We start from the raw sequence: 49,512 nt of genomic DNA, 5'->3' as shown, positions 1-49,512 counted from the left end.
ATGTGGACGGTGGGCCACTCGCCCGACAAGAGATCTGCGCCGACCCCGACGAACACGGCCTGGCTGTCCACCCCGAGGGACACGAACTCCCGGCGAAGGATGGCGGTGATGTACTCCGAGGGCGACACGCCCCGCACAGGCACCCGCGCCTCACCCTGGGGCTTCTGGAGCTTGACCACGCGGGCGACGTGCCGGGCGCGGGACTGCTCGCGGACATCGGCCGGCGCCTGGTCCTCGCGCATAACGCGACCGTCGTCGGCCATGACGAGCTCGGTCTCTCCGGAGAAGTCGAGCTCGCGCCCGGCCGCGCGGAACGCCAGGACGAGGGGCTGGAGGCGCCGGGCGACGGAGCGCCGGACAGTCCGGTTGCCAGGGCCTTTGGCCATGACGACGTTCGAGAGCCGGGCGCCCGCCGGGTCGCCTTTGTATCCTTCGAGGACCTCCAGGGTGGCCCACGACACGCCGTCCCGGTCTCTCAGGCTCCAGATGGCATCGCCGGTGAGCTCCTCCTCGCCAGCGAGGTGGTAGTGCATCGCGTCGCCGAGGCAGTGGCCCATGTGGGCGCTCTCGCGGACGAACGCCTGTTTCGTCATGAGGCGGACGAGGGTCCAGCCATGGCCGGCGTCCAGGTGGTCGACCGTTCCGGCGGGGCCGGCCGGCCCCGCCATGTGCTGCTCCTCGCTCACGCTGCGTCTCCCGGCTGATGCTTGGCGGCGGCCTTGACCACGAGGCGCTTGGCGGCATCCACGAGGCTCTCGCGAGGCCCCCGGGCCCGGCGGATCGCCTCCTCGGAAACCCGGACTACCGCCCCACTGGCCAAGCGCATGCCGATGCCGCCACCGAAGTTGTCGTGCTCGACCCATGCCGGTGCGGCCGCCCGGTTCGCCATCCCGCTGACCCACCAGGGCGCGTCGAAGGCGATGAACTCCATGTCGGTCACGCTGCGGTCCTCTGATGCTGAAGGCAGGCCTTCACGATGGCGTCCCGGATAGCGTCCTGTGCGCGGCCGCCCGGCGCCAGCGGGCCCACGTCGGGCGCACGGAGGACGCACGTCGTCCCGTCCCGCATCCGGACGGTCAGGGCGTCGGCCGCGGGGGACACCTCCACGGCCGTGATGGGGTTCGGGAACCGGCGCGTCGCGAGGGCCGCGCCGGTCCAGTCGTCCGGAAATGCGGCGGGGGCGACGCTCACAGATCCTCCAGGGCGGCGTCGTCCATGGCCTCGACGGCGGCCCGGGCGGCAGCCTCCTCGACCTGGATGGCCTTCGTCCTGGCCCGCTGGGCCTGGTAGCGCACCTCCCACGCCCACGCCTCAAGGCACGTGAGCCACCGGCGCTGCTGCCGGGGCTCCATGTCGTGGTGCGCCTCCAACGCGATGGGCAGGACCTCGACGAGGGGGACGGGCGCCGTCACCTTCGGCAGGAACAGGGCGATGTCCTTGTCCGGGTACGCCCCACGGGGGTTGCCCTCGCGGATGACGAAGTCCGGGGCGTGCCGCAGGATCCGGTGGAGCTCCGCCTCGACGAGCGGCCCGACCCGGGCGGCTTCCTTGGCCTGGAGCGTGGCGCGACGGCGCGCGAGGGCCTCGTCCCGTCTGGCCTGTTCGGCCTGCTCCGCCTCGGTCATGCCCCGGACCTGGCGGAGGCGGCCGCCCTCCTGGACCTCGTACCAGGGCTGCCGGTCCGGCATGCTCCAGGTCGTGCCGTCCTCGCCCTCGGTCGCGACGAGGAGCCTGAGGTGGACGCCCCACGCCATGGCGTTGCCGGCGACGTCGCCGTCGAACGTGCCGGGCGTGCCCGGGCCGCGCTTCCCCTTCGCCGCCCGGTCGGCGACCACCGCGGCGATGGCGCCCGACCGGTCCAGCGTCTCGACGCCGGCGAACAGGCGGATGAGGGTGTCGTTGACCAGCGCCGGCCACGTCGGCAGGTCACGGCCGAACGTCCGGCGCTGGTAGGCCTGGTCGAACGCCGACCGGGGGTTGAGGCCGTCGAGGTGACTGTAGTCGCGGCGCTCGCGACGGTACCGGTGCCATGCCATGGGGTTCTCCTCATCCGATCCTGAGGCGCCCGCCGTTCAGGGCGGCGGCCGCCCTGACGACGCGGTTGGCCTGAAGGGGGGTGATGCCCGCGAGGGCTGCCCGGATGGCGCGGGGGTCAGACACCCCGAGGGCGTCCGCGAGCCGGGCGGCGCGGACGCGAACCTCGACGTCGGTCACGCCTCCCTCCGGAGGCTGACGAATCGCTCGACGCGCGCGAGGGCGAGGGCGGCAAGGATGCGCGCGCTGGGCTCGCGGCGCCCGGACATGACTTCGCACAGCTGCGACCGGTTGATGCCGGCGAGCGCGGCGAACGCCTTCTGCGAACCGTGGTCGCGAACGGCCTGGCTGAGGGCGGCGCGCACGTCGTCGATGGTGAGGTCTCTCATGCTGCCCTCCTGGCGGTCCACGCGGCGAGGCGTTCGGCGGCCGCGGCGCGGTCGGCAGCGCGTATGGAGGCCCTGGGGTAGGCGACGCCCTTTTCTCGGAGGACGGTGCGGATGATGCTCTCGTTCAGGGATAGGGCGCTGGCGGCGTAGGCGACGCCCCCGAGCTCCTGGACTGTCGCGACGACGTCGGCCTCCTGCTCGGCAGTGAGGCTCCGGCGGGCCTTCGCCGACCGCTTGCCGACGATTATGGCGCGGCCCTGCGAGATGAGGCGGCCGAGATCGGTCCGGGAGCACCACCACCATCGCCCCGCGCAACTGTCGAACCCGTGCGTGATGCTCTGCCGGTAGACTTTCACCGGGTCCGGCCGCTCGTGCAGGGCCTGGTCCATGGACCTCTCGGCGAGGTCGCGGCGTGCGTACTGGGGGAGCGGCCGGGGCACCTGAGGCGGTGGCGGCGTCCAGTCCTTGAAGATGTCTAGCTGCTGCCAGAGGCGCACGGCGGCGTTCCCGAATACGTGAATTTGTGAACATGTTCGCCGCGTTCAACGATTTGGCAAGGCCTCATGACCGTCGCCGCAAATATTTTCCAGATTTGACGCCAGGACAGGAGGGCTGCCCCTCATTCACAACAGGCGGATACGATTTCAACAACGGTTTAACCAACGGCCTGTTGTTGAAATCGTGGTTGGAATAGATCTGTGACGGCGGTCGGCTTGCTTAGGAAATATGAATTGCTGCGGGTCGCGCGCCGCGCATATTGGTTTTCAAATTCGCGAACCAGGGAACCCAATGTCCGAATATCCGCCCCATCCGCCGATGGACCCAAACTTCATCCCGAAGTGCATGCTGGAGCCGTTCCCCACGCCGGAGGAGATCGCTGTCATTCGCGAGGGCCACCGGCTGGCGGAAATCGAGCGGGTGCGCGCGCGGCAGGCACCCTACATTGCCGACGCTCGCCGTAAGGCACAGGAGAGCCTCCGGACAGAGCGCTGGGCGTGGTCGTGCCGGAGGATCATCGAGCGCGCCGAAGCCATGCTGGCGGTCGAGGACCTCTCGTTCTACCGGGCGAAGGACCTAAACGGGCTCACCAGCAAGGCCCGGATCACGATCCGCCGGGCCCTCCAGGCGGCCACCGTCCCGTACGAGCCCGAGTTCGGCCGTGCCGGCGATGCGTCGATCCGGACGGCTGCCCGGGAGGGGGTCGCCTACTTGACCCGGCTCGACAGCGACGAGGCCCACGAGCGCAACGGCGAGGGCTGGGGCAAATCCACGATGGTCATGGGCCACGTCCTCGACACCCTGACCGAGTTCTCCCCGTCGCAGGCCTCGCACGCGCTCCGCATCCTCCGGGTCCACCGGCGGCAGCTGCCGGCACCCCTGGCCGCGAGGCTGTTCGTCGTCGCCCCGGAGCTCCCGCTGTGAGCGAGCCGACCCGCCCGATAGTCCGGTGGCTGGGCGCCAAGTGGAGGCTGGCCCCCTGGATCCTGTCGCAGGTGCCCCCGCATGAGCTCTACGTCGAGCCGTACGGCGGCAGCGCCTCCGTCCTGATGCGGAAGCCGCGGTCTGCCATCGAGGTCCTCGGCGACATGGATGACGAGCTCCTGTGCCTCTACCGCGTCATGCGCGACCCCGACCTGTCCGCCCGCCTCCGGGCGGCGTGCGAGCTCACGCTGTACTCCGACGCCGAATTCCGGCTGGCTATGGTGCGCCTCGGGCCCGACGTAGATCCCGTCGAGCGAGCCCGCCGGATGGTCGTCCGCCACGCTATGCAAGTCTCCCCCGACGTCCGCGGTGAGACGCAGGGCACGGGTTACCGCCGCTACACGGCGCAGGTCCGCCGGGTCGCGAGCGTCGACTGGACCAGTTACCCGGATGCCATCCCCGCGATCCATAACCGGCTGCGCGGCGTCGTCATCGAGCGCGGCCCCGCCGTCGAGACGATGCGCAGGCACGACCGGCCCGAGGCGCTCCACTACGTCGACCCGCCCTATGTCCACGCCACGCGGTCGGAGGCGCGCAAGGGGTACGCCCACGAGCTCGATGACGCCGATCACGCCGAGCTCCTCGACTGCCTTCTGAGCCTGCGGGGGATGGTGGTGCTGTCGGGGTATGCCTGCCCGCTCTACGACGAGGCCCTGGCCGGCTGGCAGAGGGTGACGAAGGAAGTTACGGACCACGCACGCCAGTGGCGGAAGGAAGTCCTGTGGCTGTCGCCGGCTGCCGTCAGGGCGGCGGACACGGACATGATCGTCCGGCCCCGTCACCCCACGGGGCGGAAGCGGGCGGTGGACGCGGCGCAGGTGCCGCTGTTCTGAGCGGCCTACTTCGGGCGAACGATGGTCTGCGACTGTTCGCAAGCAGCCGTACGCAAAAATTACCAATCACAACATGTCGGTGGTAGCATGGCACTGGCGAACGAACGCTGCTGAGAGGTGCCGACGGTGGTCCGGACGGTCGGCCCCAACTTATGGGATTGGCACCGCCACCGTGTCCCGACATCAAGTTCCGGCCGTCAATAAGCCCCTTCGTCGGGGATGTTCAAAATGGTGCCGCAGGCCTTGCAATGTATGGCGTCCGGCTCGTGGCGCTGCAGCCCGCAGGTGGTGCAGGGGAAGCGCACCTTGTAGGGGCGGAACACCACTTGCGCGAGACGGAAGAACAGCGTCACGCCGCAGATCATCACGAAGACGGACAGCAACCGGCCCATCGTCCCGGGCAGGGTGATGTCGCCGTAGCCGGTCGTCGTGAGCGACGTCACCGTGAAGTACAGGGCGTCGACGGGCGTGCGGATCGCCGGGTTGCCGCCGTGCTGGGTGGCGTAGACGATGCCCGTCATGACGAACACGAACACCACTAGGTTCGTGGCGGCCAGGATTGCGTCCTCGTTGCGGAGGAACAGGTCGCTGTCCTGCCGCAGCCGTTCCAGCAGGTGATAGGTGCGCAGCAGGCGCAGCGTCCGTAGGATGCGAAGGAAGCCGACGCCCTCGACGACGACGGGCGCGAGGAACGAGGCCACCGCCACAAGGTCCGTCCAGGTGCTCAGGTGCCGGAACTCGCGCAGCGGCGAGCGGCTGACGAGCAGGCGGGCGGCGAAGTCGGCCAGGACGCAGGCGCCCACCGCGAGGTCGCAGGCGACGATCCACGGCGACAGCGGCAGGAAGGAGGTGACGACGACGAAGGCGATGGTCGCCACGTCGAACACCAACAGGGCGTAGCGGAAGCGGTAGGCCCTCCGCGTGTCGCCCTCGTAAAGTTCGCGCAGCGTCGCTTTGGGTGGTGTCATCGGGGTCTAGGCGAGAGCGGTGAAGGTTGGAGTCCCGCGTATGCCGACTCAGCGCCGGGACGGATGGGCCGGGGCGAGCCGCAGCACCAGCGCCCCGGCGGCCATGCACGCCAGCGAGCCAATCAGCACGCCGACCTTGGTCTCGGCCTCAAGCTCCGGGGCGTTCACGAAGGCAAGCAGGCCGATGAACAGGCTCATGGTGAAGCCGACGCCGCAGAGGAGCGAGACGCCGTAGACCTGCGCCCAGGTCGCGTGGGCCGGGCGCTGCGCCAGCCCGAGCCTCACCGCGGCAAGGACGAGGCCGAACACGCCGACCTGCTTGCCGACGAACAGGCCGAGCGCCACGCCGAGCGTCACCGGGTCGAGCAACATGCGCGGCGTGATCCCGGCGAGCGACACGCCCGCGTTGGCGAAGCCGAAGACGGGCAGGATGAGATAGGCCGACCAGGGATGGACCGCGTGCTCCAGGATGTGGAGCGGCGAGGTCGGATCGTCCGGCTTGCCGACGCTGAGACGGAGCGGGACCGTCAGCGCCAGCAGCACGCCGGCGATGGTCGCATGGACGCCCGACTTGAGCACGAACACCCACAGCACCGTGCCGAGCAGCAGGTAGGGCCAGAGGCGGGCGACGCCGGCCTTGTTCATCCCGTAGAGGACCGCGAGCGTGACCGCCGCGCCGCCGAGCATCGGAAGCGACAGGTCGGCGGTGTAGAACGCCGCGATGATGAGGACGGCGCCGAGGTCGTCGATGATGGCGAGCGCCGTCAGGAACACCTTGAGGGAAACCGGTACGCGCGAGCCGAGCAGCGCCACCACGCCGAGCGCGAAGGCGATGTCGGTGGCGGCCGGGATCGCCCAGCCGCGCAGGGTCTCGGGCGAGTTCCAGTTCACGGCGGCGTAGACGAGGGCCGGGGCCGCCATGCCGCCAACCGCGGCCAGTCCCGGCAGGACGCGGTCGGGCCAGGTGCGCAGGCGCCCGTCGAGCACCTCGCGCTTGATCTCCAGTCCGACGAGCAGGAAGAACACCGCCATCAGGGCGTCGTTGATCCAGTGCAGCACCGAGAGCGGGCCGACGTAGGCCTTAAGCGCGGCGAAGTAGGTGTCGGCCAGCGGCGAATTGGCGATCACCAGGGCGAGCGCGGCGCTCGCCATTAGGACGAGGCCGCCGCCGGCGTCGCCGGTCAGGACGTTGCGCAGGGCCGAAAGGGGACGGCGGCGAGGCCGCGGAACGATGTGCGAGGGCGACGACACGGGCACGGGTCTCCGGCGCTGGCGGCCCGACCAGCGCTCGTCCTGCCGGTCCGACCTGAGGACCGCGCACCCTGCGCGAGCTATCGCAGCGAAGCCGGACAGGGACAACCCGTCCCTCCCTGTATCCCCAGGACAGCTGCGCCGGAACCCGGCGGCGTGTCGTAGGATGGGCGGCGGTCCCGCCTTGGCGGCTTCGGGGCGGGCGGCATGGGCGCGGGTCTCCGCCTGCGCCCATGCCTCTTCCTGGTTCAGTGTCCGGGTGCGGCCAGCGCGGCCCCCGGCTTGTCATGGGTGCCGAGCCTTTCGACCATCGTGGCCGTGGCCTCGTTCATGCCGATGACGTCGACCGAAATGCCGTGGTGCCGGAACTTGAGCACGACCCGGTCGAGCGCGTTGACGCTGGTGATGTCCCAGAAGTGCGCGGCCGTGAGGTCGAGCACGACGCCCCGGAGATCCTCCTCGCGGAAGTCGAAGGCGGAGTGGAACGCTTCCGCCGTGGCGAAGAAGATCTGGCCGGTCACCTTGTAGGTGCGAACCGCACGGCCCTCGTGGCGCGAGGACGCGACGCCGAAGAACTTGGTGACCTTGTGGGCGAAGAACAGGCCGCTGAGGATCACCCCAAAGAGCACGCCCTTGGCGAGGTCGTGCGTGGCCACGACGACCACGACGGTGCCGAGCATGACGAAGCTCGACGACTTAGGATGGGTCACCAGCGTGCGGAAGGACTTCCACTGGAAGGTGTTGATCGAGACCATGATCATGACCGCGACCAGCGCCGCCATCGGAATCTGGGCCACGTACGGGCCGAGCACCACGATCAGGAACAGCAGGAACACGCCGGAGAACAGGGTCGAGAGCCGCCCCCGGCCGCCGGAGGAGACGTTGATCACCGACTGACCGATCATGGCGCAGCCGGCCATGCCGCCGAGGAAGCCGGAGGCGATGTTGGCGACGCCCTGACCGGCGCATTCGCGGTTCTTGTTCGAGGTGGTGTCGGTCATCTCGTCGACGATGGCCGCGGTCATCAGGCTCTCCAGCAGGCCGACCATGGTCAGGGTCAGCGACACCGGTAGGATGATGCGCAGGGTCTCCCAGGTGAACGGCACCTGCGGCAGGGCCACCCAGGGCAGTTCGCTGGGCAGCGCGCCCATGTCGCCGACCTTGTGGATACCGAGGCCGAGGTACATCGAGACCCCGGTCAGCAGGACGATGGTGACAAGCGGCGATGGCACCGCCTTGGTGAGGTACGGCAGGCCGTAGATGATGCCGAGGCCGGCCACGGTCATCAGGTAGACCGTCGTGCCCTGCCCGAGGAGCTCCGGCATCTGCGCCAGGAAGATCAGGATGGCCAGGGCGTTGACGAACCCTGTCACGACCGAGCGCGAGACGAACCGCATGAGGTTGCCGAGCCGGAGCGCGCCGGCCGCGATCTGCAGGAGGCCGGTGAGGATGGTGGCGGCAAAGAGGTAGCCGACGCCGTGGTCCTTGACGAGGCCGACCATCAGGAGCGCCATGGCGCCGGTCGCGGCGGAGATCATGGCGGGACGGCCGCCGGCGAAGGCGGTGACGACGGCGATGCAGAAGGAGGCGTAGAGGCCGACCTTGGGGTCGACGCCGGCGATGATGGAGAAGGCGATGGCCTCGGGAATGAGGGCGAGGGCCACGACGGCGCCCGCCAGCAACTCGCGCGTGACGTTCGGAGCCCACTCGCTCCGTAGGTGGACGAGATCCATTTTTGTGAAAGGCTTTCCTTGTCCCAGGCGCATTCGGTACGTCGCATGGGGCGCGCAACAGGGCCGGTCGGCCTCCTCGGAGGTCCGCGACTTAGGCACCACGATTTGCGTTATCCGGCGGATCGGCGGCCGGAAGAGCCACCCGGGCTTTCACCGGGTCCGGTCTTATACGGCATCCCTACATCACCGGGGTGGTGCATTGCAACATCCAAAGCAATGCTCCGTACCCGCTAGGGCGCAGGATCCGCCTCGATGTCGTGGCGTCCGAAGGTCCGCTCACCACGCGTCGGTCATTCGGTCGCTCGGAAACCGCACCGCTTCGTTCATTCCCAAGATTGCATGGGCGCCGTACTTGATTCCATGGGGCCGTCTGTTACATACGGTCCCGGGAATGGGGTCTCCCGTATAACCGCCCTCGGGGCTGATGACTCCTATCGTTGCCAACGCGCGATAGGAGTGTGCCTTGTCCCCAGCCCGTCCCCCTGGATCATTTGTTGAGTTCTGCCGTCCCGCCCTAGTCGGGAGTGCACGGTCATGAACCTCGCTGCCATCAGCCCGGGCACGGTACCGTTCGACGAGGTCAACGTCGTCATCGAGGTGCCAATCGGCGGCCCGCCGATCAAGTACGAGATGGACAAGGCGTCCGGCGCCCTGGTCGTCGACCGCTTTCTCTACACCCCCATGCACTACCCGGGGAATTACGGGTTCATCCCCAACACCCTGTCGGAGGACGGGGACCCCTGCGACGTGCTGGTGGCCAACACCCGGGCGATCCAGCCTGGCGCCGTGATCGCCGTGCGGCCGGTCGGGGTTCTCCTTATGGAGGATGAGCACGGCCCCGACGAGAAGATCATCGGCGTGCCGGTCCAACGGCTGACGCGGCGCTACGACGGCATCCGCGCGCATACCGACCTGCCGGAGATCACCCGCCAGCAGATCCAGCACTTCTTCGAGCACTACAAGGACCTGGAACCCGGCAAGTGGGTGCGGGTCACCGGCTGGGCGGATGCGGACCGGGCCCGCGAGTTGGTCGCCGCCGCCGAGAGACGGCATCGGGAGAAGGCGAACCCGTCGTGAGCCCCGGCGCGCCCGGGAGCGCGCCGAACCTGGTCCTCATGCGGCACGGGGAGAGCGAGGCGAACCGAGCAAATCGGTTCACCGGCTGGCTCGACCCGCCGCTGACCGCCCGGGGCATCGCGGAGGCCCGTGCGGCGGGCGCCACGCTCGCCGCACGGGGGCTGACCGTCCGGACCGCCTTCGCGTCGCCCCTGCTCCGGGCGGTGGCCAGTTGCGCCCTCGCCCTGGAAGCGATGGGACAGCCGGGGGAGCGCCCGCGGCTGTGCGAGGCCCTGGTCGAACGCGACTACGGGGAGTTGAGCGGACTGGACAGGGCCCAGGCCTGCGAACGGTGGCCGCCGGACCGGGTCGAGCGATGGCGCCGTTCCTACGCGGACGCGCCGCCCGGGGGCGAAAGCCTGCGCGACACCGCGGCGCGCGTCATGCTCGGCTACGTGCGGGAGATCCTGCCGGCGGCCATGAACGGCATCACCCTGGTCGTCGCCCACGGGAACTCCCTGCGGGCCCTGGTCATGGCCCTGGACGGGCTTTCCCCGGACGAGGTCGAGGAGCTTGAGCTGCCCACCTGCGCGATGCGCCTCTACACGCTGGCACCGGACACGACCGTCCTGTCGCGAACGTGCCTGGAACCGACCCTGCAAGCCGTCGACGGAGGAAGCTGATGGCCAAGTCGCCCGGGGAAGATCCCGATCCCGAGATGAGGGACATCGACGAGATGGGGCGCCTGGAACGGCGGCACGCGGTGGGGAAGACGCCCGTCCCGCGTGCCGTCCTGGTCGGCGCCGCCATCGTCGTCATCGCGGTCGTGGCCGTCTGGCTCCTGTCACGCTGAGGCCCGGAAGCCGGTCCGGTGGGTCGAGCTCAGACCCGCCGGACCGCGCCCTTCGCCGCGCTGGTCGTGAGCATCGCGTAGGCGCGCAGCGCCGCGCTGACCTTGCGCTTCCGGGGATTGGCCGGCTGCCAGCCCGCCGCGTCCTGGTCGATACGCCGCCGGTCGAGTTCCCCCGCATCCACGTCGAGGTGGATGCTGCGCGCCGCGATGTCGATGGCGATCCGGTCGCCGTCCCGCACGAGGCCGATCAGGCCACCCTCGGCCGCCTCCGGCGAGACGTGCCCGATGGACAGACCGGAGGAGCCGCCGGAGAAACGCCCGTCGGTGACGAGGGCGCAGGCCTTACCCAGCCCCTTCGATTTGAGGTAGCTCGTCGGGTAGAGCATCTCCTGCATGCCGGGTCCGCCGCGGGGGCCCTCGTAGCGGATCAGCACCACCTCGCCGGCCGTGACCTTGCCGTTGAGGATGCCGTCCACGGCGGCGTCCTGACTCTCGAACACGCGGGCGGTGCCGGTGAAGGCCAGGTTCGAGGCGTCGACGCCCGCGGTCTTCACGATGCACCCGTCCTCGGCGAGGTTGCCGAACAGCACGGCGAGGCCGCCGTCCTGCGAGTAGGCGTGGGCCGCGTCGCGGATGACGCCGCCCTCCCGGTCGAGGTCGAGTTCGTCGAAGCGGGATTCCTGGCTGAACGCCACCTGGGTCGGCACGCCGCCCGGGGCCGCCCGGTAGAAGTCCTGGACCGAGGCGGCCGGCTCGCCACGCACGTCCCAGCGGGCGAGTGCGGCGCCCAGCGTCCCGGCCGAGACGTTGCCCACCCCGGTGTCGATCAGGCCGGCCCGGTCGAGCTCGCCCAGGATGCCCATGATCCCGCCGGCCCGGTGGACGTCCTCCATGTGGACGTCGGCCACCGCCGGGGCCACCTTGCACAGGACCGGAACCCGCCGGGACAGCCGGTCGATGTCGGCCATGGTGAAAGGCACCTCGCCCTCGTGGGCGGCGGCGAGCAGGTGCAGCACCGTGTTGGTCGAACCGCCCATGGCGATGTCGAGGGTCATGGCATTCTCGAACGCCTCGAAGCTGGCGACAGCGCGCGGCAGCACGCCGGCGTCGTCCTGCTCGTAGTGGCGGCGGGCGAGATCCACGATCAGGTGGCCGGCCTCGACGAACAGCCGCTTGCGGTCGGCGTGCGTGGCGAGCACCGAGCCGTTGCCCGGCAGCGCCAGCCCCAGCGCCTCGGTCAGGCAGTTCATCGAGTTCGCCGTGAACATGCCCGAGCACGAGCCGCAGGTCGGGCAGGCCGAGCGCTCGATCACCGCGACGTCCTCGTCGGAGATCCGGTCGTCCGCCGCCGCGATCATCGCGTCCACGAGATCGACCTTCCTGGCGATGCCCGGCAGCTGCACCTTGCCGGCCTCCATCGGGCCGCCGGAGACGAACACGGTCGGGATGTTGAGGCGGAGCGTCGCCATCAGCATGCCGGGGGTGATCTTGTCGCAGTTCGAGATGCACACCATCGCGTCGGCGCAGTGCGCGTTGACCATGTACTCGACCGAATCGGCGATCAGCTCCCTGGACGGGAGCGAATACAGCATCCCGTCGTGGCCCATCGCGATGCCGTCATCGACCGCAATGGTGTTGAATTCCTTGGCGACGCCGCCGGCCGCCTCGATCTCGCGGGCGACCAGCTGGCCGAGGTCCTTCAGGTGGACGTGGCCGGGCACGAACTGCGTGAACGAGTTCACCACCGCGATGATCGGCTTGCCGAAATCGGCATCCTTCATGCCGGTGGCGCGCCAGAGGCCGCGGGCGCCGGCCATGTTGCGGCCGTGGGTGGTGGTGCGGGAGCGATAGGCGGGCATGGGCGTCTCGTTGGTGTCATGCGCGTTCTGCCGGATAGGCGTCGGCGAACAAGCGGGTTCGGCTCGGTGCTGTCATGCACCTTGGCTGTTGGCGCCCCGTCCACTCTCCCGCCTGCGTCAGTGACGGGAAACGAGCGGGCCCTGCCCGTGGCTCGGCGCTACCGAGGGCGTCCGTAGCGCGCGAACGGGTTCTCGAAGCGCGCGCGGGCGCCGAGTTCGGCCTCGATGGCCAGCAGGCGGTTGTACTTGGCCAGCCGCTCGCCCCGGCAGGGCGCCCCGGCCTTGATCTGCCCGCTGCCCATGGCGACCGCGAAGTCGGCGATGAACGTGTCCGTGGTCTCCCCGGAGCGATGGGAGACCATCGTCGCCCACCCGGCCTTCCGGCACAGGGTGATGGCCTCGACCGTCTCTGACACGGTACCGATCTGGTTCAGCTTGATCAGGGCCGCGGTGCAGGCCCGCTCGTCGATGGCCTTCGCGATGAAGCGGGGATTGGTCACCAGCAGGTCGTCGCCGACGACCTGTATCCGCTCGCCCTGCGCGGCCGTCTGGGCGACGAAGCCGGTCCAGTCCTCCTCCCCGAACCCGTCCTCGATGGAGACGATGGGCCAGCGCTCGACCCAACGGCCGTAGAGCTCCAGGAGCTGCGCGCGGTTCAGCATGCCAGTCCGCGATCGGGCGAGGTTGTAACCGTCCGCCGCCGCGAAGGAAGAGGCCGCGGGATCCAGGGCGATGGCGACGTCGGCGCCCGGCCTGTAGCCGGCCCTCTCCGTGGCCTCCACGATCAACGCCAAAGCCGCCTCGTTGTCCGGCAGGTTGGGTGCGAAGCCGCCCTCGTCCCCTACGGCCGTGGCCAGCCCCCGTTCGTGGAGGATCTCTCGGATAGCCGCGTAGGTCTCGGCCGCGACGCGCATCGCCTCGGCCAGGCTCGACGCGCCGACGGGCACGAGCATGAATTCCTGGACGTCGAGCGAGCTGTCGGCATGCTGGCCGCCGTTGAGGACGTTGAGGCACGGCATCGGGAGAAGGGTGGCGGCCTCGCCTCCGAGATGCGCGTAGAGAGGACGGCCCGTCGCGCGCGCGGCCGCACGCACCGCCGCCATGGAGACGCCGAGCAGCGCGTTCGCGCCGAGCCTGGACTTGTTCGGCGAGCCGTCGAGCTCGACGAGCGTCCGGTCGACGCCCTGCTGGTCGGCTGCGTCCCACCCCCGGAGTGCCTCGCCAATCTCGCCCCGAACGGCCTCGGCGGCCATCAGCACGCCCTTGCCCCCGTAACGGGCCAGGTCATTGTCGCGCCTCTCGACCGCCTCGTTGACGCCCGTGGAGGCGCCCGAGGGGACGCCGGCGGTGGCGCTGACGCCGCCTTCGAGCGTGACGCGGACCTCCAGGGTCGGGCGGCCGCGGGAGTCCAGGATTTCCAGGGCTTCGAGGGCGCGGATCTTCGTGTCCGGACGCATCGGGGATTCCGTCAATTGATGAAGGTCCTCGGCGGTAACCGAGCAAGGAGAAGGGTGCCGGCGCGGAACCCGCGCCGGCACCCGCATGTCGTCAGCGAAATGCCGCTGCTTAGTTCGGCAGGGCGAAGTCGGTCAGCGTGCCACCGAGGTTGGTGTACTGCGACAGGGCCGCATAGCCACCCACCGCGCCGAGGCCGGCGTTCGGGTCGGTCAGGCCGGCCGCGAGGCCGATGCCTGCCCAGCCGCCGACGCCCGAAAGCACGGCGATGTGCTGCTTGCCCTTGTGCTGGTAGGTGATCACGTTGCCGATGATGCCCGACGGGGTCTTGAACTTCCAGAGCTCCTTGCCGGTCTTGTCGTCGACGGCCTTGATGTAGCCTTCCAGCGTTCCGTAGAACACCACGTCACCGGCGGTGGCGAGAGCACCCGACCACACCGAGAACTGCTCCGGATCGGACCACACGATCTTACCCTTCACGCCGTCCCAGGCGATGAAGTTGCCCATGCCGCCGTGGGAATTCGGGGCCGGGTACATCGAGAGGGTCGCACCGACGTAGGGCTGGCCCGGGGTGTAGGTCACCCGGAACGGCTCGTAGTCCATGCAGACGTGGTTGGTGGGAACGTAGAACAGGTTGGTCTTCGGCGAGAAGGCGGCGGGCTGCTCATCCTTGGAGCCGAGGGCCGCCGGGCAGATGCCCTTCGAGTTCACGTCCTCACCGTTCTGCTCGGTCGAGTATTTCGCCTGGACCAGCGGGCGGCCGTAGGTCTTGGACGACTTGTCCATGTCGACCTTGGACGCCCAGTTGACGGCCGGGTCGAACTTCTCGGCCACGAGCAACTCGCCGGTGTCGCGGTTCAGCGTGTAGCCGAAGCCGTTACGGTCGAAGTGGGTGAGCAGCGGGGTTTCCTTGCCGTCCACCTTCTGATCCGTGAGGATCATCTCGTTGATGCCGTCGTAGTCCCACTCGTCGTGCGGGGTCATCTGGTAGACCCACTTGGCCATGCCGGTGTCCGGGTTACGCGCCCAGATGGTCATCGACCACTTGTTGTCGCCCGGACGCTGCTTGGGGTTCCAGGTCGAGGGGTTGCCCGAGCCGTAGTACACGAGGTTCAGCTTGGGGTCGTAGGAGTACCAGCCCCAGGTGCAGCCGCCGCCGGTCTTCCACTGGTCGCCTTCCCAGGTCTTCAGCGAGGAGTCCTTGCCGATGGGCTTGCCGAGCGAGGTGGTCTTCTCGGGATCGACGAGGAGCTGGTCGTCCGGGCCTTCCGAGTAGCCGCGCCACACGCGCTTGCCGGTCTTCAGGTCGTAGGCGGTGATCGAGCACTGCACGCCAAACTCGCCGCCGGAGATGCCGACCAGCACCTTGTCCTTCACGGGGAGGACGGTGGCGGTGTTGGTCGCGCCCTTGCCCGGGTCGCCGTTCTTGACCGACCAGTTGACCTTGCCGGACTTCGCGTCGAGCGAGACGACGGTGGTGTCGGCCTGATGCAGGATGATCGCGCCGTCGGCATAGGCCAGGCCACGGTTGACCGTGTCACAGCACATGACCGGGATCACGGACGGATCCTGCTTCGGCTCGTACTTCCAGAGGATCTTCTGCTCGTGGTCGAGATCGAGGGCGTACACGATGTTCGGGAACGGCGTGTGCACGTACATGACGTTGCCGATCACGAGCGGCGCGCCCTCGTGGCCGCGCAGGACGCCGGTCGAGAACGTCCAGGCGACCTGAAGGTCCTTCACGTTCTTGGTGTTGATCTGGTCGAGCTTCGAGAAGCGGGTGTTCGAATAGTTCAGCCCGGGGAACGCCCAGTCGTTGGGGTTCTCCATCATCTTCATCAGGTCGTCGTTGGCCGAGGCCGGCAGCACGGTGGCGGCATAGGCAACTGACGCCGCGAGGGCGATCTTTTTCATGCGCGTTCCTCCGTTCAGACGCCGCGGCCAGAATTCGGCGTGGCCACGCGTCATGTCACGCGTTATCGCCGCTTTTCTATCCCCGAAGTTCCTCCGTTCAGGTCGAAAGCGAGCGATGCAGGTCTATCAAGGCCATTTGAGATTACAATAAGATTCTTCTAAGTGCGACAGTTTTTCTTGTGCCGTCAGCATATTTACTTATTGAGGCATGGATAATCTACCCGGCAAGCGATGCGCTTCCCAGGACCAAGTAAAACTGGCTTTTTAAAAAGATCTAAGATGCCAATTTTCTTCGATTATCGGTTTATTGCCGTTGACTCGAAGCTTGTTTTAGCTATCCTGACCTCTCCGACAAGTAAGACTGAGATCTAGCGAACGACTTAAGTTACCGCTCGGGAAGTTCGCTGGGTGCGGCGGGGTCTTCGGACCTCGCCGTTTTTTTCGTTCGAGCACGACGAAACGCGCGCGAAATCGCGCGCGTGGGGCAGGCTCAGAGCGGCGGTTGGTGGGATCGCATCGGCACACGGCTCACGCAGGATCCCGGCGACGGGATCGGGTTACGGGAGGTGCGCGGCCGGATGTGGGGACAGGCGCAGCCCTACCCGCGCCCGGAAGCGCACGGTAGGAGCTATCGTCCGGGCGTCGGGCCCGGCAGTTGTCGGGGAGCTCCATCCCCATCCCACGTCGGGCAAGGTGGCTTAATCCACCATCGCCGTCAATTACCTCGCGAGGCACGGCGGAAGGCGCGGCTCCGGAACTCCGGAGGGGTCTCGCCTCGGCCGCAACCAAGGGATTTGGCGATGAGAAACCTGGTGTTCGCCTGGCAGTTCTGGGCGCTGCTCTCGGCCGCCTTCGCGGCGCTGACGGCGATCTTCGCCAAGGTCGGTATCGAGAACGTGAACTCCGATTTTGCGACCTTCATCCGCACCGTGGTGATCTTGTCCGTGCTCGGCGCGATCCTCGTGGGCACGGGCGAGTGGCAGCCGCTCGCAACCGTCTCGCGACGCACCTACCTGTTCCTGGTGCTTTCCGGGCTCGCCACGGGCGGCTCCTGGCTTTGCTACTTCCGCGCCCTGAAGCTCGGCGATGCCGCGCGCGTGGCGCCCATCGACAAGCTCAGCGTGGTGTTGGTCGCGGTGTTCGGCGCAGCGTTCCTGGGCGAGCGGCTGGCGACCGTGAACTGGATCGGCGTCGGCCTCATCGCGGCCGGCGCCGTCCTGGTCGCCTTAAGGGTTTGAGGCGGGCTCAGGCCCCGCCGGCTGCGAAGGCCTCGTACAGGAAGTACAGGCCGTAGGCGGTCACCGCGACGGCGGCGACCCCGTCCAGGACGTAGGGCGGGATACGCCGGAACACGCCGATGCCGCGCAGGACGATGCCGAGCATGGCGATCACGACGAGCCCAAGGCCGACGCCGAGGGTCGCGGTCGCCGGCCCGTCACGTAGCGAGACCCCCAGCCAGACCACGAGGATCTCCAGCCCTTCCGCCGCCAGCGCCCAGGCGGCGACGCCGATCCCGCCGGCGTTGAGCGGCAGCGCCCAGCCGGTGCCGACGGGGGCGATGTCGTTCGTCTCCCGGAAGCCCGAGATGAATTCGTAGACGAGATAAGCCCCGAACCCGAGCAGCAGCAGGGCGGAAATCCAATCCAGCCAGTGCAGGGCGATGCCGTACGCCGCCACCTGCAACACCGCCGCCAGGATCGCCACCCCGGTCGCCCCGAGCGCGGACCCGAGCGCCACGCTGCGCCACCCGAACTTGTAGGCGGCCGCCGCGACCACGGTGGCGGCAATGAACAACTCCGTAAAGGTCACCTGGAAGGTGATGAGGGTTCCCACCCACGACGGGCTCACGCCGCCCCTCCGCCGACCGCGGCGCGCACCACCATCAGGGCCAGGAACAGCGCGCCCAGGGCCAGGACCACCGAGCCGGTCACGTAGGCGAACGCGGCCCCGGCCTGGCCCTTCTCGAAGAGGAGTGCGGCGTCCAGGGAGAATGCCGAGAATGTCGTGAAGCCACCGAGGATGCCGGTGGTCAGGAACAGCCGAAGTTGCATGGGCAGGCCGGACCTGAGGGCGAAATACTCGGCGATCAGGCCCATCAGGAACGAGCCGAGCACGTTGATGCCCAAGGTCCCGTAGGGAAAGGCCCCTGCGCCCAGCAGGCGCAGCGCGAGGATGTTTACCCGTGGCGAAGGGCGCCGCCAAATCCCGCCCCCAGAAACACGATCACGAAGCCCATTGCCTGCCCTCTCACCCTTTCGATCCGGGGCAGCAAGAAACCCGCCGCGCGGCGGAGCGGCGTCAGGCACGCTCCCGCCACGGACGGGCCACCTCGTGCCCGCGCAGCAGGAGCCATCAGCCCTTACGGGCGGTTGTCGGGAAGCTCCATTCCCATCACGCGCGCGGTCTTTAGCGCCCCAAGCCGCGACGCGTCAAAGGCGTCTGACGGTGGACGGCGCCTTGCTTGGACCGTCCCGGCCGGCAGGAGGTCGCCGGCGGCCCGCCTCGTCGAAATCCATACCGCTGCTCGGGGCACCCGCGGTCAGGCGTGCCGCCAGACCTTGAAGGGGGAGATCACCAGGATGCCCGCCAGCAGCGGCAGCAAGACGGCTGAGAGTGCCAGCCCGAGCAGTTGGCCGCATCGTGCCCATCGACCTTCCGTGCGACCTTGGAAAGCCGGCGTCGCCGATTCGTCACGTCACGGCTCGCCCTTCGGCGGCTGCTCATGCCCTGGCGGTTCTCAGGCGCGCTGAGCCGAGGTTCCGGGTCACCGTGAGGAGCGGCACCTAAGCCCGAAAGGCTGCGCCCGCAGCCGGCGCGGCCCTGGCGGTGCTCGGGTATGCGCGTCGTACGGAAGCCTGACGGCAATTGGCACCTGACGGGAGGTGGGATGGACGAAGCCCGCATCAGCCTACGTATCGAGTTGCGGGCCGACACCTTGCTCGGGCCGGGTAAGGTCGCACTTCTGGAAGGCATCCGCGAGACCGGGTCCATCTCGGCCGCAAGCCGCCGCATGGGCATGAGCTACAAGCGCGCCTGGTACCTGATCGAAACCCTCAATGCCGCTTTCCGCGAGCCCCTGGTCGAGAAGAGCAAGGGCGGCAAGGCGGGGGGTGGGGCGCGCCTGACCGCGACCGGCGATGCCGTGCTCGACGGCTACCGGCGCACGGAAGCCTCCGCCGCGAAGGCCGCGGCCAGCGAGGTCGAGCGGCTCTCCACGCTGCTCAAGCCAAGAGAAGATTGATCCGGGGAAGCGAGTTCTGCCCCTTGCGATATAGCCGATCAGCTATATCGTCCAGCGCATGCTTCGCATTCCTGCCCTCCTCATCGCCGCCGCCCTCACGCTCGCCCCCGTGGCAGGGGCCAGGGCGGATGCGCCCGTGCAAGTGGCGGCCGCCGCCGACCTGAAGTTCGCGCTCGACTCGGTCGCGACGCGGTTCAAGGCCGACACCGGCCAGGAACTCGCAATCACGTACGGGTCCTCCGGCAACTTCGCCCGGCAACTGGCGCAGGACGCGCCGTTCCAGGTCTTCCTGTCGGCCGACGAGGGCTTCGTGTTCCGGCTCGCCGATGCAGGTAAGACGGTCGATCGCGGCGCCCTCTACGCGGAGGGGCGCATCGTGCTGTTCGCTCCCCATGGCTCGCCAATGAAGCCCGACGCCGGGATGACCGACCTCAAGGCCGCCCTGGGGGACGGGCGGGTGCGCAAGTTCGCCATCGCCAACCCGGAGCATGCCCCGTACGGACGGGCGGCGGAGGAGGCGCTGGCCTCGCAGGGCCTGTGGGACGAGGCGAAGCCCCTTCTGGTCCTGGGCGAGAACGTGTCCCAGGCCGCACAGTTCGCGGCGTCCGGCTCGACCCAGGGCGGGATCTTCGCCTATTCCCTGGTTCTATCGCCGGAGGTGTCGAAGCTCGGCTCTTACGCGCTGATCCCGGCCGCCTGGCACAAGCCACTGCGCCAGAGGATGGTCCTGATGCGCCACGCCGGCGAGACCGCGAAGGCGTTCCAGGCCTACATGCAATCCCCGCCGGCCCGCGAGATCCTGCGCAGGTACGGTTTCGTGCTTCCGGGCGAGGCGCCGTGAGCGGATGGACTGGCAGGCCCTCTCGTTGTCCCTGCGCCTCGGGGCGCTGACCGTCCTGTTGCTTCTGCCGGTCGGGGTGGTCCTTGGCCGGTGGCTCGCCTTCCGGCGCTTTCGGGGGCGCTCGCTGGCGGAGGCGCTGCTGGCGCTACCGCTGGTGCTGCCGCCGACCGTGCTCGGGTACTACCTCCTGTCCGCGTTCGGCGGGGCATCTCCCCTGGGACAGGCTTGGCAGGCCGCTTTCGGGCATCCGCTCGCCTTCAGCTTCCCGGGCCTGCTCCTTGCCTCCGTGATCGCCAACCTGCCGTTCGCCGTGCAGCCCATGCAACGGGGCTTCGAGGCCATCCCGACCGACGTGCGCGAGGCCGCGGCGGTGTCGGGCCTGACGCCGTGGCGCATACTTTGGGCCATCGACCTGCCGCTGGCCTGGCCGGGCATCGTCACCGGGCTGGTGCTCGCCTTCGCGCACACCCTCGGGGAGTTCGGGGTGGTGCTGATGGTCGGGGGTTCGATCCCGGGTGAGACCCGCACGGTCGCGGTCGCCATCTACGACCGGGTGCAGGCGTTCGACATGGATGCCGCCGGGTCCATGGCGGCCCTGCTGCTGCTCCTGTCCCTGGCGGCCCTCACCCTGACCTACACCCTTTCGAGCCGGGTCGGACGTCGTGCATGACCGCTCGGGCCTCCACGTCCGCCTGCGACAGGACGGGCCGATCCCGCTGGCGGTGGACCTCGCATGCGGGCCGAGCGAGCTCCTGGCGCTCGTAGGGCCGTCCGGCGGCGGGAAGACGACCGTCCTCAGGACCATCGCCGGTCTGTATCGGCCGGGGGAGGGACAGGTGACCTGCGGCGGCACGGCGTGGCTCGACACGGGGTCTGGGATCGACCTCGCGCCGCATCGGCGACGGGTCGGAATGGTGTTCCAGTCCTACGCCCTGTTCCCGCATATGACGGCCCTCGGGAACGTCGTGGCGGCAATGGGTCACCTGCCCGAAGCCAGACGCGCGGAACGGGCCCGTGCGCTTCTCCGGCTGGTCCATCTGGACGGGCTGGGGGAACGTCGGCCGTCCGCGTTGTCCGGCGGGCAGCAGCAGCGGGTCGCGGTCGCCCGTGCCCTGGCACGGGACCCGGATGTACTGCTCCTCGACGAGCCGTTCGCCGCCGTGGATCGGCGCACGCGCCGAAGGTTGCAGGAGGAGCTCGGCGAGCTTCGTGCCACCCTGCGCATTCCCATCGTCCTCGTGACCCACGACCTCGACGAGGCGGTGAGGCTCGCCGACCGCCTGTGCGTCCTCGACCGCGGCACGACCCTTCAGTCGGGTCGACCCGGGGAGGTCCTCGGCTCGCCGGCCGGGAGCCGCGTGCGGGAGGCATTGGACCTGGACGGGGTGATGCAGGATGCAGGGTGAGATGCGATCAGCACCGAGGAGGGGTCCAGTCCCGGCGTTCCTCGGCGGCGGCCTGATTGGAATGCTCGGGGGGCTCGTCGGCCTCGGGGGCGCCGAGTTCCGGCTGCCGCTCCTGATCGGCACCTTCGGCTTCCCGGCCCTGGAGGCCGTCATCGTCAACAAGGCGACCAGCCTAGTGGTGGTGGCGAGCGCCCTGCCGTTCCGGGCGGGTTCGATACCGCTCGCCGAGGTCGCCGCCCACTGGCCCGTCATCGTGAACCTGCTGGCCGGCAGCCTGGCCGGGGCCTGGCTCGGGGCGGGCTGGGCCACGCGCCTTCGCTCGGCGACCCTGCACCGGGTCATCGCGGTCCTGCTAGTCGCAATCGCGGGCCTGCTTCTGGCCGGCCATGCACAAGGCTCAGGGGCGCCCGCGCTCGCCGGAGCGGCACTTGTCGCGGCCGGCGTCGCCGCAGGGCTCGTGATCGGCGTTGTGGCCGCCCTGCTCGGGGTCGCGGGCGGCGAGCTCCTGATCCCCACGCTGGTGATGCTGTTCGGCGTCGACGTCAAGCTCGCCGGCAGCTTGTCGTTGGCGGTGAGCCTGCCGACCATGGTCGCGGCGTTCGCACGCTACAGCCGCGACGGCAGCTTCGACGTGCTGGCCCGCGAACGGCCCTTCGTCCTGGTCATGGCGGTCGGGTCGGTGGCCGGAGCCTTCGTGGGAGGCCTGCTGCTCGGCCTGGTTCCGGGCCCCGTGCTGTTGCCGGCCCTGGCCGCGATCCTGCTCCTCTCCGCCACGAAGGTCTGGCGGCACGCCTGATCCGCCGTCGCCGAGCCACGGCGCCTACTGCTTTGCGAAACCGATGTCGGCGACCACCGCCTTCAATCGCTACGGCTCGCGCTCCTGCCGCTCGGAGTAGCGGTCGGCCAGGTCATCGGCCGACCCGCGCGTCAGCAGCGTGAACTTCATCAGTTTCTCGCAGACGTCCACGACACGGTCGTAGAGCGGCCCGGGCTTCATGCGGCCGGCATCGTCGAACTCCTTATAGGCCATCGGCACCGACGACTGGTTCGGGACGGTGATCATCCGCATCCAGCGCCCGAGCACCCGCAAGGAGTTCACGGCGTTGAAACTCTGCGAGCTGCCCGAAACCTGCATCACGACGAGCGTGCGCCCCGGGGTCGGGCGAACGCTGCCTTCGGACAGGGGCAGCCAGTCGATCTGGCTGTAAATCCGGCGTGGGTCGATAGAGGTCCGTCCGCTTTTGCGGACGCCATATCCCGGAGGGCCACTTTGAGGACACGACTTCGCGGCGAGTGGGGTCCGCATTTGCGGACGATCCCTTGGGCGAGGGCCAATGCCTGTTGTGGCCTGGTCCAAGGCGTTCTCAAATCTGCGTTCGACGGCGGTCGTCCGCTTTTGCGGACTATGGCTTTCGCCTACCCCCAACCACGGGTAGGCCGCGGCATTTGACCCAGGCGGACCGGGCGTCCCGGTGGTACCTGGTGAGCGCCGCCAGCCGGGTGATGACACGACCTAGCCGCGCGGACCGTCCGCATTTGCGGACAATGTCTCGGGCGCTGTGGGCAATGTTGGGTCCGGGCTGTTTCACGGGGTCCTCGTATTAGCATTCCGCGGGGGGCGTCCGCTTTCGCGGACAATGGCTCGGCCCGTTTCCAACTGCGGAATGCCGGACCCATTTGGGAAATCTTTGAGTTAGTAAGCGTTGACGGGCGAGTGCCGCCCCGCACGCTCTGGGGGGCCTCTGAGGTCCCCATCGACCCTGCCCCCCGGCCGGGGTGCTCGACGCCCGCCCCCCGGGGGTCCGGGATGGGCTGTGGCGCCCCCGACGGCCGCTCGATCCTTGCGTGCGCACCGCGCCTCCCTCTACATGCCCCGCTCCTGCGCCCTGGCCTGGCCCTGTGGCCCTAGGCAGCACCGTCCCTGGGGGTGGTGGGGCAGCCTGCCGCGTGCTCTGCCAGGGGAGGCCGGGGGGCGTGGCCCACGCAAGGGCGCGCCTCTCCCCCGTGGGGTGGGGGGCATCTGGCATACCCGAACGTTTATTCATATTCGTGGGCGCACAGGGGACGCACGTCGGGCCGACGCCCTCATCGGCGTGGCAAGCCGATGGCCTCAGCGCAAGCGGGAGAGGATGCCCCGGGCCTCGGCCATGAGGGCGCCGGCCCTGTCGTTCTGGCCCGCGTTGATGGTTTGGTCGGCGTCGCGCATCAGGACGCCGATCCTCGCCCGGTTGGCCTTCTACCCGTTGTGGACGATGTGGGAGGCGAGCTCGGCCGCCATCAAATTGCCGACGTTCCGCCGGGCGCTGGCGATGGCCGCCACCCACGGATCATGCATGACGGGCCTGTACTCGGCCTGCTTGGCCTCGATGAGGGGGATGCGCGGCCGCCCCAAGTTCACGACCCTGTAGGGGTCCTTGAGCTTACCCCGGCGGTTGATGAAGTGGGTCCGGTCCTAGCCGGCGTCTGAGACCGGTTTCCTGACCATGGGCGGGCGCGCGATGTAGCCCATCAGCCGGCTGCCCCCGACCCTGATCTCGCCCCTGAAGACCCCCCAGCGGCCGGGCACGGACCTCTCGGCGTACTGGCCCGAGGCGTTGCGCAGGATCCGTGCCATGGTCGACCCGGGCAGGTCGTGGGACGCGTTGGGGCGTATGCCCTGGGTGAGGAGGAGGTTGCGCCAGTGGGGCAGGAGGATCCGGTCCTGGGCGAGGCCGACGTCGCCGGGCAGGCGCACGTTGCGCTGGTCCCCCATGGCGTACTTGAGGACCGTTGACTGGTCGTCCCTGACGTACGCCTCGGCCTCGACGATGCCGGCGGCGCGGCCCTTGGCGAGGCTGCGCCGGTACTGCCAGCCGTCGACCATCCACGGGGTCGGGTCACGGAACTGCGTGTTGGTCGCGCCCCGCATGTCCATGGTGACGGCCTTGACCGACTGGTCGACGACCCATGCCGAAGCCCGGCGGTATTGGGCATAGCTGGCTTCGGAGACGTACTGCTCCTCCCACGCCGCGATGGCGGCGGACAGGTCGGTGACGAATGATCCGAAGGAAGGGCGCCGGGGTGCCATGGCCGGAGGATGGCGGATCCCGCGTGGCCCGTGCGAGGGCACGTAGGAAGCCCCTGGGCGGTCGCCACGCCCCCTCCGGGTGACAGGCGGTCATCCTGTGCCGAAGGACCGCGGGGACGGGCCCTGGCGAGGTCGCGGGAACCTGAAATGCAGAACCCCGCCGCACCGGCCGGGCCGGGGGCGGGGTTCCGGGAGTGTGGTGCACGCCCGTCCCATGCGAGGACGAAGCGAAGGTAGCGGCGCCCCCTGCCTCCCACAAGGGGAAAGGGTCGCCAGGAGCCTACGGCCTTGCCCTAGAACAGGGTCGCCTGGGGCTTCGCCTGGACAGGTGTGGGGGTCGCCTCGGGCTTCGCCCAACGGGCCGACTGAGGGCGCCGCCGGGCCGCCAGCCACGCCGGCATGGGCCGGGGGGCGTTGCGCTTGTCGCGCCTGGCCCGGGCCTCGTCGGAGAGCCTGTCGGGGACCTTCAGGGCGATCCTCGTGCCCTGCGTCCACTCCTCCTGCGCAAGGGCGCGGGCGGCGGCCTTGGCACCGGCGAACTCCTTCTGGCGCTCCCCGTACGTCAGCTTCCCATAGTACGGCTCCCGCTTGCGCATGCGGGCCCGTGCCGCGAGGACGAAATGCTCGACCATCGCCTCGGTGCGGTCTGCGAGGTCCCAGTCGGGCGCAGGAGCCTCTCCGTCAACCTGAGGCACTAGACGAGCGGCGGGTTCGGAGACGGTCTGTACGGGGCGGAAATCGGCCTTGGCGGAGCGCTTCTTGGGGGAGGCGACGGACCGCTTCGGCTTCGCCTCGCGCGAGGAGGAGGGCCGGGAGGCGGCGGCGCGCGGCGCGAAAGGCACTTGTAGAATGGATTTGACCGAAGTGCTTGACGTCCCTGGCGAAATCTCGACGCGGACCGCGTGCAGCGCCTCGTCCATGATCGCCTTAACATCACCCTCCTTCGCGGACGGCACGATGAAGCTGTCGTGCACCGGCAGGGCCGCGATCCCGGCCTCGCGGCACCCCTTGAGGACGCTCAGGCACATGCGGCTGTCGAACCCCATGAGGCGGACGCCGGCATCGGACCCAAGGAGGTGGGAGATGGGCTTGTTGAGCTTCGCGACCTCGTCATAGGCCCGCCTGGCGTCCGCGTGCGTCAGCTTCCACTCCTTCCGCCACTTCGGATGGTCGGCGATGGCCTGGATGGCGCCGCCGCGGCCGCCCTTGGCGTTGATGGCGATGTTCAGGGCCAGCTTCGCATGATCGCGCTCGATGACCCCTGTGAGGTACGGATCCCATGTCAGCGGGACGCCGGCGATGGCGTAGAGGAGCGTCGGGTGGAGGTGCTCGAAGTCCGGTTCCGCGACCGGGTTTCCATTCAGGAGGAGCTCCTTCCGGCGGAGCCGGGGCAGGCCGAGATGCCACCCGTAAAGCCTGCCGTGGCAATCCAGGCGGCCTCGGCCGAGGATCCGGACGAGGTAGTGATGCGGCGTGGGCAGCACGTAAGCCCACCGCTCCGTCCCGTCCTTGCAGACCTTGCGCGCCGCCCATTGCCGGGGGCCACACCGCCAGTTCGACTGGTCGGCCTTGGGGTCGACGGTGAGGAGGAGGTTGCGCACGCCGGCGTTCGCCGCGTCCATCCCCCGGACCATCCGCGCCACGGCCTCGGTGCGGGGAAGCGGCATCAGCCGCCCGTCCTCGTCCTTCATCAGGAGGAAGGACCCGGGCCCGACATGCTCGACCGCAGGGTCGGCGCCGAGGCGCTCAAGGAACAGGCTGGAAGCCCGCATGCGGGACTGGATCCCGCTTCCGCCGTCGCGGACGAGGCCGCGCTCCTCGTCAACCAGCCCGGCCTTGATGAGGTCGTTCGCGGCCGGGACGACGGTGTCGTACGTGTAGTCGCAGCCCGGGTAGTGCTCGCCGCCGGCGTACCAGTCCCGGGTCCGGCTGTAGGAGATCCAGGGTCGGTCCGTCTCGGCCGCAAGCGCGAGGGCGGCGACGATGCTGCGGCGGGCCCGCTGGGCGGCCGCCCGGCCACCGGGGTCGAGGCCGAGCTTCTCGACGAGCTCGGGCGACACTCGCCAATGGTATCCGAGGGCACGATCCCCCTCGGTCCTGTCGTGATGGCTCATCTTCGCATGGGGGCAGGAGGAGCGCGCTCAAGACCGGCACCACGACGGTCCGCGCACCCACAAACGTGAGCGTGTCGCTGGAAAACCGCTAGTCACTTCAAGGGCCTAGCCTTAACGGCCGCGTTAACCGACCCCATGCACCCACCACGCCCCGCAAGGCCCCCATGGGAGGTCCATAATCTCCCATGGGAAGCCCATGAGTTCCGGGCGAGTGGCGTCCTGAGACCTGGCGAGGCGCGAGGGGCTGGGAGGGCGGTCCAGGCGCCTTCTCGGGCCATGCATATTTTTGTGCGGAGGCCGGGGCTCAGGCTCATCCCGTCCCCATGGGGGTCCATGGCTCCCCATGAGGGCCCATGGGGCCAGACGAATCGGTCATGGCGATTTTCGGGGTCCTCAGATCTGAGGAGACCGCCACTGCGGGGGAACGACTTGAGCGCCGAGGCTGGCGGGGAGGCGCCGACGCGGGGAGCCTAGGGGTCCATCGCAGGAGCCCCCCGTGTCCCACGTCTCCCCGTCCCATCGCGCCCACCCCACCGACCACGCCGTCCGCCGGTACGCCGAACGCGTCCTCGGGCTGGACGCCGAGGGCCTCGACGACCGCCAGGCCCTCGCGCGCGCGCAGGCGCAGGGGATCGACTGTGGCTGGATCCGCCGGCGGCTGGCCGAGCTCGGAGGCATCGTCGTCGCCACCGGCATGCGTGACGGCGCGGTCGTGGTGCCGCTGGAGGGCATGACGCTCCGCGTGGTCCGCGGGGCCGTCGTCACCGTCCTTACGCCGCCCTTGGGGACGTCCGTCCGCCGCGGCCGCGCCCTGTCCCGGGCAGCGGCGTGACCTTGCGCGGGCCACGGGCGGGCCGGTCCCCTCGGGGACACTGAGGCCGCCGCCGGCGGTCATGAGACCGTCCCGTGTCAGCCCAGATCATCCCCTTTCCCGAGCCGGCCCTGCGCGCCCCCTGCGCCGATCCCGCGGCGTGCCTGTCCTTCGCGGAGGTCCAGGTCGGCGACGTCCTGACCGCGGTGTGCCCGCGCTGCGGGATGGTGGGTGTCCTCGACGCGACCCTGGCCGAGCTCGACGCCGCCATCGAGGCGCAGGAGGCCCTGTCGTGAAGCTCACCTTCGTCCACAACCTGGAGGACGTGCTCAAGCGCGCCTGGTCCATCCGGTTCCTGGCCCTCGCGACCCTCCTCGATGCCGCGCAGGCGTCGGTCAGCTTCTTCTCCGGCTCCGAGCTCGTCTCCGCGCCGACGCTAAGCCTCCTCAACATGGGCCTGGCCCTGGCCGCCCTGTTCGCCCGGTGCGTCGCCCAGCAGGGCGTCACCGCCCCGGCCCCGCAGGGAGACGCCTGATGGCCTTCTCCCTCTCCAGCCTGTTCCGTCCCCGCCCGGCCGCGGCCGCCGCGCCGCTGCCCGCCGGCCGGGTGCCGTCCGTGCCCCTCAAGGCCCCGGCCGCCAAGGGCGCGCTCCGCAGGCGCATGGTCGCCGGCACCGCCGCGGCCGCGCTGGCCGTCACCTTCGTCGGGACGCGCGAGGGCACGAAGCTCAAGGCCTACCGGGACATCGTCGGCGTGCCGACGATCTGCAACGGGGAGACCCGGGGCGTCACGATGGGCATGACCGCCACCAAGGAGGAGTGCCAGGCGATGCTCCTCAAGGGCCTCGGCGAGTTCGAGGTGGACGTCCTCAAGTGCGTCCCGGGCCTCGCCAACGCCCCCGACGAGCGCCTCGTGGCCCACGTCTCGCTCGCCTACAACATCGGCGCCGGGGCCTACTGCAAGTCGACCGTCGCCCGCCGGTACAACGCCGGCGACATAGCCGGGTCCTGCGACGCCTTCGACATGTGGGACAAGGCCGGCGGCCGCCGCGTCAACGGCCTGGCCATCCGCCGGAACGATGAACAGGTCCTCTGCCGGAAGGGCCTGTGATGCACGATCACATCGCCTCCGCCCTCACGCTCCTCTCCCACGGCTGGACCGCGTACTCCCTCATCGCGACGCTCGCCGGCCTCGGGGGCGTCGGGCTGATCGCGGTGGCCCTGCTGGCCGCGGCCTACCTGCCTGCCGTCCTGCGCCACGCCCTCGTCGCGGCCGGCCTCGTCCTCCTGATCGGCGCCGCCCTTTACCAGGCCGGGCAGGCACGGGGCGCCCACGAGGCGTTCGCCCTACAGGCGAAGGCCGACCTCCAGCGCGCCCGCGACGCCCTCGCCGAGGTCAACCGCCAGGTGGCGGCCGCCGCCGCCATATCGGCCGGCGACAGGGCCCGCGCCGAGGCGGCCGAGGCGTCCGCAAAGGCGGCGGCCTCGCGCCTCCGCGACCTGAAGGCCCACCTCGACCGCACGCCCGACGCCGGGTGCGTGACGGACGAGGACGCCCGCCGCCTGAGGGGGCTGTGATGCGCCGCGTCCTGATCCTCGCCGCCGTCGCCGGCCTCGCCGTCGCGCTGGGCGGCTGCCCCGACAAGGCGTCCCTCGACCTGAGCGGCCGCGCCGCGCTGCCCCCGGTCCCGGCGGACCTGGCGCCCTGCATCCACCAGGCGTTCCCGGAGATCCCCGCGACGGCGTTCGGCCGCCGCGACGCGGTCCGGATCATCGCCTCCGCCAAGCTGGTCGACCGCGCCAAGACGGCATGCGGCGACCGTGCCCTCGAATGGATGAACGCGGTCACGGCCGAGTTCGGGAGACCCACACCGTGACGCTCGATCCCACCGTCTCGCTCGGCGCCTTGCTGGCCGTTGGCGTCACCCTCTTCCTGGCGGCCCTCGCGGGCTACGCCGGGTACGTCAGGCTCTCCAGCAAGGTGGTCGAAGTCGAGGGCCGTGCTCGGGACACCGACAAGGCGGTCGAGGCGTACGGCTCGGCGCTGGCCCAGCTTCGCCTCCACGTCTCTGAGACGTGCGTGAAGAAGGACGATCTGGAGAAGATCGAGATGCGGCTGTTCACGAAGATGGACACCGTCGAGCACTCCATCAGGAACGCGCTCACCGAGGTCGTCAAGGCGATGCGGCCGACCCGCCGGGGCAGCGAGTGACCCCGGCGGACCTGGCCCTCGTCGCCGCCCTGGTGTGCTGGTCGCCACCTCCGGCCGCGGCTGTCGACGCGCCCGTCATGGCCGCCCTTCGGGGCGAGCCGGTGCCGGCCAATCCGTCCGCAAAAGCGGACGTGGCGACGGCGCTCCAGTCCCTCGCACCGCTCCGCCGGAGGCCCCGGTGACCACGTTCCTCGTCGGCATGGCGCTCGCCCTCTGCCTCGTGCCCCCGCCCCGGAGAGCATCGTGATCGACGCCGCCGAAGAGGTCATCGAGGCCGCCCGCGAGCTGGTGAAGTCGCGCCGCTGGTACCTCGGGCTGCCCGACGACCGGGACCTGCCGGACCGCCTGGCGGCCGCCCTGGAGAAGGCGCTGGCCGCCCTCGATGCGATGGAGGCCTCCGGTGAGTGAGGCGGATCCCTGCCGGCGGGCCCTGACGCCCGTCGAGGAGGCCCGGCTGTTCGCCCGCGACGCGCTCCGGGCGGCCCGAGCTTCATGGTCCAAGCCGGCTGACGCGGACGCGGCGATGATGGCCGTGTTCGTCGTGTTGGCGGCCGACGCGCTGTTCCCCGAGCTCGTCTCGGAAGCCCCTGGTGACAGGCGGCCGCCGCGGTGACGATCGGGGTCCATCCATTCGGGGGGACCCATGACGCTCAAGGAACTGGAAGAGGCCAAGGCCGCCGCGGTCAGCCGCGAGGACTTTCTCAAGACCATCAGCAACGTGCGCGACGCCGGGTTCTCCGACGGCTTCATCACTCTCGGCCGTGAGAAGCCAGATCCGCAGGCGTTCGGAATTCGCCTCGATGAGCGGGCCGTGGAGGCGCTGCGCGAGGCGCTGATCGTCACCCTCAACTCGCGCGTCGCCGCCATCGAGTTCCGCCTCCGTAAGCTGGGCGTCGTCATCGAGGGCGACCCGCTGCCCGGCGCTCATGCGGCCGGCCCCATCGGGCGGGCCGGGCGCGCCGCGCAGAGGGCTGCCTGATGGTCTCCTTCACCTGCGACGGCCGCACCATCGCGGTCCTCCATGAGGGCACCGAGCACGAGGTCCGTGTCGTCGTCGACCACATCGACCGCGGCTACATCCGGCCCCTGCGCGCCGATTTCATCCGGACCCGGGACGACGTGGTCCTGTTCGACGTCGACAGGCGACTGCTGGAGCCTGAGCCCTCGGTGCCGGTCATGGAGGCCCTGCTGGCGACCTTCGGCGCCGGCGTGCGGGCGGGCGAGCGCGCAGGCCGCAAGTCGGGTCGGGGGGAGATCCAGGCTGAGATGCGCAAGGCCCTCGGCCTCGAAGAGTTCTTCACCTTCGACGAGGGCGCGGCCGCGCTGCTGGCCAAGGGCGTGACAGACATCCCGCTGATGCGAGCGGCGTTCAAGGCAGCCGGCGGATGACCGCACGCCGTAGCCGCGCCGAGGTGGCCGCCCTGCGGGAAGCGATCCTGGACCGCTGGGCGACCGGCGCCCGGACCGTCGTGATCGCGGCCGAGCTCGGGATCACCGGGTCATTGGTTGATTACATGGTGCGCCAGGCCCGCGAGGCCGGCGATGCCCGCGCGGCGTTCCGATACGACTGCGCCGCGTCCCGGGAAGCGGCGCCCAGCACCCGCCGCGGCCGCCGGAACGCGATCCTCAACGCGTGGGCTGCCGGGAAGGAGGCGCCCCAGATCGCGTCCGTCCTCGGCATGCGATGGAGGACCGTCACTATGGTCGTCATCCGCGCGCGCAAGGCGGGCGACCCCCGTGCCACCCGGCGCCACCACGACCCCGCGGACGGCATGGCGCCATCGGTGCGCGCCGCGCTGGAGCGGGCCGCGCGCCGCTACGGCGTCACCGTCACCGTGCCCGGAGAGCATCCATGATCGGCCGCCTGATCCCGTGGGCCACGTTCGTCGCGGACCGACCCTCGATGGCCGGGTGCCCTGCCAATGGCCTGCTCGGCATCACGATGGACTGGGATGGCGCCGGCGAGGTCACCCGGATCGCCGGCGTGCTCGCCTCCGGCCGGGAGGTCCTGCTGGTCGACCTCGTGGCCGAGAACCCGCGGCCGATCCTGAGCACGGCCGAGGTCGACGCGCTGGTCCGGGCCGCCATCGAGGCCCTCGGAGAGGGAGCGAGCTCATGACCTGGCATCCGAAAGCCGGCAGCATCCCGCTCCCTCCGGAGCTCGAACGCCTGCTGCTCGCAGCCATGGAGGCCCTCACATGACCCGCCGCGAGTACGTCTGGGAGGTCTGGCTCTCGGACAATGGGGCCTGGCTGGCCCTGGCGAGCACGGTCCTCGGGTTCGTGACCGGCCCCGACGTCCCCGGCGCCGGCGCGCAGGCCCTCGTGTGGCTCGGAGCGGCGGGGTTCTGGTTCGCGTTCGTCTGCGTCCTCGTCGGGCTGCTCTGGCGCCCGTGGGGCGAGCCTGCCCCGGAGCGCCGAGAGCCGCCGCCGGCGGAGGCCTCGGCCCCGTCCGCCGAGGTCGTGCCCCTGCGCCCTGCGCCGTCTCCGCCGAGGGGTCTGCACTGAGAGCGTAGCGAAGTCGCGTTAGCTACAATCGGTAGGCCGACGCGGTACGCACGTCAGGCCGACACGGCCGCGCGGGCCTCGCGAGCGGCCCTCTCTCGTGCTCGCAGCGCCCCTGCCAGGGTCCGGTGCTCCTCACCGCGCCACCAGTACCGCCTGTGGAGGAACCCGAGGAACCGGCGACCGGTGATCGGCTCCGCCAGGACCTTGGCCTCGGCCTCGGCTGCCCGCTCGGCCTGGGTCATGGGGCGCCGGGTCGGGGCGATGCCCTCCCGCCGGGCGACGGCGTCGTACGCGTCGCCGTAGACAGCCTCGAACACGCGCTCCTCGTCGCCGCCGTCGTACGTCCGCCCGGTGCGCTTGAGGGCGGGGTCGAACGGGGCGACCGCATCGAGGGCGACGCGAAGGCTCCGCAACTGTGCCCGGCGGCCGGCGTCGTGCGCGTCGAGCTCTGCCCGCACGGTCGCGAGCTCGGCCTCCAGGGCCTCGGCCCGATCCTGCCAAGCCCAGCACGCGCGCCGGTGCTGCCGGATGCTCGCGGCATAGCCCTGCGCGAGACCGATCCCCTCGAAGTCCAACACCCCCGCCTCCTCTGGAAACGCAATACGGACGGGAGTCTAGCCAAGGCGGGAGTCCGGCGAATCCCCCCGCGGACACGGAGGCCAGGGACATCTCAGGAAAAAATCGTCCTCGGTTAAAAAACCGACCAAAATCGTTAAGGATTGCACTTTTGCACCCTAGCGGTAGGGCGAATCCGGGTCTACTTATAGACCAGGGAGGGCGGTCCTCCCCGGAGATGCCCTGATGACCAAGTTCCCCGCCGATACCCCCGAACCCCTCGCCCCCTGGGTGCTGACCGGCGTCGTTCCGAACGTCGAGGAGAAGCCCGCACCGGTCGCCCCCGCAGAGCCCTTCAACCCGCTGGCCGGCCTCGACGAGGCCGACGAGGCCTGAGACCCAGCCGGGGCCGCAAGCCCCGGCCACCCCCGCCAAGCCCCCCTTCTGAGAGCGAGACAGACCGATGAGCGAGACCCTGACCCTGGAAGTCGACGGCGGCGCGATCAGCACGCCGTCGTACGAGACGCACCGGCGCGGCAAAAACTGGATCGCCCGCCTCACGGGGCCCAACGCCGCCCGCATGGACCGCGAGTTCCTCGACATGCGCGGCCGCATCGTCGACCTGGGCGACGTCCAGCGCGGCGACGCCCTGGAGGTTGGCTCGGACTACTACAACTCCCGCGGCGCCAAGCGGCCGGACAGGGACTACTACGTCGTCATCTCCCGCTCCGAGACCGAGCTCGTCCTTCAGCCGCACGCCACGGCGGCGCAGGTCATCAAGGCCGCCCGCCTCCTGCGCGAGGCCGACGCGGCGGAGATCGACGCCGGCGGCCGTCAGGTCTCCGTGACGATGACGCGCGACGAGCTCGTCGACCTTGCCCGCATCGTCGAGACGGCCGGGGGCCCCGCCTCGGTCCTGACCGCCCTGTCCGCCGCCCTGGGGCGCTGAGCATGACCAGGCACAACCTCGCCGTCCTCGGCGCCCTGCTCTACGGCCCCCGCTACCTGCGCCAGTTCGCGACGGACCTGACGCGCGTCGGTCCCCGCACGGTCCATGAGAGCCACCTCGGCGCGTGGATCCGGGGCGACCGCCCGGTCCCGGAGTGGCTTGCCCCGCAGGCCAAGGCGCTCATCCCGGGCGTCCTGCGCGGGATACTCGACCGGGTTCACAACCTGACCAGGGCCGCGCTCACGCCCGACTTCTTCGACGCCGACGGCGCCGAGTTCGTCGAGCTCCCGGACCTCTCCCTGCCCGACGACTGACTGCCGCGGGTGTGCCAGCCACGGGCACACCCCGGCCTCCCGCCAGCGTCCGCATTCCCGGACGCTCGCCGGGGGCCACCAGGCCACCCGCCCGAACCCCTTGAGGGACCCCATCATCCGCCGGCGCGGCCGGCACACCGAAAGGCAGACAGATGACCACCAAGACCGCCCTCATCATCAAGACGATCCACCCCAGCCACGGCTACTCCGTCTCGCTGGAGACGTGGGACGAGCGCGGCCACGACCACCACGGCTGGCGCCACCGCGACCTGCTCAACGCGGAGCGCGCCTCGGCCCTCGTCGCCGACGAGCGCCGCGACCTGGAGCGCGACGGCTACGACGTCGAGGTCACGAACCGCGAGGCGTCCGCCGCCTGATCCCGCCGGCCGGGGCCCAGCGCCCCGGCCACCCTGCCGCCCCGGAGGCCTCCCGATGTTCCGCTTGCCGCCCGAGCTCGACGACAGCCTGTTCGCCGCCCCGGCCCCCGTCCGTGTCGCCTCGATCCGCGAAGCCCACGTCGCCCGCTACGCCCCCGTCGACCCCGTCGCGACGGCGGCCGCCCTGCCGGCCGAGCTCCGGCGGATCCTGCTCCTCGCCGCCGACGACATCGACGGCCGCGGCTACCCGATCTGGGCCCTGGAGGGCGTCGCGGGGTGGTCTGAGGAAGCCACCTACGACCGGGCCCGCCGGCTCGCCCACCTTGGCCTAGTCCGCATGCGCGTCGCGGAGGACGACCGCGACATCGACGTCATCCCCACCGCCGCCGGACGCGTCACGGCCGCCCTTCTCATCGCCTGGAGGTCCTGACCATGGCCAAGCGCCCGAAGCCGCTGACCCCGCACGACGTCGTCGCCAACATCACTGCCCTCCGCGCGGAGAGGGGCCCGCTCAAGCTCAAGGAGCAGACGTTCGCTCGCTCCCCGTCCCCGGAGCAGCGCCGGCACCTCGCCGGCGGCAACGGCGGCCCGGCCCTCGAAGACCCCGTCGCCCTCAAGCCGGGCGCGGCGCTGGTCCTGCGGACCGGCGAGCTCCTGTTCGGCGACAGGCATACGACGGATCTCGCGCGCACGTGCGCCGAGGATCCCCGCGCGGTCCGCAGGTGGGCCGCCGGCGAGGGAAGCGGCCCCGGCCCGGGCGCGACGCTCCTCCTCCGTCGCGAAGTCGAGCGCAGGATCGCGAAGCTGCGGGAGGCGCTGGAAGAGATCGACTATTTCCGTGAGCTCCGCGGATGGCCGGTCCCCCCGGCCCCGCCGCCCCCGCCGGCGCCCGAGGTCATCCTCGCGCCGGGCGTCTCGCAGGAGGACGCGGCCTGGTTCATCGACCAATTCGCTCGCGGGGACGGCGGCAGACCGACGCCCATCCGCGTGATCCTGTCCGCGAAGCGGCCGCCCAAGGGTAGGCGGTGGGCGGCCGAGGTCATCCTGTTCGACTGGTCCCGGCAGACAATCGACTGCGACCGCGGGGCCGATCTCGGTGGCGGAGCGGTTGGGTTCGCCGCGGCGACGGTCGAGCGCCCCGAGCCCCGGATCATGTGGGACGATGCCACCGGTTGCTGGGTGCGCAAGCCGGACTGGACTGACGAGTATACCCGCCTGCGCGAGCGGCAGGGGGCCACGGCGCAGGAAGGGCAGGTCTGATGGCCCGCCGTCCCGACCCTCGCCAGCCTAGCCTTTTCGACCTCCTGCCGGCCGGGCCTGAGGTGCACCTCGGCGTCGACCCCGTTTGGGCTTCCCGCCTCGTGGGGTACATCGTCGAAGGCCTGCCGGCAGGCGCGACGATCCCGTTCACGGACATCCTGGCCATCAGGCCGGATCGCCCCTGGCTCGACGGTAAAGTCTACCGCGTGCTTGCCCACGTCCGCCTGTGGGACGGCGTGGAGCACGAGCTCTCCGTCCGCATTTGCGGCACCTGCCGCGAGATCAATCTGTACTTCCTGCCCGGCACCCAGCCGCCGGGGCGCCAGCACTACGAGATTTTCTATCCAGCGGTCCGATGGGACGGGCGCCGCTGGCTCCGCGGGGAGCCGTCGGCGGACTGGCGCGGCGCCCATTGGGAAGTCGACCTGGCCGAGCCGGACCGGGTCCGGCGCCGCCGCCCCGCCTTCGCTTAGCCGAGGCGGGGCCGGTCGCCCGTGATCGGCAGGCCCCAGATGTCCACCTGCCCGGGCACCCACGTCCAGCGCCGGGACCGCACGCCCTCGATGGCGTCAGCCAGGGCGGCGTTGCGCCCCGGGCTCATAAGCCTCAGGCGGCCTCGGAGGCGCGCTGCTGCCGGGCGAGCGACGACACGGCTGAGTGCATGCTCGACACCACTCCGGTCTGGTCGTCCACCGTCTGCGTGAGCTCCTGGAGCACCTCCAGCAACGTCCGCTCCGCCGGGGTTTCCTCGGGCGCCAGCGCCGTCACGAGGGCCTCCACGAGCCGCCTGAGCGACCTGACCTCGGTCGTGAGCTCGTCGATCCTGTCCATTGGTCTCTCCGTGGTCTGCGAGGGTGAGGCCCGCCAGCCGTTCCTTGACGGCGGCCGCCGGAATTCGTGTGCCGTCCTGCCGGCGCGCCGCGGCGCCGATCAGTCTCGTGGCGAGGTGGGCGGTGCCGGTGCGGTCCACGACGACGGGCCCAGACCGCCCCTGTCTGAGGTCCAGGCCGCGAGCCCGCAGGGCCGATAGGAACCCCTCGCCATCCGAGGACGCGGTCCACGCCGCCAGGGCGGCCGCCCTGAGGTCGTCGAGCGGGACCCCTGTCCGGGTTTCGATGAGGCGCTCCTGGGGTGACAGGCGCGCCACCGGCCGCGGCGCCTCTGTCGTGCCGGAGGCCTCCATCCACGCGGCGACGTCGTCCCGGCCGGCCTGCCGCAGCGCGGAGACGATGGCCCGCGAGTGCTTGCTGGGCGTCGGGCTCGGCATGCCGTGCTCGAACTCGACCACGCGGGCGCAGCGCTCCCTGCGCAGGAAGTCCCACGCGACGTCGACGACGGCGCCGGACGGGCGGACGAGCGAGTACACTCGGTGCTCGTGGCGGCGGCCGTGCTTGACGTGCACCGCCCCGCAGTACGGCTGCGAGGCGAGGTTGAACTCGGCCTCGAAGAGCGCCCAGAAGCGGGCCCGGGCCGCGTCGTTGTCGACGATGGCCGGGTCCGGATCGGCGTGGACGTGGTAGACCGGGCGGTCCGTGCGACCGCCCAGCGACAGCGCCACGAGCTCGCGGACTTGGCCGATCAGATCCCGGCTGCCGAGGCCGCGGGGGACGAGGACGTGGACCTCGTCGTTCTCCGGCTTGAGCAAGTGCTTCGCCAACGCGTCGCCGCCCTTGCCCCTCTCCGCGCCCGAGATCATCGGCTGCCCTCGGGGTACGTGACGGTGAGGACGGCCGCCCGGGCACGGTCGAGCCGCGCCTGGTCCGGGTGCCCGGCCTCGCCGAGGATGACCTCCAGGCGATGCCGGACGTCGGCCTGCCACTCCTCGACGTCGGCGGCCGTCTCCCGGGCGTCGCCGGCGCGGGCACGGAGGCGGAGGATCGCGGCGTGGATGACGTCCCACTCGTCCACCATCAGGACCTCCCCTGGAGCCGGCGGACGAGGTCGTCGACGCCGGCGCTGAACCACCTTGCCGCCTGGACGAGGTCCACGGCGACCTGCGCGCCCTGGAGGGCGGCCCGGTTCAGAGCGGGATCGCCGGGGACGAGCGGCCCGGGGACGGCGAAGCCCTCGGCCGCGATGGCGGCCGCGAGCCGGCGGGCCTGCCGCCGGCGGACGTGAACGGGGAGCCGGGCGCGCCGGAGCTCCCTGTCGATGCTGCTCTCCAGCGGGCTCATGCGGACCTCCCGAGGCCGATGACGATGGGCATGACGGCCGACCTGATCCGGTCGAGGCCGGCCTTGACCTCCTCGACCGGGACGGATGCGCGCCCGAGGGGCTCGTAGAGGGCGCCGAGGTCGCGCAGGACGCCGGCGAGGACGGCCTGCTCCTCGGGCGGGATCCGCGGCCGGGGGCCGGACGCCGCGTCGACGGCGCTCTCCAGGCCGAGGGCATCAAGGGCCCGCTGGCGAAGCCACGCGCTGTCCGACACGCCCTCCGCGGCCGCCGCGCTGGCGATGCGGCCGCGGAGGTCATGGCTGAGTTTGACACCCAGCACGGAGGGCAGGGGGCGCAGAGGAGAAGGCTTACCGGGGTCCACGGGGCGGAGCCCCTGGCTAGCAACAGACGCCGGAGCGGCTGTCTGGCGGGACGGTTGTCCCGCCATGGCTGGCTTAACCAGCACTTTTTCCGCATGGGGCAACGCCCCCGGCACAACCACCGTATCCATCCGAACCTCCCCCGTCACCGCCTGGGCCCGGCCGGCGCATCGTTCGCCGGCTCCTCCTCGTCACCGCCCTTGGGCCCCGTGGGAGCCATCGGCGGCGCGGCAGGGGCAGCCCCGCCGACAGGGCCTCCACCAGTACCCTCGGTGCCGCCCTGGCCGCCCTTCCGGCGCGCGAGGTTCTCCTGCATCCTCGCCAACTTGGCGGCCGCATGCTGGGCGATCCCGGCTTCGATCTCGGGCGAGGCGGTGAGGGGCTCCGGCATCGCGTCGCCGGTCCGCTTGGCGCTGGCGACGGCCCTGTCGTAGGCGGCAAGGCCCGCAATCCAGCCCTCGTAGTCCGTCCGCGACAGCGTGGTCAGGTGCTCGCGGTAGGCGGCCGTCCTGCCCCGATCCCCATGGAGGGAGGCGGGCAGAAGGGCGACGCGGCCGCCGCCCATGTGGACGGCGCGGATGTACTCCCCGACCGGCCCGAGGCGGCAGAGCGCGAGGTGGAGCTCCTCCGGGGAGGGCTGGGTGCTCATGCGGTCGAAGGTGCGGGCGACCTTGGCAACGTCGAGCGGGAACCGGCCATTGGGGTCCGGGCGCAGGCGCGCGGCGGTCTCCGCGTTGCGCCGGCGGCGCTCGGCGGCCTCGTCGACGGGCGGGGCAACCGGCGCGGCGGCCGGGACAACAGACGGGGCAACCCGCCGGGCGGAGGGCTGACGCCGGACGGGCGGCGCGGGGGTGAAACCGAAGAAGGTGAGGGCGGTCTTGAGCATGGGCGGCGGTCTCCGTGGGGTTGTCCCTCCATGGATTGTCCGGGCGAACTCCCGCGCCGCCAGGGCAATCGCGTCCCGGCGAACCGCTCCCTCTAGGGCCATCGTTGCCCCACCCCTGCCGGGCGCCCCGGACCCACCGAAACAGGGCCTCTCGGGCAGAAAACGGGGGTTTCGGCGACGAATCGGTCTGCGCGATGCGGATTTCTGTTGTGCCTTTCCGCGTGCGCCCGACGTCGGCCTCTCTGCGTCCACGCGGGGCCGCACGTCGTCCGACAGAGGGCGCACGGGGGATCTGGTGACAGGCGGCCGGCGGGGGGACGATCGGTGCCTCACCCACCGGAGGGCGCTATGGCCGAGGGCTTCAAGGGCAAGCTGAACATCTACACTTGCGGGACGTGCCGCGGGCACGTGGTCACCAAGGACCTCGACGAGGGGGTGACCCCATTCATGATGGAATGCCGCGCGACCGCCGGCTGCCGCGGCGACATGAGGTCGAGCATGTACCGCGTCTACGACCAGGAGATGCGGCCGGACTTCGAGTGGTACCGGCCCACAGCCGTCGAGGTCGTCGAGCCCCCGCTCCGCGATCACGTCAGCCGCGGCGGGCTCCTGATCCGTCCGGCCCGGAGGGCGGCATGACCGCGACCGTAGTGGGATCCACGGTCTCCTTCCGGCTCATCCAGGCATCCCCCCTGATGGCGGTCCTGGCGCAGGGCGATGTGGCCCCTCAGGGGGTCGCGGAACACCTCGACCGGCTCAACCGCCGGCACGAGGTCGTCGAGCGGGTGCTGCCTCGGTCGAGAAACCGGCACCAGCGCCGGGCGGCCGCGGCGAAGGCGAGGAGGCGGGCATGACGCGTCGCACGGATTTCTGGTGGGTCTCGCATGTCTACCGGGACGGCTCAGTCCAGGAGCCCGAGGTTGCCGAGGTCTCCTGGGAGGGGGACCGGCTCAAGAGCGTCCTCCTGACCGGCATGGAATGCAGCTACGGGCCGGACCAGATCCGCCTCATCGAACGCATCGCGCCGCCTCGGGCGAAGGCGGCCGCCCTACCGGCGACGGGGTCGTTCCATGGCTGAGACCGTCCCCCGGTTCGGGCCTGCCTCCTGGCACCGGCCCAACCCCGGCCCGCTCGCCCGGGCCGCGGTCGAGGCCATCGGGGCGCCATGGTACGTCGCCGAGCTTCGGGTCGAGATGTCCGGCCCCGTGACCGGCAACCGAATGTCCGTGAATGGGTGCCCTGTCCCGCTGCGGGATGCGACGCTCGTCATCAGCGCCGCCGCCTGCGACCCGGTCCTCATTGGGCCCGAGCCAAACCCGTGGGACATCGCGTTCATGAAGCGGGCGATCATCATCCGGCGGCTGCTTAACTTCGAAGGAGAGGCAGCATGATGGACCACGAGGACACGCCGCTGCGCCGGGCCGTCGTGACGGCTTGGGCGCTGTATCAGGGCTACACGGTCCGAGCGACGACCTGGTATCCCGAGTGCGAGGGTATCGAGGCCTGGGCGTGGGACGATCCCACCGGCACTGAGGTCGGCGAAAATACCGGTGACCACACATTCCTGCCGGAGATGCCTGACGCGCTGTTCGAGAAGCTGAACCGCGAGTGCCGCTGGCAGGGGGTGTCATGACCGACCGCGAGAGGGCGGCTGGTCCTGTTCTGAGTGGTGCTACTGAGCGCCCGCGAGCGACGCGTCAGAGCACGGAACCTCGTGACGGTCGCCCTTGCCGCACCAGGCCTGAAGCTCCTCAAGCGTGCGGGCGCAGGTGTCTTCGACGCCGCAATTTTGAGCCGTCATGCCGGCTGTCAAGAACAGGCACCTGTCGTGGAGGGCCTTCATGAGCCGCCGGGGCATGCGGTGGCGGCAGAGCGCGTTGGACGGCGGCAAGTCGGCCGCTCGGCGCCATGCTTCCAGGTAAAGGCTTTCCGGCGGGTTTGGCGGTGGAGGGGGATAGCGCCGGGCCTGGGCGGTGCTCGGGATGGCGAGGAACGCGAGGAGGAAGAGGGCTGCGAGGCGCATCGGAGGTCTCCGGATCTGAGACGTAGGATCGGGGGCCCCGGGGATCACCCGGGGCCGACTGCTCAGGCCGCGTCGGCCATTTGGCTCTGAAGGGAGGTGAGGTACCCGGCCGCCTTCGAGGCCGCGCTGGCGGCGGTGAAGATCGCCTTGGGATCGCTCCGCAGGAGGCTGATCCAGGAGGCGATGTAAGAGGCGTGTGTGGGGTGGGGGGTCGCTTCGAGCCCGAGCTCGGCCATCAGGAAGGCGGACCCAAGCTCCGCGACGAGCTCCTCGGCGGCGTAGGCGTGGCTCCGGAACCGGCCGGAGAGTTCTCGGTCGAGGCGTCCCTTAGCCCCGGACCAGTGGACCAACTCGTGCGCCATCGTCGAGGCATACCCGTGAGCGGTGTGGAAGGAGCTCCGGCTCGGGATCCGGATGAGGTCCTGATCCGGGATGTAGCAGGCCATCTCGCCGCCCCTGAGGACATCGGCCCCGGTCCGCTCGACGAAGCCCTCAAAAACCTCGGGGATGACCCACTCAGAGGCGGGAAGGGGCTCACCGGCCTCAGGCGCGCCCTCGACCTGGCTGGCGTTGAACCCGTAGCTCGCCCGGGCCACGACCCTGCGCCGGCCGTCCTCGTCCTCGCCGAGTTCCTTGAAGAAGGTGATGAGGGTGCTGCGCTCGCCCTTGCGGACTTGGGCGCCCAACTCGGCCCACTGCTTATAGGTCGCCCAACGCGGATCCCCGTAGGATTGGGTCTGCTCGGCGCACCAGAGCATCAAAGTGTTGATCCCGCGGTATGCCCGGCCGGTGAGGGCGTTGACCGGGAGGCTGCTGCCGCCCTTGCGGTGCCAGGGGCATTGCCACTGCTCGGACGTGCCGGCTTCGAGGGTGGCGACGATCTGATCGGTGACTGCCTGGTGAACGTCGAAGGCCATGGTGCTCTCCCGTCGGCCGCCCCTTGCGGCCTCGTGGGGGGCCTGGGAGACGGGACGGGGCGACCTGCACCCGGAGGGCGGAAACGGAGTGGACGACGGCGACAGCCGTTGCGGGGAATAGCCCCTCCCGGCGTACGAACCCCCAGATCGAGAGGCCGCCCGGGCAGGCCAGAGGGAGACCCGCGGCTCAGTCGCTCACCGGGCCGTCCGCATATGCGGACGACGCTACCAGTGGTGCAGCCACTCCGGACCAGGCACGGGCCCCGAACCGTCCGCCATGGTGCTCTGCCGGTGCCCGCCTACGACCGGCGGTGCCCGGCGGTCCTGTTCGATGATCTCGTGTCGCGCGCGGATCCCGGCCTCGATGGCGTTCGCCTCGGGCGTCTCAGGCTGGGGCAGAATGGGCGCCAGGCACCGGGGATGCGTGCGCACCCACGCCCGGATCTCACGGAGGGCCTCCAAGCGGGGCGCGGGGACGTCGGGCAGGAGCGCGGCGCGGGCGGCCGCATCATCGAGTGACGTCAGTCGGGTGTCGAGGCTGTCGGTCGGTCTGGCCATGCCCGGACAGTGGCACGCCCGGGTTTCGCGGCGGTTGACGTGTCCGGTTAACGCGAAGGGCCCCCGGGGATGCCGGAGGCCCTTACGCCGGGCTGGGCCGGGGAACCGCTTATGCAGCGGAGAGCGGTACCTGGGTCACGGGACGGCAGGCGTCAAGCCGTCCATCGCCTCGGCGTCGAATGGGTCCATCGGCCATGGCCGCCGTGCCTCCTCGCGTCGGGCCGCTTCGCGGATCCGCCGGGCTTCGAGCATGGGCGCCTGGGCATACAGCAAGGCGCAGCGCCAGACGGCGAAGTGGCTGCCCCGCGTCACCCTCTTCGGCGTCGGCCCCCGCGCCGGCAGGACGATCCAGTCGCGCGAGGTCGTCACGTCGCCAGGGCCACCGTCCCCGCGCCGGTCGCGACGGCAGTGGACGACGAGGCCCACGAGGGTGTCGGCGGCCGACCTGATCTCGAACCCGTAGGGCCGGTGCCCGTCCGCTCGCATGTGCGTGAGCGCCCAATGCCGGCCGAACCTCGCCAGGTCGAGGGCAAGGATGTTCCGGCGCCGGGTCGCCCAGACGAACTCGTGTCCGTCGATGGGCATGGTGAGGTCGAATAGCTCGGGCATCCCGGGAGGCTGCCACGGGGCCGGTTTCAGGCCGGTTCACGGGAGGGGTTACCGTCCCGTTAGCGTGCCCTCGCACGGGCCACGCGGGGCATGCGAACGAACCGTGTCCCGACCAAAGGTCGACCAAAGAATGGCGCACGAAAGGGGTGCACGGGCCTGCATGGCGGCGAAACGGAAACGGCCGCTCCCCTCTGTGCAAGGAGGGGAACGCCCGTTATGAAGGGGTCCACGCCCCCGTTCGGGACGTGGGGGTCGCAGGTTCAAATCCTGCCACTCCGACCAATCTTTCCCGAGACTTAGACCCTAGTCTGCGTAGCATTGAGATCGTACCGGGACGTTTATCGGGACGACAACGATGAATTTCCGCAATGCACAATGGGTCTGAGGTTGCGATTGTCCGACCGCTCCGGCGATGCCGAACTGGCCCCTTCGTACTCCCTTGACGCCCAAGACGCTGCTGAAGCCCTCATCGCGCTCGGCTGGCCGATCCAGCCTCACGGGCACGACATGGAGTGCTGGCGGATCGGCGAGCTCATCATGACCGACGAGGAACTGATTGGGCTGGCAACGCGGCGCGGCATCCGGCCGGCGAGCGAGCAGGTGCAGTAGGCCATGGCGAATGAGCCGCCCCGGACCGTCGGCCGGTTGCGCGAGGAAGGGGTCATCTCGAACGACGAGGTCACGGCTGCGGTTGAGGCTTACCTCGCGGATCCGAAGGGGCCGCCGTTCGAGTTCGCCAGCGGGCACGTCTTATACGTGGCGAGGGCTGTGCACGCTTACCGGCAGGCGAGGGAGGCGATGGCGGTTCGGGGCGTCACCGAGGTCTATCGCAGGACGATCGTGCGCACCGCCGTGATCCTGGCGACGCCTACAGACAAGTGACCGTCCCCCTTCGCGGCAAGCAGCTCGCGGCCCTGCGCGCCATCGCGGCCACGCCCGGCGGGCTGCGGATCACGGCCTACCCGAGCGCGATGCCGCTGCTGGTGCAGATGGGGCTGGTCGAGGAGCGCGCGGCCTCGCGCATCGCCCACCGCGACGGGCGGGCGTGGTTCCTCACCGTCGAGGGGCGGGAGACGGTGAAGGCCTATGGGGCGGACGAGGCATGACCGAACCCCGATACCCGGCCCAGGCCTACTCGAACGGTCGAGGCGATCCCGTCCCGCGCCACCGCCGCAACCCGCGCCGGGCCTACGACCGCGAGGGGCGCGAGATCGCGCCGATGGATCTGGCGAACGCGGCCGAGAACGGCGTCCAGATCATCCGCGCCATCTGCCCGCCGCCCTGCCGGCACGAGGGGCAGGTGCCGTTGGCCGCGTTCCCGAGCACGATGGCTGTCCGCGACGTCGGGCTGTACCTGCGATGCACCGTGTGCGGGCGGAAGGGGCTGGAGTCCGAGCCGGTTTGGTCAAGGCGCGACGGGCTCTGAAACGGAAGACCCGCCTTGGCGTGAATTGGGCGGCTTGATGAGAACTATGCAAGGCACTTCTTGTTGCTGATTTACAACTAGTTTGGGCTTGCGCTACCGTTAAACGTCACCGTAATTTCCTGCAAAATATCTATCGAAATATAACATAGCCCGGTGCAACAATGAAATATGCGGCGGCGTGCGTTCATGTCAAAAATGAAGAAACTATTATCAGTGAATGGCTTTCTTTCCATCGCGCAGTTGGCTTCGAGCATCTGATTGTCATAGACAATGGAAGCTCGGATAAAACAGCAGAAATTGTCAAAAGATTCCGTGACAGATCTTCGGTTAGTTATTTATTTTGTCCAGTAGGGCACCCGTCTGATTTCTACGTGCAGACGCTAAAGACATTTGGCGATCAATTTGAATGGATGGCCTTCATTGACGCCGATGAATTTCTGTATCCTGTTGCCGGAGACGACATAAGAAATACGCTCTCGAGTTATCGTGAATCTTCAGGCATCGGCGTGTATTGGCATACATATGGTTCTTCTGGCCACGAGATAAAGCCAGACGGGCTAAACATCGACAATTTTACACATCGAGCTTTGAGTAACTTCCACGGAAATCGTCACATCAAGTCTATCGTTCGGCCACGAGACGTATGGTACCCTCTGTCATCGCATATGTTCCATGTGAACGGGGCTTTCATAGACGAACAACGGCGAGTGCTTCACCGTGAGCCGCCATTCGGTTTTTTTGCCGATATGGAGCCATCACATGAGTTTTTACGGATCAATCACTATCACTGCCGATCAAGACAGCAGTATCGAGAGAAGGTCGAGCGCGGATATTTCGGCGCAGAAAAAGAAAAGTTGGAGATGATGCGATCGAAAACCGAGGAAATGTGGCGGTACAGCGACCAGAATGATGTTGAGGACAAGTCTGCGCAACGGTTCCGGAATTTAATGGAGTTCTATCTGTAAGCGCGAGAATGCTTGAAACGCAAAAGGAGCACCCCCGGCCAAAGCCGGGGCGCCCATGCGGGTGTGAAATAGAGGGTAAAGCGACGGTCAGTGCATCAGGCCGATCTTCGTCAGCACCGCCGAGCCGAAGGCCGGGACCGCCCGGGCTACCGCGCCTAACGCCTCGGCCGATCCCGCCTCTGGATCACATGAGCCCGTTGCCGGATCGTTGTCTCCGTGTCCGGCCACAGCCTGCACACTACTTCGAACGCCGCCTCGGCCATGTCGAGCCGATACAGCTCGGCGAGGTGGAGTTCGATCCCGCCGCCTTCGATGTTCCACGTCTCGACGGTGTAAGGCATGCCGCCTGGCGTCGGCAGGCTCGTCGTCGGCTGGCGGGGCATCGTGATCTTCGCTTGGCAGACGGCGACGTACTTGCGCGGCTTCGGCGCGCCCGGCGCCTGCTGGTGCCGGCACGAAGCGCTTAGGATCCGCAGCAGGTCCAGCACCTCGACCTCCAGGCCGAACCGGATGTGCAAGTTGCGCACGTCGTAGCAGCCGAGCCGCCGGCAGGTCTGGCATTCGACCCGCACCTGTCCGCGAGCGTAGTCGCCGAGCCGGTCCACCGTGAGCCCTCCGCGTTGGAACGGAGGCAGAACAACCAGTCCAGCGGCATCGGCTCAACCCCCGTGAGGACGGCCTGTGGAGATCGCCGTGGAGCGGTGTGGATGGCGCCGGAAAAGCCGAACGCGCAGGCGCAGTTAGCGGGACCGGACCGCTCGGCCCCGCCCCGATCGGATCACGGGGCGGGGGAGCGTCTGATCTCACCAGCGTTGGCCGGCTACGTGTTGCGGCACGGGCTAAGGATGGGCGAGGCCGGTTAGCGGGACGTCTCGGACGCGATTTCGTGTGGTCCCGCGCCGGGACCGGGCACGAAAAAGCCCGCCGCGGCTGAGCCGGGCGGGCGAGAAGTCCCTTGGGAGGAGACGAAGGTATACGGCTGGCGCCGCGCCGCGACCACTTCGCGGGATGCAAGGCAGGAACGCAGAAAACCCGCCTCGGCGGCTGCCGGGCGGGCACTGTCATGCATTCGGGTCGGCGGGCGGGTCAGGTGGCTCATCCACCTCCATCCAGTTCTTCGGCGGCCCGGTCTTCTGGCCCCACACGACACCGATGGTCAGGGCGAAGGCCGACATCAGCAGCCCCAGCATGAAGGTGACGCCCCAATCGGGGCGAGGCGGCGGGCAGGGCATCGGGTCGGCTCAGCCGAACAGATGCGGTGTGAAGCCCGCTTGCGAGTAGCTGTCGACCACGAAGCTCGCCACGACCATCAGGAAGACGGCTGCGGCGACAATGGCGCCCCAACGGATCCATCGTCGAGGGGGAACCCGCTCCTCTCCGATCGCCTCGTCAGCGATCAGGTGGAAGTAGGCGCCGCACGCCACGAGGAAGAGGCCGTAGGCCACCACCCAGGAATTCGCGAGCCAGGGCGGCATGCCAAGCCAGCGCCACGCGATGGACCACCACCGGCCGATCTGCGTGCCGCCCCACGAGACGAAGATGCCCAGCGCGAGCCAGTGCACCTTGTGTAGCGGTAGGCGACCCAGGAGGATGTCTCGGGTGGTGGTGAAGTAGGCGACGCACACACCCGCCGCGAGCGCCACGATGGCCGCGTTCAGCCACTCGATCATGTCCTCGGGACCAAGAGCCCAAAGCCCGAATGCAAAGAGCAGGTTGGGGATGACGAACAGCGTCACCAGTCTCGTCTGAAGAAACGCCTTCATCGGTCCCGTTCCAGCAACTGGTTGAGGGTGTCGATCCGTTCGTTCCGGCGTCGCTCGGCTGCGTTAGCGGTGACGCGGAGATCGTTCACGCGGCGCTCGGTTTTCCGTGCCTCGTTGCCGACAGCGAGGGACGAGATGGCGTGAAGTTCGGAGGCGCGCCGGAGGGCATCGCTCTCTGCGCTGCACCTTGACGGGATCAGGCGGTCGAGCAGCATTTTGAGCCTCCGCAATATCATCGGAGCCCCCCGCGACAGACCTGTTCCAGACGCCTTTCGACCGAAGTCACGGCGTCCGTCAGGGCTTTGATCATGTCCTGCGTGCGATCATCGCCGTGTTCGTTGTCCCGCTGCAGCAGAGCGACGACTCGCATCATCTCGGTCTGGCCCTCGCGGAGACCGGCGGCGATGGTCGCGATCTCGGCGTTCGTGCTGGCCTGCCGGGTCAGGGCTTCGGTGGCGAGCCTACCGTCAATGACTCGCGCTTCCTGGCAGGCCTGCCAGCCCTTGTGCAGATAGACGACGGCCACGATCAGCAGCGCACAGATGCCCCAGGGGCCGTAATCCTTTAGAAGTGCTGCGATCTCGACGCCCGTCACCGGTCAGCGGCTCCCGCAGGTGGCGCGCCACGCGGCGTTCAGCGAGCGCAGCTGGCGGCGGGTGCGCGCGTCGTCGGTGGCGGCGTACCGGATCGGGGCCGGCATCACCTGGCAGAACCGGGCGACCGGCACGGCCGGGGTCGGCAGGTCGCATTGCAGGACGGCGAGGCCGAGGGCGAAGCCGATGCAGGTCATGCCTTGGTCTCCGGCAACAGGTCACGGGGATCGTCGGGCCCGTCCGCAGCGGCCTCGGCGGCGGCTCGCGCGCGGGCTTCCTGCCCCTCGGCGGCGGTGGTCGATTCCGTCGCCTGCGTCTTGGCGCCGAGATCGCGCAGGGCTTGCTCGGCGCGCAGGTTGGCGAGCCATTGCGTCACCAGCTTCACGCCGAAGCTGATGAGCGCGGTCGCCCAGATGGGCAGCGAGATCATGCCGCCTTCGCGAGCTTCGGATCGGCCTGGAGCGCCTTGATCGCCGGCTGCAGCACGGTGCTCTCGTCGGCGTGCTCCTCAAGGTCGAGGACGCGGAAGACGATCGACGAGATGCCGCCGCCCTTGATCATCGCGTCCACGACGCGGCCGGGCAGGACGTTGACGCCCCGCTGCACGGCGGCGGCGATGACGGCCGGTCCCGCCTCGACGGTGACCTTGCCGTCCTTCAGCGAGTTCGGCACGGCCTTGATCGCGTACTGCGCCAGGGCCTCGGCGGCGATCTGGATCCGCTGCTGCGTGGCGATGGACGAGGCCCAGGGCGCCCACTTGGCGATGGCCCAGGATGCGACGCCCGCGAGGGCGGTCGCCGCCCAGCCGGCGAGCTGCGGGCCGAAGTCCACGATCCATTGGCCGTAGGGGATGGTGACGCCCGGGGACGCGGCCGCTGCATCCTGCGCGAGCGCGGGGTGGACGCCGAGGCCGACGACGGCGAGCGTCACCAGCATTGAGATGTCGCGTCGGGCGAAGATCTTCGCCACCAGCAGCACTGCGCCGATCAGGCCGAGGCCCATGAAGACGACGGTGACCATCTGATAGCCGAGGGTGGGCCATTCGGTGCCGGCGGCGGCCAGGGCGGGAGAGCAGACGCAGGCGAGCGCCAGCGCCGCGAACATGCGAGCGTGCATAATTGAACCTCGAATTTGTAAGAGTGCGCGGCGGTCCCGGCCGGCTCGGGTCTCAGGGCGCCAGGGACGGCGCGAGACAGGCGATCATCACGGCTAGCGCCGCGAGGACGATGACGGTCAGGATGCGTCCGATGATGGCCCGGGCGTATCGCTGATGCCGGCACACGGCGTCAGGCTTCGTTGGTGGACACGGCGCCAGCGGCAGCACTGGCTACGCGGCCGGCGGTTGGTAGAGGCGCGGTCTCCGGCCAGCGGATGCCGGCGCACCGGGACTTGAGCACCCACGTCTCCGAGACGCTGTTGCCCTGGTTGCCGCCGAGCACCCGGTAGGCGTCTTTCCGCTCGCCGACATAAAAGCCCACGTGGCCGCCGCCGGTCCGCTTGAAGACGAGCACAGCGCCGACTGCGGGCTCCTTCAACTCGCGGCCGAACTTGAGCCAGTTGAGCGCATAGTAGGGGTTCGCCACCATGTGCTCGTCGGGCAGGGTCAGCGCGACACAGGTCTCCACGAAGTCGCCGCACCAGGGCAGCTTCGCCGGGTCGCCGAGCGTATTGCCGTCGCTCTTCAGGAAGGCCTTCAGCTCCGCGTTGTTGCGCGTCTCGCTGAGCCCCATTTTGGTCCGAGCGAGCTCGATCCAGACA

General features: G+C 69.7%; 78 protein-coding genes, 1 pseudogene, 3 riboswitches and 1 other annotated feature (2 of these 83 cut by a window edge). Of the genes and pseudogenes, 43 read left to right on the top strand and 36 right to left on the bottom strand.

The features are described 5' to 3' along the window. The 6 genes from AAHF99_RS06125 to AAHF99_RS06100 form a co-directional block, all read right to left on the bottom strand. Positions 1–686, bottom strand: the 5' portion of a protein-coding gene (locus AAHF99_RS06125; protein ID WP_342163187.1) for a hypothetical protein. It extends 352 nt beyond the left edge of the window; 686 of the gene's 1,038 nt are visible here — the first part of the coding sequence; it begins with the start codon at positions 684–686; its stop codon lies beyond the left edge, outside the window. Further along, on the bottom strand, positions 683–940 hold the full coding sequence (locus AAHF99_RS06120) for a hypothetical protein (protein ID WP_342163186.1): 258 nt from the start codon (positions 938–940) through the stop codon (positions 683–685). The genes AAHF99_RS06125 and AAHF99_RS06120 overlap by 4 nt, the downstream gene beginning before the upstream one ends. A gap of 247 nt (positions 941–1,187) precedes the next feature. After that, complete coding sequence (locus tag AAHF99_RS06115) at positions 1,188–2,036, bottom strand: hypothetical protein (RefSeq protein ID WP_342163185.1); 849 nt, start codon at positions 2,034–2,036, stop codon at positions 1,188–1,190. A 10-nt stretch (positions 2,037–2,046) separates the two neighbouring features. Next, positions 2,047–2,214 carry a hypothetical protein gene (locus tag AAHF99_RS06110; protein WP_342163183.1) on the bottom strand — a complete coding sequence of 56 codons (168 nt, stop codon included), beginning with the start codon at positions 2,212–2,214 and terminating at the stop codon, positions 2,047–2,049. Then, complete coding sequence (locus AAHF99_RS06105) at positions 2,211–2,423, bottom strand: helix-turn-helix domain-containing protein (protein WP_342163182.1); 213 nt, start codon at positions 2,421–2,423, stop codon at positions 2,211–2,213. Before AAHF99_RS06105 ends, AAHF99_RS06110 begins: the two co-directional genes overlap by 4 nt. Continuing rightward, positions 2,420–2,920, bottom strand: a complete 501-nt coding sequence (locus AAHF99_RS06100; RefSeq protein ID WP_342163181.1) for a hypothetical protein — start codon at positions 2,918–2,920, stop codon at positions 2,420–2,422. The genes AAHF99_RS06105 and AAHF99_RS06100 overlap by 4 nt, the downstream gene beginning before the upstream one ends. A 292-nt stretch (positions 2,921–3,212) precedes the next feature. Here AAHF99_RS06100 and AAHF99_RS06095 point away from each other — a divergent pair, with 292 nt between their 5' ends. Together AAHF99_RS06095 and AAHF99_RS06090 are read left to right on the top strand one after the other, a co-directional pair. Beyond that, positions 3,213–3,845: a hypothetical protein gene (locus AAHF99_RS06095; RefSeq protein WP_342163180.1), complete on the top strand. Its 633-nt coding sequence runs from the start codon at positions 3,213–3,215 to the stop codon at positions 3,843–3,845. After that, on the top strand, positions 3,842–4,738 hold the full coding sequence (locus tag AAHF99_RS06090; protein WP_342163179.1) for a DNA adenine methylase: 897 nt from the start codon (positions 3,842–3,844) through the stop codon (positions 4,736–4,738). The genes AAHF99_RS06095 and AAHF99_RS06090 overlap by 4 nt, the downstream gene beginning before the upstream one ends. A 197-nt stretch (positions 4,739–4,935) precedes the next feature. Here AAHF99_RS06090 and AAHF99_RS06085 read toward each other — a convergent pair whose 3' ends face one another. From AAHF99_RS06085 to AAHF99_RS06075, 3 genes are all read right to left on the bottom strand, one after another. Next, entirely contained in the window at positions 4,936–5,706 is a 771-nt protein-coding gene (locus tag AAHF99_RS06085; protein ID WP_342163178.1) for a potassium channel family protein, read from the bottom strand. Between the two features lie 48 nt (positions 5,707–5,754). After that, positions 5,755–6,957, bottom strand: a complete 1,203-nt coding sequence (gene nhaA / locus AAHF99_RS06080; RefSeq protein WP_342163177.1) for a Na+/H+ antiporter NhaA — start codon at positions 6,955–6,957, stop codon at positions 5,755–5,757. Between the two features lie 248 nt (positions 6,958–7,205). Continuing rightward, positions 7,206–8,690: a SulP family inorganic anion transporter gene (locus AAHF99_RS06075; RefSeq protein WP_342163176.1), complete on the bottom strand. Its 1,485-nt coding sequence runs from the start codon at positions 8,688–8,690 to the stop codon at positions 7,206–7,208. Positions 8,691–8,798: 108 nt separating this feature from the next. Beyond that, positions 8,799–8,854 (bottom strand) — a sequence feature (sul1 is cis-regulatory element that is thought to sense ions involved in sulfur or methionine metabolism; They are found in Alphaproteobacteria). A 214-nt stretch (positions 8,855–9,068) separates the two neighbouring features. After that, positions 9,069–9,131: riboswitch (Fluoride riboswitch) on the top strand. Positions 9,132–9,224: 93 nt separating this feature from the next. Here AAHF99_RS06075 and ppa point away from each other — a divergent pair. Genes ppa through AAHF99_RS06060 form a run of 3 tightly spaced genes read left to right on the top strand, consistent with a single transcriptional unit; the run spans position 9,225 to position 10,599 of the window. After that, positions 9,225–9,767 (top strand): inorganic diphosphatase, encoded by a 543-nt coding sequence (gene ppa, locus AAHF99_RS06070; protein ID WP_342163175.1) that lies wholly within the window; start codon positions 9,225–9,227, stop codon positions 9,765–9,767. Positions 9,768–9,805: 38 nt separating this feature from the next. After that, a complete protein-coding gene (locus AAHF99_RS06065; protein WP_342163174.1) occupies positions 9,806–10,429 on the top strand; it encodes a 2,3-bisphosphoglycerate-dependent phosphoglycerate mutase in 624 nt (207 codons plus the stop codon). Beyond that, complete coding sequence (locus tag AAHF99_RS06060) at positions 10,429–10,599, top strand: hypothetical protein (protein ID WP_342163172.1); 171 nt, start codon at positions 10,429–10,431, stop codon at positions 10,597–10,599. Before AAHF99_RS06065 ends, AAHF99_RS06060 begins: the two co-directional genes overlap by 1 nt. A 29-nt stretch (positions 10,600–10,628) precedes the next feature. On the opposite strand, the gene ilvD is transcribed toward AAHF99_RS06060, so the two are convergent. From ilvD to xoxF5, 3 genes are all read right to left on the bottom strand, one after another. After that, positions 10,629–12,458 (bottom strand): dihydroxy-acid dehydratase, encoded by a 1,830-nt coding sequence (ilvD, locus tag AAHF99_RS06055; RefSeq protein WP_342163171.1) that lies wholly within the window; start codon positions 12,456–12,458, stop codon positions 10,629–10,631. 158 nt (positions 12,459–12,616) lie between these two features. Then, positions 12,617–13,915: a phosphopyruvate hydratase gene (gene eno, locus AAHF99_RS06050; RefSeq protein ID WP_342163169.1), complete on the bottom strand. Its 1,299-nt coding sequence runs from the start codon at positions 13,913–13,915 to the stop codon at positions 12,617–12,619. A 109-nt stretch (positions 13,916–14,024) separates the two neighbouring features. Next, positions 14,025–15,827: a lanthanide-dependent methanol dehydrogenase XoxF5 gene (gene xoxF5 / locus AAHF99_RS06045; protein ID WP_342163168.1), complete on the bottom strand. Its 1,803-nt coding sequence runs from the start codon at positions 15,825–15,827 to the stop codon at positions 14,025–14,027. 615 nt (positions 15,828–16,442) lie between these two features. Next, a riboswitch (Fluoride riboswitch) is annotated at positions 16,443–16,512 on the bottom strand. Positions 16,513–16,627: 115 nt separating this feature from the next. Between xoxF5 and AAHF99_RS06040 the strand changes: the two genes are divergently transcribed. Then, the gene (locus AAHF99_RS06040; protein WP_342163166.1) at positions 16,628–17,065 is read left to right on the top strand and encodes an EamA family transporter; all 438 of its coding nucleotides are present in this window, start codon (positions 16,628–16,630) and stop codon (positions 17,063–17,065) included. Positions 17,066–17,072: 7 nt separating this feature from the next. On the opposite strand, the gene AAHF99_RS06035 is transcribed toward AAHF99_RS06040, so the two are convergent. Then, a complete protein-coding gene (locus tag AAHF99_RS06035) occupies positions 17,073–17,675 on the bottom strand; it encodes a hypothetical protein (RefSeq protein WP_342163165.1) in 603 nt (200 codons plus the stop codon). Next, positions 17,672–17,941, bottom strand: coding sequence for a CrcB family protein (locus AAHF99_RS06030; protein ID WP_342163164.1), 270 nt, complete (start codon positions 17,939–17,941; stop codon positions 17,672–17,674). The genes AAHF99_RS06035 and AAHF99_RS06030 overlap by 4 nt, the downstream gene beginning before the upstream one ends. Positions 17,942–18,163: 222 nt before the next feature. Further along, positions 18,164–18,226: riboswitch (Fluoride riboswitch) on the bottom strand. A 488-nt stretch (positions 18,227–18,714) separates the two neighbouring features. On the opposite strand from AAHF99_RS06030, the gene AAHF99_RS06025 reads away from it, so the two are divergent. From AAHF99_RS06025 to AAHF99_RS06005, 5 genes are read left to right on the top strand one after another with little or no spacing between them, the layout of a single operon-like run. Next, a complete protein-coding gene (locus AAHF99_RS06025; protein ID WP_342163162.1) occupies positions 18,715–19,068 on the top strand; it encodes a winged helix-turn-helix domain-containing protein in 354 nt (117 codons plus the stop codon). Positions 19,069–19,126: 58 nt separating this feature from the next. Next, complete coding sequence (gene modA, locus AAHF99_RS06020) at positions 19,127–19,909, top strand: molybdate ABC transporter substrate-binding protein (protein WP_342163161.1); 783 nt, start codon at positions 19,127–19,129, stop codon at positions 19,907–19,909. Between the two features lie 4 nt (positions 19,910–19,913). Next, positions 19,914–20,579: a molybdate ABC transporter permease subunit gene (gene modB, locus AAHF99_RS06015; protein WP_342163160.1), complete on the top strand. Its 666-nt coding sequence runs from the start codon at positions 19,914–19,916 to the stop codon at positions 20,577–20,579. Then, positions 20,572–21,315 carry an ABC transporter ATP-binding protein gene (locus AAHF99_RS06010; RefSeq protein WP_342163159.1) on the top strand — a complete coding sequence of 248 codons (744 nt, stop codon included), beginning with the start codon at positions 20,572–20,574 and terminating at the stop codon, positions 21,313–21,315. Before modB ends, AAHF99_RS06010 begins: the two co-directional genes overlap by 8 nt. Position 21,316: 1 nt before the next feature. Further along, complete coding sequence (locus tag AAHF99_RS06005) at positions 21,317–22,111, top strand: sulfite exporter TauE/SafE family protein (RefSeq protein ID WP_342163157.1); 795 nt, start codon at positions 21,317–21,319, stop codon at positions 22,109–22,111. Positions 22,112–22,180: 69 nt separating this feature from the next. Here the strand turns inward: AAHF99_RS06005 and AAHF99_RS06000 are convergent. From AAHF99_RS06000 to AAHF99_RS05985, 4 genes and pseudogenes are all read right to left on the bottom strand, one after another. Beyond that, a pseudogene (locus tag AAHF99_RS06000) lies at positions 22,181–22,519 on the bottom strand (NAD(P)H-dependent oxidoreductase); the annotation flags it as partial. 1,032 nt (positions 22,520–23,551) lie between these two features. Beyond that, on the bottom strand, positions 23,552–23,713 hold the full coding sequence (locus tag AAHF99_RS05995) for a hypothetical protein (protein WP_342163156.1): 162 nt from the start codon (positions 23,711–23,713) through the stop codon (positions 23,552–23,554). A 54-nt stretch (positions 23,714–23,767) separates the two neighbouring features. Further along, complete coding sequence (locus AAHF99_RS05990) at positions 23,768–24,382, bottom strand: hypothetical protein (protein WP_342163155.1); 615 nt, start codon at positions 24,380–24,382, stop codon at positions 23,768–23,770. 293 nt (positions 24,383–24,675) lie between these two features. Further along, on the bottom strand, positions 24,676–26,442 hold the full coding sequence (locus tag AAHF99_RS05985) for a hypothetical protein (protein ID WP_342163153.1): 1,767 nt from the start codon (positions 26,440–26,442) through the stop codon (positions 24,676–24,678). Between the two features lie 550 nt (positions 26,443–26,992). On the opposite strand from AAHF99_RS05985, the gene AAHF99_RS05980 reads away from it, so the two are divergent. The 14 genes from AAHF99_RS05980 (at position 26,993) to AAHF99_RS05915 (ending at position 32,025) form a co-directional block, all read left to right on the top strand. After that, positions 26,993–27,328 (top strand): hypothetical protein, encoded by a 336-nt coding sequence (locus AAHF99_RS05980; protein WP_342163151.1) that lies wholly within the window; start codon positions 26,993–26,995, stop codon positions 27,326–27,328. A gap of 74 nt (positions 27,329–27,402) precedes the next feature. Then, entirely contained in the window at positions 27,403–27,603 is a 201-nt protein-coding gene (locus AAHF99_RS05975) for a hypothetical protein (protein WP_342163149.1), read from the top strand. After that, positions 27,600–27,842, top strand: coding sequence for a DUF7940 domain-containing protein (locus AAHF99_RS05970; protein ID WP_342163147.1), 243 nt, complete (start codon positions 27,600–27,602; stop codon positions 27,840–27,842). Before AAHF99_RS05975 ends, AAHF99_RS05970 begins: the two co-directional genes overlap by 4 nt. Beyond that, positions 27,842–28,417: a lysozyme gene (locus AAHF99_RS05965; protein ID WP_342163146.1), complete on the top strand. Its 576-nt coding sequence runs from the start codon at positions 27,842–27,844 to the stop codon at positions 28,415–28,417. Before AAHF99_RS05970 ends, AAHF99_RS05965 begins: the two co-directional genes overlap by 1 nt. Continuing rightward, the gene (locus AAHF99_RS05960; protein ID WP_342163145.1) at positions 28,417–28,884 is read left to right on the top strand and encodes a hypothetical protein; all 468 of its coding nucleotides are present in this window, start codon (positions 28,417–28,419) and stop codon (positions 28,882–28,884) included. Before AAHF99_RS05965 ends, AAHF99_RS05960 begins: the two co-directional genes overlap by 1 nt. Then, positions 28,884–29,183, top strand: coding sequence for a hypothetical protein (locus AAHF99_RS05955; RefSeq protein WP_342163144.1), 300 nt, complete (start codon positions 28,884–28,886; stop codon positions 29,181–29,183). Before AAHF99_RS05960 ends, AAHF99_RS05955 begins: the two co-directional genes overlap by 1 nt. Beyond that, positions 29,180–29,518 (top strand): hypothetical protein, encoded by a 339-nt coding sequence (locus tag AAHF99_RS05950; RefSeq protein ID WP_342163143.1) that lies wholly within the window; start codon positions 29,180–29,182, stop codon positions 29,516–29,518. Before AAHF99_RS05955 ends, AAHF99_RS05950 begins: the two co-directional genes overlap by 4 nt. A gap of 243 nt (positions 29,519–29,761) precedes the next feature. After that, a complete protein-coding gene (locus AAHF99_RS05945; protein ID WP_342163141.1) occupies positions 29,762–29,926 on the top strand; it encodes a hypothetical protein in 165 nt (54 codons plus the stop codon). Next, positions 29,919–30,131 (top strand): hypothetical protein, encoded by a 213-nt coding sequence (locus AAHF99_RS05940; protein WP_342163140.1) that lies wholly within the window; start codon positions 29,919–29,921, stop codon positions 30,129–30,131. The genes AAHF99_RS05945 and AAHF99_RS05940 overlap by 8 nt, the downstream gene beginning before the upstream one ends. A 30-nt stretch (positions 30,132–30,161) precedes the next feature. Next, positions 30,162–30,497, top strand: coding sequence for a hypothetical protein (locus AAHF99_RS05935; protein WP_342163139.1), 336 nt, complete (start codon positions 30,162–30,164; stop codon positions 30,495–30,497). Then, positions 30,497–30,907, top strand: coding sequence for a hypothetical protein (locus AAHF99_RS05930; RefSeq protein ID WP_342163138.1), 411 nt, complete (start codon positions 30,497–30,499; stop codon positions 30,905–30,907). Before AAHF99_RS05935 ends, AAHF99_RS05930 begins: the two co-directional genes overlap by 1 nt. Further along, on the top strand, positions 30,904–31,374 hold the full coding sequence (locus tag AAHF99_RS05925) for a hypothetical protein (RefSeq protein ID WP_342163137.1): 471 nt from the start codon (positions 30,904–30,906) through the stop codon (positions 31,372–31,374). Before AAHF99_RS05930 ends, AAHF99_RS05925 begins: the two co-directional genes overlap by 4 nt. After that, positions 31,371–31,637, top strand: a complete 267-nt coding sequence (locus AAHF99_RS05920; protein ID WP_342163136.1) for a hypothetical protein — start codon at positions 31,371–31,373, stop codon at positions 31,635–31,637. Before AAHF99_RS05925 ends, AAHF99_RS05920 begins: the two co-directional genes overlap by 4 nt. 79 nt (positions 31,638–31,716) lie before the next feature. Further along, a complete protein-coding gene (locus tag AAHF99_RS05915) occupies positions 31,717–32,025 on the top strand; it encodes a hypothetical protein (RefSeq protein ID WP_342163135.1) in 309 nt (102 codons plus the stop codon). A gap of 53 nt (positions 32,026–32,078) precedes the next feature. Here the strand turns inward: AAHF99_RS05915 and AAHF99_RS05910 are convergent, their stop codons facing one another. Further along, entirely contained in the window at positions 32,079–32,603 is a 525-nt protein-coding gene (locus AAHF99_RS05910) for a hypothetical protein (protein ID WP_342163134.1), read from the bottom strand. Between the two features lie 223 nt (positions 32,604–32,826). Here AAHF99_RS05910 and AAHF99_RS05905 point away from each other — a divergent pair, with 223 nt between their 5' ends. The 7 genes from AAHF99_RS05905 to AAHF99_RS05875 all read left to right on the top strand — a co-directional run bounded on the left by AAHF99_RS05905 (position 32,827) and on the right by AAHF99_RS05875 (position 35,953). Next, complete coding sequence (locus AAHF99_RS05905; RefSeq protein ID WP_342163133.1) at positions 32,827–32,976, top strand: hypothetical protein; 150 nt, start codon at positions 32,827–32,829, stop codon at positions 32,974–32,976. 67 nt (positions 32,977–33,043) lie between these two features. Further along, entirely contained in the window at positions 33,044–33,529 is a 486-nt protein-coding gene (locus tag AAHF99_RS05900; protein WP_342163132.1) for a hypothetical protein, read from the top strand. Between the two features lie 2 nt (positions 33,530–33,531). Continuing rightward, positions 33,532–33,843, top strand: coding sequence for a hypothetical protein (locus tag AAHF99_RS05895; RefSeq protein ID WP_342163131.1), 312 nt, complete (start codon positions 33,532–33,534; stop codon positions 33,841–33,843). A 152-nt stretch (positions 33,844–33,995) separates the two neighbouring features. Then, the gene (locus AAHF99_RS05890; RefSeq protein ID WP_342163130.1) at positions 33,996–34,220 is read left to right on the top strand and encodes a hypothetical protein; all 225 of its coding nucleotides are present in this window, start codon (positions 33,996–33,998) and stop codon (positions 34,218–34,220) included. Between the two features lie 55 nt (positions 34,221–34,275). Further along, positions 34,276–34,650, top strand: a complete 375-nt coding sequence (locus AAHF99_RS05885) for a non-ribosomal peptide synthetase (RefSeq protein ID WP_342163129.1) — start codon at positions 34,276–34,278, stop codon at positions 34,648–34,650. Between the two features lie 2 nt (positions 34,651–34,652). Then, entirely contained in the window at positions 34,653–35,480 is an 828-nt protein-coding gene (locus AAHF99_RS05880; RefSeq protein WP_342163128.1) for a hypothetical protein, read from the top strand. Further along, the gene (locus tag AAHF99_RS05875) at positions 35,480–35,953 is read left to right on the top strand and encodes a hypothetical protein (RefSeq protein WP_342163127.1); all 474 of its coding nucleotides are present in this window, start codon (positions 35,480–35,482) and stop codon (positions 35,951–35,953) included. Before AAHF99_RS05880 ends, AAHF99_RS05875 begins: the two co-directional genes overlap by 1 nt. Here the strand turns inward: AAHF99_RS05875 and AAHF99_RS05870 are convergent. From AAHF99_RS05870 to AAHF99_RS05850, 5 genes are all read right to left on the bottom strand, one after another. Continuing rightward, complete coding sequence (locus AAHF99_RS05870; RefSeq protein ID WP_342163126.1) at positions 35,950–37,176, bottom strand: hypothetical protein; 1,227 nt, start codon at positions 37,174–37,176, stop codon at positions 35,950–35,952. The genes AAHF99_RS05875 and AAHF99_RS05870 overlap by 4 nt on opposite strands. Continuing rightward, positions 37,173–37,391, bottom strand: a complete 219-nt coding sequence (locus tag AAHF99_RS05865; RefSeq protein ID WP_342163125.1) for a hypothetical protein — start codon at positions 37,389–37,391, stop codon at positions 37,173–37,175. Before AAHF99_RS05865 ends, AAHF99_RS05870 begins: the two co-directional genes overlap by 4 nt. After that, positions 37,391–37,654 carry a hypothetical protein gene (locus AAHF99_RS05860; protein WP_342163124.1) on the bottom strand — a complete coding sequence of 88 codons (264 nt, stop codon included), beginning with the start codon at positions 37,652–37,654 and terminating at the stop codon, positions 37,391–37,393. Before AAHF99_RS05860 ends, AAHF99_RS05865 begins: the two co-directional genes overlap by 1 nt. Beyond that, positions 37,651–37,908 carry a hypothetical protein gene (locus AAHF99_RS05855; RefSeq protein WP_342163123.1) on the bottom strand — a complete coding sequence of 86 codons (258 nt, stop codon included), beginning with the start codon at positions 37,906–37,908 and terminating at the stop codon, positions 37,651–37,653. The genes AAHF99_RS05860 and AAHF99_RS05855 overlap by 4 nt, the downstream gene beginning before the upstream one ends. Before the next feature lie 251 nt (positions 37,909–38,159). Then, positions 38,160–38,900 (bottom strand): hypothetical protein, encoded by a 741-nt coding sequence (locus AAHF99_RS05850; RefSeq protein WP_342163122.1) that lies wholly within the window; start codon positions 38,898–38,900, stop codon positions 38,160–38,162. Between the two features lie 348 nt (positions 38,901–39,248). On the opposite strand from AAHF99_RS05850, the gene AAHF99_RS05845 reads away from it, so the two are divergent. From AAHF99_RS05845 to AAHF99_RS05825, 5 genes are read left to right on the top strand one after another with little or no spacing between them, the layout of a single operon-like run. Further along, positions 39,249–39,539 (top strand): hypothetical protein, encoded by a 291-nt coding sequence (locus tag AAHF99_RS05845; RefSeq protein ID WP_342163120.1) that lies wholly within the window; start codon positions 39,249–39,251, stop codon positions 39,537–39,539. Continuing rightward, positions 39,536–39,754 carry a hypothetical protein gene (locus tag AAHF99_RS05840; RefSeq protein WP_342163119.1) on the top strand — a complete coding sequence of 73 codons (219 nt, stop codon included), beginning with the start codon at positions 39,536–39,538 and terminating at the stop codon, positions 39,752–39,754. The genes AAHF99_RS05845 and AAHF99_RS05840 overlap by 4 nt, the downstream gene beginning before the upstream one ends. Then, positions 39,751–39,978 (top strand): hypothetical protein, encoded by a 228-nt coding sequence (locus tag AAHF99_RS05835; RefSeq protein ID WP_342163118.1) that lies wholly within the window; start codon positions 39,751–39,753, stop codon positions 39,976–39,978. The genes AAHF99_RS05840 and AAHF99_RS05835 overlap by 4 nt, the downstream gene beginning before the upstream one ends. Beyond that, positions 39,971–40,291, top strand: coding sequence for a hypothetical protein (locus AAHF99_RS05830; RefSeq protein WP_342163117.1), 321 nt, complete (start codon positions 39,971–39,973; stop codon positions 40,289–40,291). Before AAHF99_RS05835 ends, AAHF99_RS05830 begins: the two co-directional genes overlap by 8 nt. Then, positions 40,288–40,533 (top strand): hypothetical protein, encoded by a 246-nt coding sequence (locus tag AAHF99_RS05825; protein WP_342163116.1) that lies wholly within the window; start codon positions 40,288–40,290, stop codon positions 40,531–40,533. Before AAHF99_RS05830 ends, AAHF99_RS05825 begins: the two co-directional genes overlap by 4 nt. A 39-nt stretch (positions 40,534–40,572) precedes the next feature. Here AAHF99_RS05825 and AAHF99_RS05820 read toward each other — a convergent pair whose 3' ends face one another. Further along, complete coding sequence (locus tag AAHF99_RS05820) at positions 40,573–40,923, bottom strand: hypothetical protein (protein WP_342163115.1); 351 nt, start codon at positions 40,921–40,923, stop codon at positions 40,573–40,575. A 62-nt stretch (positions 40,924–40,985) separates the two neighbouring features. Further along, positions 40,986–41,840, bottom strand: coding sequence for an ArdC family protein (locus AAHF99_RS05815; RefSeq protein ID WP_342163114.1), 855 nt, complete (start codon positions 41,838–41,840; stop codon positions 40,986–40,988). A 291-nt stretch (positions 41,841–42,131) separates the two neighbouring features. Between AAHF99_RS05815 and AAHF99_RS05810 the strand changes: the two genes are divergently transcribed. Beyond that, a complete protein-coding gene (locus tag AAHF99_RS05810; protein WP_342163112.1) occupies positions 42,132–42,359 on the top strand; it encodes a hypothetical protein in 228 nt (75 codons plus the stop codon). A 174-nt stretch (positions 42,360–42,533) separates the two neighbouring features. Here the strand turns inward: AAHF99_RS05810 and AAHF99_RS05805 are convergent, their stop codons facing one another. After that, a complete protein-coding gene (locus tag AAHF99_RS05805) occupies positions 42,534–43,007 on the bottom strand; it encodes a hypothetical protein (RefSeq protein WP_342163111.1) in 474 nt (157 codons plus the stop codon). A 393-nt stretch (positions 43,008–43,400) separates the two neighbouring features. Between AAHF99_RS05805 and AAHF99_RS05800 the strand changes: the two genes are divergently transcribed. The 5 genes from AAHF99_RS05800 to AAHF99_RS05780 all read left to right on the top strand — a co-directional run bounded on the left by AAHF99_RS05800 (position 43,401) and on the right by AAHF99_RS05780 (position 45,398). Further along, positions 43,401–43,616 (top strand): hypothetical protein, encoded by a 216-nt coding sequence (locus AAHF99_RS05800; RefSeq protein WP_342163110.1) that lies wholly within the window; start codon positions 43,401–43,403, stop codon positions 43,614–43,616. Positions 43,617–43,619: 3 nt separating this feature from the next. Further along, positions 43,620–43,889 carry a hypothetical protein gene (locus AAHF99_RS05795; protein WP_342163109.1) on the top strand — a complete coding sequence of 90 codons (270 nt, stop codon included), beginning with the start codon at positions 43,620–43,622 and terminating at the stop codon, positions 43,887–43,889. Next, positions 43,886–44,113: a hypothetical protein gene (locus tag AAHF99_RS05790; protein ID WP_342163108.1), complete on the top strand. Its 228-nt coding sequence runs from the start codon at positions 43,886–43,888 to the stop codon at positions 44,111–44,113. The genes AAHF99_RS05795 and AAHF99_RS05790 overlap by 4 nt, the downstream gene beginning before the upstream one ends. Continuing rightward, positions 44,110–44,433 (top strand): hypothetical protein, encoded by a 324-nt coding sequence (locus tag AAHF99_RS05785; RefSeq protein ID WP_342163106.1) that lies wholly within the window; start codon positions 44,110–44,112, stop codon positions 44,431–44,433. The genes AAHF99_RS05790 and AAHF99_RS05785 overlap by 4 nt, the downstream gene beginning before the upstream one ends. 161 nt (positions 44,434–44,594) lie before the next feature. Then, positions 44,595–45,398, top strand: coding sequence for a glycosyltransferase family 2 protein (locus AAHF99_RS05780; RefSeq protein WP_342163104.1), 804 nt, complete (start codon positions 44,595–44,597; stop codon positions 45,396–45,398). 155 nt (positions 45,399–45,553) lie between these two features. Here the strand turns inward: AAHF99_RS05780 and AAHF99_RS05775 are convergent, their stop codons facing one another. The 9 genes from AAHF99_RS05775 to AAHF99_RS05735 form a co-directional block, all read right to left on the bottom strand. Next, entirely contained in the window at positions 45,554–46,003 is a 450-nt protein-coding gene (locus AAHF99_RS05775) for a hypothetical protein (RefSeq protein ID WP_342163103.1), read from the bottom strand. 456 nt (positions 46,004–46,459) lie between these two features. Next, positions 46,460–46,630 (bottom strand): hypothetical protein, encoded by a 171-nt coding sequence (locus AAHF99_RS05770; protein WP_342163102.1) that lies wholly within the window; start codon positions 46,628–46,630, stop codon positions 46,460–46,462. A gap of 9 nt (positions 46,631–46,639) precedes the next feature. Continuing rightward, entirely contained in the window at positions 46,640–47,161 is a 522-nt protein-coding gene (locus AAHF99_RS05765; protein WP_342163100.1) for a hypothetical protein, read from the bottom strand. Next, positions 47,158–47,376, bottom strand: a complete 219-nt coding sequence (locus AAHF99_RS05760; RefSeq protein WP_342163098.1) for a hypothetical protein — start codon at positions 47,374–47,376, stop codon at positions 47,158–47,160. The genes AAHF99_RS05765 and AAHF99_RS05760 overlap by 4 nt, the downstream gene beginning before the upstream one ends. A gap of 17 nt (positions 47,377–47,393) precedes the next feature. After that, positions 47,394–47,756, bottom strand: a complete 363-nt coding sequence (locus AAHF99_RS05755) for a hypothetical protein (protein ID WP_342163097.1) — start codon at positions 47,754–47,756, stop codon at positions 47,394–47,396. A 3-nt stretch (positions 47,757–47,759) separates the two neighbouring features. After that, positions 47,760–47,951: a hypothetical protein gene (locus AAHF99_RS05750; protein WP_342163096.1), complete on the bottom strand. Its 192-nt coding sequence runs from the start codon at positions 47,949–47,951 to the stop codon at positions 47,760–47,762. Further along, the gene (locus tag AAHF99_RS05745; protein ID WP_342163095.1) at positions 47,948–48,184 is read right to left on the bottom strand and encodes a peptidoglycan-binding protein; all 237 of its coding nucleotides are present in this window, start codon (positions 48,182–48,184) and stop codon (positions 47,948–47,950) included. The genes AAHF99_RS05750 and AAHF99_RS05745 overlap by 4 nt, the downstream gene beginning before the upstream one ends. Further along, positions 48,181–48,870, bottom strand: a complete 690-nt coding sequence (locus AAHF99_RS05740; RefSeq protein WP_342163093.1) for a hypothetical protein — start codon at positions 48,868–48,870, stop codon at positions 48,181–48,183. Before AAHF99_RS05740 ends, AAHF99_RS05745 begins: the two co-directional genes overlap by 4 nt. Positions 48,871–49,040: 170 nt before the next feature. Then, positions 49,041–49,512, bottom strand: the 3' portion of a protein-coding gene (locus AAHF99_RS05735; RefSeq protein WP_342163092.1) for an NlpC/P60 family protein. It continues 209 nt past the right edge of the window; only the last 472 of its 681 coding nucleotides appear in the window; the start codon falls outside the window, past its right edge — the gene reads right to left on this strand; its stop codon occupies positions 49,041–49,043.

Source organism: Methylobacterium litchii, from assembly GCF_038442315.1.
GTDB lineage: Bacteria > Pseudomonadota > Alphaproteobacteria > Rhizobiales > Beijerinckiaceae > Methylobacterium > Methylobacterium litchii.
Note: the sequence above shows the minus strand (reverse complement) of the source record. Positions and strands in the feature narration are given on the sequence as shown.

Excerpts from the sequence above, each read along its gene's own strand:
- AAHF99_RS06115 (WP_342163185.1), bottom strand. The coding sequence starts at position 2,036 with ATGGCATGGCACCGGTACCGTCGCGAGCGCCGCGACTACAGTCACCTC.
- AAHF99_RS06105 (WP_342163182.1), bottom strand. The coding sequence starts at position 2,423 with ATGAGAGACCTCACCATCGACGACGTGCGCGCCGCCCTCAGCCAGGCC.
- AAHF99_RS06095 (WP_342163180.1), top strand. The coding sequence starts at position 3,213 with ATGTCCGAATATCCGCCCCATCCGCCGATGGACCCAAACTTCATCCCG.
- AAHF99_RS06085 (WP_342163178.1), bottom strand. The coding sequence starts at position 5,706 with ATGACACCACCCAAAGCGACGCTGCGCGAACTTTACGAGGGCGACACG.
- AAHF99_RS06075 (WP_342163176.1), bottom strand. The coding sequence starts at position 8,690 with ATGGATCTCGTCCACCTACGGAGCGAGTGGGCTCCGAACGTCACGCGC.
- ppa (WP_342163175.1), top strand. The coding sequence starts at position 9,225 with ATGAACCTCGCTGCCATCAGCCCGGGCACGGTACCGTTCGACGAGGTC.
- AAHF99_RS06065 (WP_342163174.1), top strand. The coding sequence starts at position 9,806 with ATGCGGCACGGGGAGAGCGAGGCGAACCGAGCAAATCGGTTCACCGGC.
- AAHF99_RS06060 (WP_342163172.1), top strand. The coding sequence starts at position 10,429 with ATGGCCAAGTCGCCCGGGGAAGATCCCGATCCCGAGATGAGGGACATC.
- ilvD (WP_342163171.1), bottom strand. The coding sequence starts at position 12,458 with ATGCCCGCCTATCGCTCCCGCACCACCACCCACGGCCGCAACATGGCC.
- eno (WP_342163169.1), bottom strand. The coding sequence starts at position 13,915 with ATGCGTCCGGACACGAAGATCCGCGCCCTCGAAGCCCTGGAAATCCTG.
- xoxF5 (WP_342163168.1), bottom strand. The coding sequence starts at position 15,827 with ATGAAAAAGATCGCCCTCGCGGCGTCAGTTGCCTATGCCGCCACCGTG.
- AAHF99_RS06040 (WP_342163166.1), top strand. The coding sequence starts at position 16,628 with ATGAGAAACCTGGTGTTCGCCTGGCAGTTCTGGGCGCTGCTCTCGGCC.
- AAHF99_RS06025 (WP_342163162.1), top strand. The coding sequence starts at position 18,715 with ATGGACGAAGCCCGCATCAGCCTACGTATCGAGTTGCGGGCCGACACC.
- modA (WP_342163161.1), top strand. The coding sequence starts at position 19,127 with ATGCTTCGCATTCCTGCCCTCCTCATCGCCGCCGCCCTCACGCTCGCC.
- modB (WP_342163160.1), top strand. The coding sequence starts at position 19,914 with ATGGACTGGCAGGCCCTCTCGTTGTCCCTGCGCCTCGGGGCGCTGACC.
- AAHF99_RS06005 (WP_342163157.1), top strand. The coding sequence starts at position 21,317 with ATGCGATCAGCACCGAGGAGGGGTCCAGTCCCGGCGTTCCTCGGCGGC.
- AAHF99_RS05990 (WP_342163155.1), bottom strand. The coding sequence starts at position 24,382 with ATGGCACCCCGGCGCCCTTCCTTCGGATCATTCGTCACCGACCTGTCC.
- AAHF99_RS05965 (WP_342163146.1), top strand. The coding sequence starts at position 27,842 with ATGGCCTTCTCCCTCTCCAGCCTGTTCCGTCCCCGCCCGGCCGCGGCC.
- AAHF99_RS05960 (WP_342163145.1), top strand. The coding sequence starts at position 28,417 with ATGCACGATCACATCGCCTCCGCCCTCACGCTCCTCTCCCACGGCTGG.
- AAHF99_RS05955 (WP_342163144.1), top strand. The coding sequence starts at position 28,884 with ATGCGCCGCGTCCTGATCCTCGCCGCCGTCGCCGGCCTCGCCGTCGCG.
- AAHF99_RS05935 (WP_342163139.1), top strand. The coding sequence starts at position 30,162 with ATGACGCTCAAGGAACTGGAAGAGGCCAAGGCCGCCGCGGTCAGCCGC.
- AAHF99_RS05930 (WP_342163138.1), top strand. The coding sequence starts at position 30,497 with ATGGTCTCCTTCACCTGCGACGGCCGCACCATCGCGGTCCTCCATGAG.
- AAHF99_RS05925 (WP_342163137.1), top strand. The coding sequence starts at position 30,904 with ATGACCGCACGCCGTAGCCGCGCCGAGGTGGCCGCCCTGCGGGAAGCG.
- AAHF99_RS05920 (WP_342163136.1), top strand. The coding sequence starts at position 31,371 with ATGATCGGCCGCCTGATCCCGTGGGCCACGTTCGTCGCGGACCGACCC.
- AAHF99_RS05915 (WP_342163135.1), top strand. The coding sequence starts at position 31,717 with ATGACCCGCCGCGAGTACGTCTGGGAGGTCTGGCTCTCGGACAATGGG.
- AAHF99_RS05905 (WP_342163133.1), top strand. The coding sequence starts at position 32,827 with ATGACCAAGTTCCCCGCCGATACCCCCGAACCCCTCGCCCCCTGGGTG.
- AAHF99_RS05900 (WP_342163132.1), top strand. The coding sequence starts at position 33,044 with ATGAGCGAGACCCTGACCCTGGAAGTCGACGGCGGCGCGATCAGCACG.
- AAHF99_RS05895 (WP_342163131.1), top strand. The coding sequence starts at position 33,532 with ATGACCAGGCACAACCTCGCCGTCCTCGGCGCCCTGCTCTACGGCCCC.
- AAHF99_RS05890 (WP_342163130.1), top strand. The coding sequence starts at position 33,996 with ATGACCACCAAGACCGCCCTCATCATCAAGACGATCCACCCCAGCCAC.
- AAHF99_RS05885 (WP_342163129.1), top strand. The coding sequence starts at position 34,276 with ATGTTCCGCTTGCCGCCCGAGCTCGACGACAGCCTGTTCGCCGCCCCG.
- AAHF99_RS05880 (WP_342163128.1), top strand. The coding sequence starts at position 34,653 with ATGGCCAAGCGCCCGAAGCCGCTGACCCCGCACGACGTCGTCGCCAAC.
- AAHF99_RS05875 (WP_342163127.1), top strand. The coding sequence starts at position 35,480 with ATGGCCCGCCGTCCCGACCCTCGCCAGCCTAGCCTTTTCGACCTCCTG.
- AAHF99_RS05870 (WP_342163126.1), bottom strand. The coding sequence starts at position 37,176 with ATGATCTCGGGCGCGGAGAGGGGCAAGGGCGGCGACGCGTTGGCGAAG.
- AAHF99_RS05865 (WP_342163125.1), bottom strand. The coding sequence starts at position 37,391 with ATGGTGGACGAGTGGGACGTCATCCACGCCGCGATCCTCCGCCTCCGT.
- AAHF99_RS05860 (WP_342163124.1), bottom strand. The coding sequence starts at position 37,654 with ATGAGCCCGCTGGAGAGCAGCATCGACAGGGAGCTCCGGCGCGCCCGG.
- AAHF99_RS05850 (WP_342163122.1), bottom strand. The coding sequence starts at position 38,900 with ATGCTCAAGACCGCCCTCACCTTCTTCGGTTTCACCCCCGCGCCGCCC.
- AAHF99_RS05845 (WP_342163120.1), top strand. The coding sequence starts at position 39,249 with ATGGCCGAGGGCTTCAAGGGCAAGCTGAACATCTACACTTGCGGGACG.
- AAHF99_RS05840 (WP_342163119.1), top strand. The coding sequence starts at position 39,536 with ATGACCGCGACCGTAGTGGGATCCACGGTCTCCTTCCGGCTCATCCAG.
- AAHF99_RS05835 (WP_342163118.1), top strand. The coding sequence starts at position 39,751 with ATGACGCGTCGCACGGATTTCTGGTGGGTCTCGCATGTCTACCGGGAC.
- AAHF99_RS05830 (WP_342163117.1), top strand. The coding sequence starts at position 39,971 with ATGGCTGAGACCGTCCCCCGGTTCGGGCCTGCCTCCTGGCACCGGCCC.
- AAHF99_RS05825 (WP_342163116.1), top strand. The coding sequence starts at position 40,288 with ATGATGGACCACGAGGACACGCCGCTGCGCCGGGCCGTCGTGACGGCT.
- AAHF99_RS05820 (WP_342163115.1), bottom strand. The coding sequence starts at position 40,923 with ATGCGCCTCGCAGCCCTCTTCCTCCTCGCGTTCCTCGCCATCCCGAGC.
- AAHF99_RS05815 (WP_342163114.1), bottom strand. The coding sequence starts at position 41,840 with ATGGCCTTCGACGTTCACCAGGCAGTCACCGATCAGATCGTCGCCACC.
- AAHF99_RS05805 (WP_342163111.1), bottom strand. The coding sequence starts at position 43,007 with ATGCCCGAGCTATTCGACCTCACCATGCCCATCGACGGACACGAGTTC.
- AAHF99_RS05795 (WP_342163109.1), top strand. The coding sequence starts at position 43,620 with ATGGCGAATGAGCCGCCCCGGACCGTCGGCCGGTTGCGCGAGGAAGGG.
- AAHF99_RS05785 (WP_342163106.1), top strand. The coding sequence starts at position 44,110 with ATGACCGAACCCCGATACCCGGCCCAGGCCTACTCGAACGGTCGAGGC.
- AAHF99_RS05780 (WP_342163104.1), top strand. The coding sequence starts at position 44,595 with ATGAAATATGCGGCGGCGTGCGTTCATGTCAAAAATGAAGAAACTATT.
- AAHF99_RS05770 (WP_342163102.1), bottom strand. The coding sequence starts at position 46,630 with ATGCCCTGCCCGCCGCCTCGCCCCGATTGGGGCGTCACCTTCATGCTG.
- AAHF99_RS05765 (WP_342163100.1), bottom strand. The coding sequence starts at position 47,161 with ATGAAGGCGTTTCTTCAGACGAGACTGGTGACGCTGTTCGTCATCCCC.
- AAHF99_RS05760 (WP_342163098.1), bottom strand. The coding sequence starts at position 47,376 with ATGCTGCTCGACCGCCTGATCCCGTCAAGGTGCAGCGCAGAGAGCGAT.
- AAHF99_RS05750 (WP_342163096.1), bottom strand. The coding sequence starts at position 47,951 with ATGACCTGCATCGGCTTCGCCCTCGGCCTCGCCGTCCTGCAATGCGAC.
- AAHF99_RS05745 (WP_342163095.1), bottom strand. The coding sequence starts at position 48,184 with ATGATCTCGCTGCCCATCTGGGCGACCGCGCTCATCAGCTTCGGCGTG.
- AAHF99_RS05740 (WP_342163093.1), bottom strand. The coding sequence starts at position 48,870 with ATGCACGCTCGCATGTTCGCGGCGCTGGCGCTCGCCTGCGTCTGCTCT.